This window comes from Massilia sp. Root418 (assembly GCF_001425265.1).
Classification (GTDB): Bacteria; Pseudomonadota; Gammaproteobacteria; order Burkholderiales; family Burkholderiaceae_D; genus Rugamonas.
The window spans coordinates 114988-172327 of the sequence record NZ_LMEC01000020.1 but is presented as its reverse complement, the minus strand read 5'-3'; the positions used below and the strand labels follow the sequence as shown (position 1 = coordinate 172327).

The following is a 57340-nucleotide window of genomic DNA, read 5'->3' as shown; positions in this document are numbered from 1 at the left end:
AGCAGCCAAGGCGTCGGGCCCGGCCACGGCCGCCGTGGGCGCAGGGCTGCCCGAGACTGTGCGCATTGCCGCCGTGGCGCGGCCCGCGCCTGCCGGCAAGACCGTCTTCGCCGGCGCGTCGGCCCAGGTGGCGCAGGACCGCTGGCTCGAAGCGGAGCTGGGCAAGCTCGGTGTACGTCTCGAATGGGTGCCGGTCACCACCAATTCGGTGGCCGCCCAGGTGAACGAAGCTTTTGCCAGCAAGAGCATCGACTTCGCCAACTACGGCGACCTGCCGTCCATCATCGCCAACGCTTCCGGCCTGCAGACGCGGCTGGTGCTGCCGGGCGGTAGCCTGAACAACACCTATCTCGTGGTGCCGCCGAATTCCACGGCGCGCTCGATCCGTGACCTGAAGGGCAAGCGCATCGCCCTGCATCGCGGGCGGCCGTGGGAGTATCCGTTCGCGCGGCTGCTGCAGGCGAATGGCCTGAAGCTGAGCGACGTGAAGATCCTCAACCTCAACCCGCAGGCAGGCGCCGCTGCGCTGGCCACCGGCGGTGCGGACGCGTTCTTCACACTGAGCGACGCCTTTGTGCTGGAGGATAAGAAGGTGGGCAAGATCATCTGGGCCAGCAAGAAGGCGCCGGAGGACTGGAAAATGCGCGCCGAGCTATGGGGCGACAGCGCTTTCCTGCAGCGCTATCCGCAGGTGGCGCAACTGGTGGTGTCCGCGTATCTGCGCGAGCACCACAGGGCGGCGGCTGCGGCCGATGCCGGCCGCGAGCACTACATCAAGTCCGAATCGCTGGGCGGCCAGAGCGAGGACGTGGTGCGGCGCGAACTGGCGGGTGACGGCACGCAGTGGAAGGACCGCTGGTCGCCGCTGTTTACTCCCGCCGTGCGCGCGCATTACGCGGCCGAGGCGGAGTACGCCAGGCAGGCGGGCCTGATTGCCAGGCCTTTGCCGGTGGACGCGCTGTTTGCGCCGCAGTTCGTGAAGCAGGGCCTGGCCCAGCTTCAATTGCAAGACTACTGGACCCGCTAGGAAGGAGCGCGTACATGACCATCGCCGCCACATACAGGCCGCCGCCGCCCTTGCAAACGCCGCCGCAGGCGCACGCTTCGCCGGGCGAAGCAGCGCAGCATATATCGCTGCAGGTATCGCAGCAGGTATCGCAGCACAAATTGCAGCATGTATCGCCGCAGGTATCGCAGCACGCCGTTCAGCATGGCGCGCCGCCGTCCGCCGATACCCCGCCCGCATCTGAGCGCCCCCTGCGGGCAGCCGCGGGCCGCGCCGGCCTGGTGGACCGCTGGTTGGCGGCGCGCTGGTCGGCCTGGACTGCGCCGGTGTTGGCCCTGCTGCTGTGGTCCGCCGCCACCGCGCTGGAATGGGCGCCGCCGCAGATCCTGGTGTCGCCCTGGCAGGTGGCGCTGACTGCCGCCGAACTGGCACAAACCGGCGAGCTGCCGGACCACCTGGGTGTGAGCCTGTACCGCCTGTTCGCCGGCTTCTCGCTGGGCGGTGCGGCGGGCCTTGCGGCGGGCGTGCTGCTTGGGCTTTCCAAGCCGCTGCGGGCCTACGTCGAGCCCACTTTCAACGTGCTGCGCCAGTTGCCCACGGTGGCGCTGATCCCGCTGTTTATCCTGCTGCTGGGCATAGGCGAAAGCTTCAAGGTGTTCATCGTAGCCAAGGCCACCTTTTTTATCGTGGCGCTGGCCGCGCACGACGCCATCCGCAACCTGCCGGCGCGCTATTTCGAAGTGGCTGCCGTGTACCGCTTCTCGCGCTGGAACGTGATCCGCCGCATCGCGCTGCCTGCCATCGTGCCCGACGTGCTGACCGGCGTGCGCATTGCGCTGTCGCGTTCCTGGATGGTGCTGGTGGGCGCCGAGCTGCTGGCCGCCGACAGCGGCCTTGGCCAGATGATGGAAATGGGCCGCCAGATGTTCCGGCTGGACGTGGTGATGGTGGGCGTGGTGCTGACCGGCGTGATCGGCTTCACGCTGGACCGCAGCTTCCGTCTCATCGAGCAGCGCCTGACGCGCTGGAAGAAGGGCTGACCATGCAGGCCAGGACCATCACTTTGATTAAAGGCGCTTTGCTGCCGGTGGCCTTGCTGGCGGCCTGGCAATGGGCTTCCGGGCAAGGCGCGAGCGCTGCTTACATCTTTGTTCCCTTGCCACAGCTGTGGGAAAGCCTGCTGCAGCTGCTCGCATCGGGCGAGCTGTGGCTGCACCTGAAAGTGAGCCTGGGCCGCACGCTGGCCGGCATTGCGCTGGGCGGTACAGTGGGCATCGCCACAGGCACGCTGATGGCGCAGTCGCGCGTGGCCGAACGCCTGATCGGTCCTCTGTACCACAGCATCCGCCAGGTGCCGCTGCTCGGGCTGATCCCCTTGCTCGGCCTTTGGGTGGGCAGCGGCGACGCGGCCAAGCTGCTCGTGGTGGCCATTGCCGCCTTCTATCCCACCACGCTCAACACCTGTGAAGGCATACGCAACGTGGAGCTGCGCCTGCGCGAAGTGGGCCGGGTGCTGACCCTGACACAGTGGCAGACCTTCCGCCGGGTGCTGCTGCCCGCCGCTACGCCGGCCATCGTTACCGGGCTGACGCATGCGCTGGCCTTTTCCTGGCTGGCCTGCATGGGTGGCGAGCTGCTGTTCGCTGCAGGTCCCGGCATCGGTTCGCTGCTGCTGAACGGCGAAGTGGCCGGCCGCATGGACGTGGTGCTGCTGGCGGTGGCGGTGATCGCGCTGGTGGCGCAAGCCATGAACGCCGCCCTGAACCGCGCCGCGCGCCGCATCCACCGATTTGAATCCTGAAGGAGCCATATGAACGCACCGATTTCCAAGGCATTGCTGCACGCACTGCCAACCGCGCGGCCCCGGCGCCGCACCGGCGGCCTGCTGGTCGACCATGTCAGCAAGTCCTTCGCGCTGAAAGGCGAGCGCTTGCCCGTGCTGGACGACATCTCGTTCCGCGTTGAACCGGGCGAATTTGTTGCCATTGTCGGGGCCTCCGGCTGCGGCAAATCCACCTTGCTGCGCCTGCTGGCAGGACTGGACACCGAATATGAAGGCCGCCTGCAGCACGACGGCAAGGACATCCAGGGCACGGACCTGAACCGGGGGCTGGTGTTCCAGGACCACCGCCTGTTCCCGTGGCTGACGGTGGAGCAGAACATTGCGCTGGCGTTTACCAACACCCGTGTTCCGGCCGCCGAGCGCCGCGAACGCGTGGCGGCGGAGATCGCCCGCGTGGGCCTGGATGGCTTTGCCGACGCTTTCCCGCATCAGCTGTCCGGCGGCATGTCGCAGCGGGCGGCAATTGCGCGCGCGCTGGTGGGCAAGCCGGACGTGCTGCTGCTGGACGAGCCGCTGGGCGCCCTCGACGCGCTGACCCGCCTGCGGCTGCAGCAGGAGCTGCGCCGCCTGTGGCAGGACGAAGGCATCACCATGCTGATGGTGACCCACGATATCGACGAAGCGGTCTACCTGGCCGACCGCATCGTGGTGCTGGACGCGCGTCCGGGCCGCATCCGCCGTGTGCAGGAAGTGGCGCTGCCGCATCCGCGCCAGCGCGGCCAGGCCGGCTTCGTGGCCATCCGCGACAGCCTGCATGCAGATTTTTCATTCATCAACCCAAGCAAGGAGCTGGCATGAGCAATTCCCTCGATACCCTGTGGTACACCCGCTGCCCCGTGCCGACCGGCCTCGGCATCGCGCTGCAAAAAGGCTGGCTGGAAGAATCCTTCCGTTCGCAATGCACCACTGTGCAGTCGCTGCGCGAGTCGAACGACAAGGCGGTGCGCGAATCGCATTTCGACCACACGCTGCAAAACTCGGTGCGCCACGGCGGCAATATCCCGGCGCTGTGGGCGCGCGCAGCAGGGCGGGACACGCGCGTGCTGGGCCTGTCCTGGTCCGACGAGACGCAGCTGATCCTGGCCTTGCCGGACAGCGGCATCAAGACCGTGCGCGACTTGAAAGGCCGGCGTTTCGGCTTGCCGCGCTGGATTTCGGCGCAGATCGATTTCTCGCGCGCGCAGGCCATACGCGGGCTGGAAAATGCGCTCAAGCTGGACGGCCTGGCGGTGAGCGACGTTGAACTGGTCGATTTCGTCATCGAGGCGGGGCAGAGCGACGCGCCGGCGGTGCGCGCTGCCGGCAGCAATGTATTCAGCGGCCGCCGCAGCGGCGGCCAGAGCGCCGAGCTGCTTGGCCTGCTGCGCGGCGAGGTGGACGCCATCTTCCTGAAAGGTGCCAGCGCCGCGCATGTCGCCAGCTTGTTCGGCCTGCATACCGTGATCGACACGGGCGCGCACCCCGAGCCGCTGATCCGCGCCAACAACGGCACGCCGCGCACGCTCACCGTGGACCAGAACCTGCTGGAGCATCATTTCGATTCGGCGGTGCGCATCGTGGACCAGGTGCTTCGGGCGGAAGCCTGGGCGCGCGGCAACCCGGACGAGACGCGCCGCTTCCTGGCGCGCGAGTCCAACAGCAGCGAGTACTGGGTGGCGGTCGCTTACGGCGAGGACGCGCACCTGCGTCTCGATACGGATCTGTCGGAGACGTCCATCGCCGGCCTGCAGGACTTCAGCGACTTCCTGTTCCGCTGGCAGTTCCTGCCTAACCCCGTGGACGTGCGCAGCTGGATCGACCCGCGTCCGTTCGAGACGGCGCTGTCGCTGCACCGGCAAGCAGCCTGACGGGAAGAGGGGCATGGCATGGACAGACGATCATTACTGAAGCTGGCCCCGGCCGCCGCGCTGCTGCCCGGCCTTGCGCGCGCGCAGGGCGAGCCGCGCGTGCTGCGCATCGCGGTCACCGCCTTTGCCGAAAACGGCAAGGCCAGCTTGAGCGGCACGCCGTACCGCGTGCAGCAGGAAGGCTGGCTGGCGCGGGAGCTGGCCAGGCGCGGCGTGGTATTGGAATGGTTTCCCGTCACGGGCGACACCGGCGCCACCATGAACGAGGCATTCGCCAGCGGCCGGATCCAGTTTGCCGCCTACGGCGATTTGCCGTCGGTGATACTGAACGCGGGCGGCGTACGCACGCAGGTGGTGGTGCCGGCGGGACGCGGCGCGGACCTGTTCCTGCTGGTGCCTCCCAACTCAAGCGCGCGCTCGCTGCTGGACCTGAAGGGCAAGCGCATCAGCGTGCACCGCGGGCGGCCGTGGGAACTCGGCCTGCTGCACCTGATCGAGGACAACCGGCTCACGCCGCGCGACTTCAAGCTGGTGAACATGGACATCAAGCCCGGCGCGTCTGCGCTGGCTACGGGGGCGGTGGATGGGCTGTTCCAGCTGAACGGCTATCCGCTGGAAGATAAAGGCATCGGCAAAATCATCTGGACCAGCAAAGGGCAGCCGGACCGCAAGATGCGCGCGGAGCTATGGGGGCTGCGCGACTACACGCGCGCCAATCCGGAACTGGCCGAGCTGGTGGCCACGGCGTGGGTGAAGGCACAGTATTGGGCAGCGCAGGAGGAGAACCGCAACCTGGTGATACGCGACGGCACGCGCAACGGTACGCCGGAGAGCGTGATACGGCGCTCTTACGACGACCCGACGCTGCCCTGGAAGGACCGCTGGACGCCGCTGTACGACGAGGTGGTGTTCCGCCACTACCGGCGGGTGGTGGCGTTTGCCCGCAACCAGAAGCTGATACGGCAGGCCTTGCCGGCGGAGGAGCTGCTGGAGCCGCGCTTCGTCAACGCGGCGCTGAAGAACCTGGGGCTGGCGCAGTACTGGAGCGCCAGCCCGGTGAAGCCTTCTTAAGCACGCAACTTAGTTGCGGCGTGGGTTGTCCGGCCGGTGGTCGTAACGGTTGGGGACACCGTCGCCATCGCGGTCACGGTCGTAGCGGTTCGGCACGCCGTCGCGGTCATTGTCGTACCCCCGGCTGCGGTCATGGCCGTAGCTGCGGTTGTTGTGGTTGTCGTAACGGTTGGGGATACCGTCGCCGTCACGGTCGCGGTCATAGCGGTTCGGGATACCGTCGTGGTCCATGTCGCCCCGGCCGCGGCGGTCCCAGCGGCCCTCGTGGCGGATCCAGTGGCCGTTCGACTGCACCCATTGCGGCTGGGTGTAATAGTAGCCCGGGCGCTCGCGCAGCCAATGGCCGCCTACCCAGACGTGGCGGTAGCCGTCCCAGTTCCAGTAACCTGGCGCCCAGACGTAGCCATGGCGCGGTGGCGGCAGGCTTTCATAGCGCAGCGGAGGCGGCGCGGTGCCGATGACCAGATTGACGTCCACCTGGGCCGAAGCCGGCATTGGCGCGAAGGCGGCAGAGCTCACAGCCAACAGGGCTGCTGCGTAGAGGGTAGGCTTGATCATGGTGTTCTCCGTTGTGATATGTGACGCTGAATTCACTATATCAAGCGCAGGTCGCGCGGAGAAAGGATGATGCAACTTCTTACAACTGACACAGCTATAAGACATTCAGAGTGATACTAACCGGCGGCATTGTGCGCTGGCGCACAGAAGCGGGGATTCGCCTGCCACGCGGGCGCTGGGGCTTTAGCGCATGGCGTGCAGGCGAATGTTCGGGGCCCGCATCAGATCTTGGCCGAGGCAGTGGTCTTGCGTTCGTCGTTGAGCAGCTGCAGTTTCTGTTCGGCGCTCAGGCGCTTGGCGCTGACGACAACCACTTGCATGTCCTTTGCGGCAGCGTAGGCGGGTGCGGCGGCACGGGCTGCGATGGGCTGGGCTTCGGTGGCGATCGCGGTGTCGCTATCCATCACATAGTTGGCGGCGCAGGCCAGGCCCAGGGTCACGACAAACAGGGCTTCGAAGTTTTTCAGGACGTTCATTTTGCTCTTCCTTCAGGTTGGTGGTTAGTGGGGTTCGGTGTTTGGGGTTCGTTGTTGTTTAGTGCTCCGATGACTGCACTGTACTCAAACGTGCCGCAAGCCTCCATGGGATTGCGACGGGCGGTGGTTTTTGCGGCGCGAGATGCAAAATCCGGCGACAAAATGCCGCCGCCGTGATGCCATTCCGGCCACGCTTTTCCCGTCCCCCTGCTAATCCCAGCCATACGAATACCACCGGGGCGAGGGGCATATGCGGGCCAAGTTCAGTCACATTCTGCAGGCCATGGCGGAGCGCCGCCGCGCCTGGCGCAGGGCACGCAATCTGCGCGCAGGCACGCGGCCGCATGGCGGGATGCCGTGGCACACTGCCCGCGCGGCCGGGGCGGCTGGTTCGACCCTCCCTGCGCAGCCAGCCACTCGTTGGCTGGCCGGGGTGGCCTTGGCGGCCCGTACTGCGCTGACAGCGCCGCGTGCCACGCTGTGGCTGTCCGGCGCTGCCGTGCTGGCGGCACTGGCTGGCGCGGCGGCGATCATCGGCCACGCGCGCGCGCTTGGTGCCGCTACCATCACCACCATGGATGCCGCCAGCGCGCGCCATGCTGCAACCGTATATCAATCGGCCCTGCCTGGCGCCACGCTGGCCGTGGCGCGGCAGGCCGGCGTGCGCTTCAGCCCTGTTGCTGGCGGCGCGGTGGTCACACTGGCCGGCATGCAGGGGATGGGTGTGGTGCGCGTCGACCTGTGCAGCCAGCTGCGCGAACCGGGTGGCACGCGGCTGGTGCCGCTGCGCCTGGGCTACCGCTTCGACGACGTGCAGCGGTGGATGGACACGCAGCAGGGCCTGGGCGCAACGCCTGCCGGCGCATTGCGCAATGTGTTGCTGGTGGGCGGTGGGTCCGCCGTCACGGCCGCCATGCCCGAAGTGCGCATCGGCGGCGATGCGCGCGCGGATCCCGACGGCGAGCCATTGCAGCTCACCTGGCGCAGCGCGCCCGGCACCTCGGCCCGCTGGCTGGGCGACGCGGGCGCCGGCCGGATCGAAGAGGGCGGCAGTGCCACCGTCGGCTTCCGCCGGCAGGGCTGGCTGTCTTGGGGCGACGGCGCGGCCATGCGCGTCGAACGGCGCGCCAGCGTGGTCTGCCCGCAGGCTGGCGAGCTGGTGGTGCAGCTATATCAGCTTCAAGGCGGGGCCGGCGGGGATTCAGGGCTGGGCACGGCGCAGGGCGGGCGGCTCGCTGCAGGTGCGGCTGGCGGGGCGGCTATCGGCTCTGACGACAAGGTGCTGCTGGCGGCCTTTCCCATGACGGGAGGCGTGGTGACGGGCTATCTGAGGCCCGGCGTGTACAACGTGCCATCGCGCGCGCCGGCGGAACTGGAGGACCAGGCACTGTTCGCGGCCTTGCAGGCGGCCGGGCTGGTGCGGCTGGATGCCGGCGGCATGATCGCCGTCGCGCCGCGCGACCTGCCGCAGTGGCTGGCCAGCACCGCCTCCGTGCGCGCGACCGAACTGGCCGACTGGCGGCATGTGCGGCTGGACGATGCCGCCGGCAAGCTGCTCAAGCGCCTCTACTATCAGGCTGACGGCGCCTATGTGCGGCAGCAGATCGATATCTACAACAGCGAGCGGCGGCTGCTGGCCTGGCGGGTGAAGTCGGGGCCGGCATGGGAGGCCAGCGCCGGCGACAATTCGCTCGCCGCGACAGGGCAGATGCCGCCGGCTGCCGCGCGCCTGTTCGCCGAGCTGCCGCAGGGCTGGCAGCCGTGGACGCGCGTTGCCCACTGGCCGCAATCCAGCGCCGCCCGCACCGTGCGGCTTACCATGCCGCTTCCGGTGCAAGTTGGCGCCGCCACGTCCGCCGGCGGGCCTGGCGGTAGCCGGGGCGGCACGCTGCAATTGCTGGTCGCAGGGCGGGTTGCTGCGGTGAGCGGGGCGCGCGCCACGCTGCAGCCGTCCTGCACGGGGCGCGGCTGTGCATCCGTCAACGACGCGGTGCAGCTGACGCTGGAACCGCTGCCCGGCGCGCGCGCCGTCACGGTGGAGGTCCAGCCGCTGGACATGACCGGCGTGGCCGCATCCGGCGACCAGGCATACCGCCATCTGCGCGTGGCATCCGGCCGCATCGTCTGGCAAGCGCTGGAAGCGGCATCGCCCGGGGCGGTCGCCAGCGGCGGCGTGCGCAGTACGCCAGCGACCGGTGTGCAGCTGCAGGACCGCAATGGCGCCTTGCTGTGGGCGGACGGCGGCAGCACAAGAGCCGCGATGGAGGCCGGACTGAACGCCATGCTGGGCGTTGGCCCCGAGCACGCCAGCAGCGTCGCCGGCGTGCTGGCCCGCGCCTCGGCCTTCGGCGGCGGCAGCAGCGCAGCCGGCGCGCCCGCCAACGGCAAGCTGACACTCGACCTGCCGCTGCAAACGCTCAGCCAGCACATCCTCGACTGCATCGGCATGCGCCAGGGCCGCTGGGACGGCAAGGCCTGCGGCGGCGGCCAGCCGGCGCCACGGGGGCGTCATGCCGGCATCGTGCTGCTGGATGCCGAGACCGGCGACATTCTGGCCGCAGCAGGCGCGGGCAACCCGGCCGCCAGCCCGGCCAACTGGCCGGAAGTGCGCGACTTCGACCGCGCCAACCCTGCCCGCAGCCCCTTACGCCTGCCGGCGCTGCAGCATGACGGGGGCGCCCACCGCAGTCCCGGCTCCACCTTCAAGATTGTCAGCGCAGTTGGCCTGGAACTGGCCGCCAGGACCGATCCGCGCCTGGATGCGCTGCTGGGCGGCATGCCGCTCCCCGCCATCAACGCGGTCGCCCGCCAGCGTGGCTATGCCTTCCAGACCGGCGCACCCGCTTACCCGAACAGCGCGGATGGCGCCCACATCACCAACTACAAGGAGCAAGGCCTCGACCGCCGCGCCCAGGAGGGCAAGCTGGGGCTGTCCCAGGCGCTGACCTACAGCTTGAACACCTGGTTCGCATGGTCCGCTGAATTGAGCGACCGCAGCCTGTTCGGCCGTCCCGAGGGCGGCGTGCCCGGCCTGCAGGCGCTGGAGGCCGGCGCGCTCGATCCGGTGCGGCCCATCGCCGCTGCCGCGCACCGGCTGGGCTTCGAGCAGCGCCTGCGCCTGGACGGCGGCCTGCTGCCGGAGGACTTTCCCTGGCAAGCATACGATGCGCTGCAGGCCACGCCGGCCCACATGGACGCCATCCATACCCGCCACGAGCTGCGGCAGATGGCGATCGGCCTGCGCATGCAGGCCACGCCGCTGCAGATGGCCATGGTGTCGGCAGCCATTGGGCAGGGTGCCACGGTGGCGCCGCGCCTGCTGCTGGAACTGGACGGCAAGGCGGCCCGCGACCCGCAGCCGGCACCGCTGGGCGTGCGGCTGGACCGCATCCGCGCCGGCATGAAAGGCGTGGTCGATTCCGGCACTGCCGCCGGCGCCTTCAACGCCCCGGCACTGGCGCAGCTGCGGCGCGGGCTGTACGGCAAGACCGGCACCGCGCCCGTCACCGAGGGCGCCGCGACCGTGTGGTTTACCGGCTGGCTGGAGCCGGGCAGCCTGCCGGGGCAGCGGCACCGACTGGCGATGGCGGCTTTTGTCAGCCACTCCGGCGCCACCGGCGGCGAGCACGCGGCGCCCATGCTGGCCGCGCTGCTGGCGGGCTGGCCGGGCCGGAATCCGGAACAGAAGGGTAAATAGCCCTGTAACAAGGGGAATGGATGAGCGCCGGATGTGGCATGATTTTGAAGTGTCCGTCGAAGACCATACGATCCCTATGGTCCGGCGGTGCGACTTTTCGATTACGGGATCACATGCGGCTGCCGGGAACGCGCTATCAGGAACATGGCTGGGAACAGGTGCGCAAGCTCCTGGGCCGGTGCTCGCTGCTTGCCGTGCGGCGCATGGACTTGCGTTTGCTGCTCGACGGCGCGCGGGAAACCGAGCAGCTGGATATTTATACCGACGCCCTGGCGGCTGAACTGCGCCTGGCCCAGCGCAGCGCGCGCGGCGACGCTGCCGGCAACAGCTACGGCGAGAGCGTGTCCGAGCTGGCCACCAGCCTCGCTTTCGAACTGCAAGCGCAGCCTTCGTACTGGAGCGGGCTGGCGGCGGCCATCGCCAGCGAACACGCCCGGCACGGCGCTTTCTGGCTGCAAGCCGGCAGTGAAGCGATGCTGCGCAAGAAGTTCAACGACATGTACGCCGGCCTTCGCGACAAGGTCGATTCGGACAATTACCAGGTCGCCACCGGGCGCGATTGCAGCCCAAACAAAATCTACACCTACCGCATGCTCGATACCGCCTACCGCGAGATCGAGCAGCTGTTCGCCAACTGGCAGCAGCACCGGGAGCAGGTGGCCGCCATTCTTGGCCGGGCGGCCGAAGGCATTCCCATCGAAGCGCGTCAGATGAAGAGCATAGCCGGCTGCAAGGCGGACTGGGTGATACGCTGGAGCGAATCGCTGGAACGCTTTAGCGGTTCCCCGGGGCCGCTGCACACCAAATCCAAGCGCTTCTCCAGCCTGAAGAACAGCCCGGAGAAGATCGCCGCGCTGATGGCCGAAATAGGAGACTACGAAGCACTGTCGGCCAATATGGGCGGGGTGGAGGACTGGCGCGGGGACGAGGACGAAGCCGCAGCGTGGATGGACGACTATTTGCGCGTGATCGCCGAATCGGAAGCCGAGGAAGAAGCGCCGCTCCCGGACGTCGTGGACCAGATTCTGCAGCCGCCCGAGGCGGAGGATGAGGAAGAAGAGTTCGATCTGCCTGCGCTCGAAAGCAGCGATGGCAGTGATAGCAGCGATGGCAGCGAGGAGGACGCGGAAGGCGGCGCGGAGCGCTGCGCCAGTGCTGCCGCTTCGCACGATGCGGTACAGCTGCAGCGCGACCCGGCATTGGCTGCCGCCGACGAGGCGCTGGCGGCCAGTCTTTCCCTGCCCCTCCGCTTCATGGAACTGGCTACCGCCGCGCAGGACGGCGGCAGCCGGATGCTGCAGGTGCTGAACGAGGAATCGCTGCCGATCCGGCTGGCGGTCTACCAGAAGCTGCTGGGCGCCGAAGACGAAAGTTATCCTGATGCCTGGCTGGACCCGGCCACCGGCGGGCTGCCGACCTTGCAGCAGCTGGCGGCGCTGGACCGGATCTCGATGCCGACCCTGCGCAAGCGGCGCAACGAGGCGATCGACAAGCTATATGCGATGAACAAAGGGATGCAGACATGACCACGCCAGACCGGAAATTGCAAGAGCGCCTGCTGCTGTCGCGCACGGTGCCGGGCGACCGCCTGATGCTGCCGGACGCGGTGCTGCTGGCGGCGCTGGCGGGCAGCCGGGCGTTGACGCCGAACGAGCGCCGGGCTTTGCAGGGATCGCCGCTGACGCTGCGCCGCTTCAGGCAATTGTCGCTGGAGCGCGGGTTGGCGTTGGGTGCGGCGGCGCAGGCGGCCAACGATCCGGTGTGGCGGGGCAGCGCAGGCATGCTGCGCGCGGCGTCCAGTGCCGCCGTACTGGACGAGCTGGTGACGGACGACGGCCACTGGCAGTTGCATTTCCTGCCGCGCCAGGACGGGGACGGGCGAGGCTGGCAGATCATCCTGAAGCTGGATGCGGAGGCGCCTTTCGCGGCGCGCCTGCTGCGCGAGCAGCCCATGCTGCGCGTGGTGGACGGCGGCGGTGCCATCCTGCTGCAAGGGCGGCTGGACGCGGACGGCGAGTGCGAACGCGAATGGCCGTTCGAAACCGCGCCAATGGCGCATTTCCAGCTCTACGGCGCCGCTTTCGCCGTCGAGCCGGCGGCGCGGTAGATCATGGGCCTGCTCTCCTTCGTCCGCCGCCGCAGCGCGCCGTCCGGCGCCGCGCCGGGTTCGCATTGCGCCGAGCTGGGACGCAGCGTGGTGGCGATGCGCTTGCGCGGCGAACAGCCAGGCAGTGAGTGCGTGCAGGTGGTGTTCAGCGAAGCCGGGCAGTCGCGGCGCGCGGCTGCCGCTGGCGCGCGGGCCGGGGAGGTGGCGTATGGCTTCCATCCGGGGCCGTATGGCGCCGACATCGCGCCGTTCGCTGCCGCGCCGGAAGTCGGCTTGCGCGTGCGGTTCGTTGTCGATGCGGCGGACCCGCGCGTGGCGCAGCAGCGTTTCGACCTGTATTTGTTCAGCGAGGTGGCGGAGGTGCTGACGGTGGCGGGCATGCAGGCCGCTGTCGAGGGGGCCGTGCAGGAAGCGCTGGCGCAGGGAATGCTGGATCTGCCGCCGTGCGCGTCGCTGGACGAATGGAATGGCTTCCGCGCGGGCTTGAACCAGTTGCTCTACACCCGGTTTGGCATTACTGTCGAGGACTGCCTGCCGGTGGACCTGGGCGGCCAGGCCGACTACGCCGCCCAACTGCGCGCCCGCGCCACGGCCCTTGCACCTGCCCCGGCCCCGGCTGCGGCCGCGCCGTCCGTCCCAGCAGCCACTCCCGCGCCGCGCGCCGTCGGCACAGCGGTTGCCGCCGAACCGCCACCCGCCGCCGCCATGCCGCCCACCGCCAGCGCAGCGCCTGCCGCAGACATCCCGCCGGCCGCCGGCACCCGGCCCGCCGCCGAAACGCCACCCGCCATCGTCGCGCCGCATTACGCCGGCACACCGGCCGCCGAAACGCCGCCCGCCGCCGCCACATCGCCCGCCGGCCTGCCAGCGGCCGTTGACTCGGTGCCGGCGGCTGACGATGTGCAAGCGCTGCGCCGGCTGTTCCTGGAACTCCCCGTATTGTCGAGCGGCTTGCGGCAGGTAGCGCTGCCGGCTGGCCAGGCGCTGTTCCTGGCGCACCGCAGCCTGCTGCAGCGTATCGCGCTGATTGCGCTGGACGTGAACACCATGCCAGCACTGGACCTGGCCGCCCCCAGCCAGCCGCTGCCAGCCGCGCAGCAGGCCCGCCGCGCGCGTCACAGCATCGAGGCGGCGCGGGCGTTGGACCAGGCCTGGGCCCTGCTGGCACGCCTGCAGCTGGCTGCCAACCCGCTCCAATTCGGCGCGGCCTGCGGCTCGGCCGACCCCGAACCCATCCTGGCGGCCTTGCTGGACGATGCCGACCGCATCGTCTCCAACCTCGACCACCACCTGGCGCAGCGCCGCAGCGCCAGCGCCGCCGCAAGCGCTGGCGAGCCAGCCCCGCCGGCCCAGCCGGACCCTGACCAGCGCCGGGAGCCATCGCTATGAGCTGCGCCACCACCGTAAAGCTGCCAGCCAACGCCGAATGCCGCTGCGTGCTCGCCGACGGCCGGGTGCTGACGGTCATCGCCAGCCGCCGCCCCCGGGCCAACCGCGCAGAAGTCAAATGCGCGGTCGCCGGCGCCCCCGCGCTCAGCGAGCGCATGCAAGAGATAGTGCGCCTCGCACGCCACACCGAAAGCCGCTTCGACAGCCGCGACCAGGTGGTGCTCAGCATGGACATCGCCCCTGCGGAGGAAGAGCGCGGCTGGGAACTGGCCGCCGTGCTGGCGGACCGCATGGTGCGCGGCGCCTGGCAGCCCGCATGTCCGCTGGTCTACGCGTATGGCTGGTCTGACAACTGGCAGTGTGCCAGCGTCGCCGGCCAGCCCGGCCTTGCCGCCGCCCGCCTGCAGGCGCAGCCCGCAGCCATGGCGGCGTTGGCCGTCCTGGGCGGCGACGCGACGGCCGCGCCCGGGCTGCCCAACAGCCTGTCGCTGACCCACCTCGGCGCCCTCACTGGCCATACCGACCCATCGGCGGCGGTGTCCAGTGCGCGTGCCTGGTTCCCGCTGCACAGCGGTGGCCTCAACGATAACCTGAGCTGGGTGGAAGTGAGCGTCTACCCGGTAGAGCACAGCGATGGCGACGAAGAAGACACCATTGCCGTTTCCGGCCTGGGCCTGACCGCGCAACTGGCAGTGCGCCAGGCGCTGGCCGGCGCCCGCTATTTCGACGGCCGGGGCCTGGGCCGCTGGCGCACAGTGGTGCGGTTCGGCCAGCCGCGCTTCCAGGGCAGCTCCTATGAACTGGCGCTGGTGATGGCCGACCGCCTGGCGCGCGGCCGCGAATTCGTGCCGCGCGGCCGCATCATCGCCAGCGGCTGTTCCAGCGCCTGGCACGCCGGCCGCGTGGACACGGTGGAAGGCCGCGAAGCGAAGCTGGAGTTGATACTAAAACAAGCAGTCCAGGGCGACCGCGTGCTGCTGCCCAGGGATTGGCAGAATGATATCGATCCGGTGTATGCCGGCGCGCTGCGCGCCCGCGGCGCCTCGCTGGCCTGCATCGAGCGGATCGGAATGATATGAATCGTGCGCAAAGTACAAGCGGCGCGCCCCTGCTAAAATCAGGACCGGGCGGGGCGGCTGAAATACGTAAGGATAACAAGGAGTTCGACATGTTCCGAATGTTTGGTTTTGGCGGCGTCAAATGCCCGCGCTGCGAGCATAAAAATGGCGCCGGCACGGGCTACTGCGCGAACTGCGGCGTGATACTGGGCGCCCCGCACAACGAGCCGGTGCTGCGCGATAACCGCTGGATACCGGCCAACGACGAGCTGGCGGTCTACTTCGGCGTGCGCCAGCTGTCGGGCATCTTCAACAAAACCCTGCGCGTGCCAGCCACCACCCGCGCTTACATCCTGCAAGCCGACAAGGCCACCGAGGTGCCGCAGGGCGAATACGAGATAGAAGGCTTCTTCACGCGCCTGAACCACCTGCTGCGCGACCAGCACGCCGAAATCCTGATCACCCGCACCACGCCGCTGCCGGTGGAATTCTCCTTCGGCGACCTGCACACCGCCGAGCACCTCAAGGTGGCGGCGCGCTTCAAGGTGGGCGTGAAGGTGGAAAGCGTGCCGGCTTTCGCCCAGCATTTCATGACCGTACCCGGCACCGTCACCACCCTGCATCTGCATGATCTGCTGGCCGACTCGGTGCGCCAGGTGGCGGCCGAATTCATCGGCGGCCGCTCGATGCGCGACATGAGCGGCAACGCCGACCTGCGTCTGCAGCTGGATGAGCGCTTGCAGGCCGCCCTCAAGCTGCGCCTGGCCGAATTCGGCCTGGCGGTGGCGCAGGTGGACACGCTGTCCCTGCGGCATGACAAGTTCGACAACAACCGTGAGCGCGTCGGTTCCCTGTGGCTGGTGGCGGATGAGCGCCACGCGCAGCTGGAACACGTGAAGCAGCTCGATGAGCTGTACAACGAGGAGGAATGGCAAGCCATCTGGCGCGAAGAGCAGAAGATCCGCAGCGAGTACCGCCGCGCGGAACTGCGCCAGGACGCTGCCGTGGACAAGGCCGAACTGGCGCAGCAGGAAGCCGAGCGGGTGCAGGCGATCCGCGCGCGCGAGGTGGACCTGTACGGCCGCATCATCGAATCGAAAACGCGCCGCCAGGCCTTCGAGCGCGGCGCCGGCGCCACGCTGGTGGAACTGGAACACGAGTTGGCCAAGCGGAAGGCGGGGCGCGCAGGCGACGTGGCGGAATGGGAGCACGTGCGCCAGCTGGCGCAGATCAAGATGCGCACCGAGCTGGAAGTGGCGCAGCAGGCCGCGCAGGAACAGCGCCAGCTGGCGCAGCAGCGCTTTTCGCACCAGCTGCACCTGCAGCAGATTCAGAACCAGGTGGCGCAAGCGCTCACCATCGAAGACGAAGCGCACCGGCGCGCGCAGCTGGTGCGGTTGCGCCAGAGCGAAGCCGAGGCCCAGCGGCGCGAAGCGGAACTGGAAGCGGAACACTACAAGGCGCGTTTCCATGGCGTGGCGCTGGCCAATGCGGCGCGCAAGCGCGAAGCGGAGCGCGTGCAGGAGTGGCAGGACCAGCAGCAGCTGGCGCACCAGCGCGAACTGTTGCGCGCAGAGGCCGTGAAGGACGCCGAGAACAACGTGCAGGTGGCGGAGGTGAGCCAGAAGCTGGAACAGCTGCGCCGCGACGGCGCGGCAGCCGACGCCCTGGCGCAGTACGAGAAGCTGCTGCGCACCATCGAGGCGGACGGCGTGCAGCAGCGCCAGTCGCAGGCGCTGGTCCAGCGCGCGGCGCTGGACCAGTTGGCGGTGGATGAGCAGCGATTGGCCCTGAAACAGCGCGAGCACGAAGCGGACTGGCAGCGCGCGCTGCAGAAGATGGAGCACGAGCGCGAGCTGAACTTCGCGCGCTGGAAGGGCGAGTACGACACGCTGCTGGCGCAGCAGGCCCATGCCGCCGAGCTGGCCCGCATCGACATCGAGCGCATCGCCACCATCGGCAACCTGAGCGACACCGGCAAGGTGGCCATGGCCGCCGCGCCGAACGCCGCCGCGCTGGCGCAGCTGATGAAGGAGCAGGTGCGCTCCGGCATGAGCCCTGAGCAGATCCAGGCCATGGCGGCGGTGGTGGCGGCCGAGAACAGCGTGAGCCCGGCCGACGCCATGCGCATGATGGAGGAGCGCGTGGCCGAGGAGCGCGCCCACCGCGACGCGCAGGAACAAAAGGACAAGCAGCATCAGCTCGACCTGCTCAAGCTGCAGAACGCCACCCACGCCAACGCGCTCAGTTCGCAGATGCAGCTGGGCGTGGGCGTGGCCCAGGCGGGCGCGCCGGTGCATCACCATCATGCGCCGGCGGGCGGGGCTGCGCAGCCGGGCGTCCGTTGCTGCGTGAACGGCCATCCGGTGCCGGCCGACCGCCCGAACGCGAAATTCTGCGCCGAATGCGGCGTGCCTTTATAAGTTGAAGATGCAAACAGCAAGAGACAAGATACGTGAACTGCGTGCCTTGCACGACGATGGCCTGTTAAGTCTGCAAGAGTTTGACCGCCGCAAGAACGCTATCCTGGACGCCGAGTATTCGCCGCTGGGAGGCAGCGCCGCGCCCGGCGCGTCGGCCGCGCCGATCCAGCTGCGGCAGGGCACCGAACTGGGGTTGATGGCGGGCCAGGAGATCGGCCCGCAGAACCGGCGCTACCGGCTGGAGCGCCTGATCGGCCTGGGCGGCATGGGCCAGGTGTGGCAGGCCACGGACCTGGCCACGCAGCAGGAGCTGGGCCACAGCGACCAGGTGGCGCTGAAGATCCTGCCGCCGCAGCTGACCCAGAGCGCCACCCACACCAAACTGCTGATCGAGGAAGCCACGCAGGCGCGCCGCCTGGCGCACGAGAACATCGTGCGCATCTACGAGTGGGCGCAGGATCCGGCCACCTCCAGCTACTTCATCATCATGGAGTGCCTGGACGGGCAAGACCTGGACGCGTGGCTGGCGCACAGCGGCCCCGCCACGCCGGAGCAGATTGAAACCATGCTGCGCCCGGTGGCGCGCGCGCTGGACTATGCCTGGGACAAGTTCAAGCTGGTGCACCGCGACATCAAGCCGGGCAATGTGTTCCTGACGCAGAAGGGCGAGGTGAAGCTGCTGGACTTCGGCATCGCCTCGCGCGCGCGCAACGCGGGCAGCAGCCTGGGCATGCAGACACCGAACGCCGGCACCACCGGCTACCGCGCGCCGGAAGCGGGCGCCAGCCAGCGGCAGCCCAGCCCCAGGCTGGACGTGTACGCGGTGGCGGTGATGATTTACCAGCTGCTGGAAGGCCGCCTGCCGTTCGACGAACACCGCAACGCGCCGTTCCTTCCCTCCGCGCCTGCCGCGCTGACCGAGCTGCAGTGGCAGGTGCTGCAGCGCGGCTTCGCCTTCGCGCAGGACCAGCGTCCCGAATCCGTGACAGCCCTGCTGGATGCCTTGCAGGGCGCTTCAGGGCCCAGTGCGGAGGAACTGGCGGCGCAGGCGGCCGAGCGCGCGGAGCGCGAACGCCAGCGGGAGCAGGAGCTGCGCCGCGAGCAGGCCGCGCGTGCCGAGAAGGCGCGCGTGGAGGAGGCGAAGCGCCAGGCGGAACTGGCCGAACGCCGCAAGGCTGAGGCGCAGGCCGCCGCCATCGAGAAGGTGAAGCTGGACCAGCAGCGGCGCGAGCAGGAGCGCCAGCAGCGGCTGGAAGCGGAGCAGCAGGCCAAGGAGCGCAAGGCGCGCTTGCGCGAGCAGTTGCTGGCGCGGCGCGAGGCGGACGCGCTCAAGGCGCGCCAGGCGCAGGAGGAGCAGCAGCGCAAGGCGGCCCAGCTCAAGGCGGAAGCGGCTTACCGCGCGGAGCAGGAGCGACACCGCAAGGAACAGGCGGCGCGCAATGCGGCCGAACTGGCGGCGCTGATGCCCACGCCGGGCAGCCCGGTGGCAGATGCCAGCGGCGTGCTGCGCGACCGCTTCCTGGATGGCACGGGCAGCGGGCCGGATCTGGTGCTGATTCCGACCGGGCGCTTCCAGATGGGCTCGACGGAGTACGAGCGCAGCGTGGCCATCAAGGCCGGCTCGCAGAAGTCCTGGCTGGACCGGGAGACGCCGCAGCACTGGGTGGGCATCGATTATCCGTTCGCGCTGGGTCGCTTCCCGGTGACGGTGGGCCAGTGGCGCCAGTTCGTGCGCGCCACCGGCTGGGAGTCGATGTCGGACGTGGATTGGGCCGCGCCGGGCTTCAAGCAGAGCGACGAGCATCCGGTGGTGGGCGTGAGCTGGCACGACGTGCAGAAGTACCTGGCCTGGCTGTCGCAGAAGACGGGCCAGGTGTATCGGCTGCCGAGCGAGGCGGAGTGGGAATATGCCTGCCGCGCTGGCACGCATGCGGCGTTCAGTTTTGGCGATGAGATCAGCACGGAGCTGGCGAACTACGACGGCAACTTCACGTATAACCATGGGACCAAGGGGGAGTTCAGGCAGGGCACCACGAAGGTGAACGCGTTTCAGCCGAATCCGTGGGGGCTGTTCGATATGCACGGCAATGTGTGGGAGTGGACGCAGGACGTGGTGCATGAGAATTACCAGGGGGCGCCGGGCGACGGCAGCGCGTGGGAGCAGGGCGGCGATCCGGTGCGGCGCGTGCTGCGGGGCGGGTCCTGGCTGTACCAGCCGCGCTATTTGCGGGCGGCGCTGCGCAATGGGTATTCGGCGGTGCTGGCCAACGATATCGTGGGGTTCAGGGTGGCGCGCAAGCTGGCGTGATGCGGGCGGCGGCGGGTTACGCGTTCCGCTAACCCGCCCTACGGTATTTCCCGTTCTTGCTTATGCGAGGCAGCGCAATTTGGGCGTTTGGCGCATGGTGGGGGCGTCGAGCGGGTCGACCAGCAGGCGCGCGCCGCGTACGGCGAAGCGGTATCGGCGGCCGGTGGCGCCGCCGGTGACGACCAGTTCGCGCGTGCCGTCGTAGACAAAGGGGACGCCGGGCGGTGTGGCGAAATGCGTGCCGCCGGCCGGGGCTTCGGCCGGGGGCGCGGTCCCATGCGCGAACCCGTGCGCTCCGCTTTGCGCGCCGTAGATTTTTTGCACCATCTGCTGGCGCTTGCTTCCGCAGCATCCCATTTAATGCTCCTCTTGCCGCAGCGCGCCGCGCACGCGCTCCAGCGTGATCGCTGCGGCGGACAGCGCGGGCCACAGCAGTACAAAATGCTGCCAGCCGGTGCCCAGCACGGCGGCGGGCGGCAGAGCCACCCACAGGCTGGTGCAGTAGAAGCAGTCCAGCATGCTACCCAGGAATCCGTCGCCCGCCCAGCCCCGCAGGCGCGCCATGGCGTCCCATGGGCCGTCCTCGGCGTGCAGCAGGTGGGTTACCCGCCACACGGCCAGGACGGCAAGCAGCAGCTCGTACCAGATATTGGCCATGTCAGCCGCGCATCGCCGGCGAAGGCAGGGGCCCAGCCGGCTGCACATCTCCCGGCTCGGGGCACACGTCGGGACACAGCTCGGGCCGCAGGATGGTGAAGGCCACCTCGAACTCGTTGCGGTGCACCTGGCTCGGGTCATTGCAGTTGGCGGTGCGCTTCCATGCGCGCAGGCGCAGGATGTAGGCGCAGCAGCGTTCGAAGTCGCTGCCGCGCAGCGTCACCTTGTAGTGCCCGCCGTACCAGTGCGGCCGCGGTGCGCCCTGCATCAGCGCTTCGGCGTAGGTCGGGCCAAGCTCGAAGGTCGGATCGGACGCGAAGGTGCCGTGCACGCCGGTGCCGATGTCGAAGGTCTGCGCCACGCCGTATTCGGCCGTCATGGTGTAGGCGCCGAGATGGCCGTCCTCCGTGGTGGGCGGTACGGTGACGCTGAAGTGCACCGTCAGCGTGTCGTTGGCCGACAGGCGCACCATGTCGCAGGCGCTGATGCAGTACTGGCCGGGCGTGCCTTCGTTGACGCAGATCTGGCGGATGTAGCAGTCCGGCTCCACGGTGCAGTCGTGCACCGTGCCCGGACCGCAGGGATGCAGCGCGGTGGGCAGTGGATGCACCTTGGCCTGGTTGTCGATGCGGATGTAGACCGATTCGGTGGTCTGCTGGCCGCAGCCCGGCAGGATGCGTTCGCTCGACAGCACCAGGTTGTCCGCCGCATCGGCGGTGTAGCCCACGAAGCGCAGCTGGTACAGCGCGTCCGGCGTCAGGCCAGGGTTGGCCAGGGTGTCGAAGTAGAACAGGGTGTCGTAGTCGTACCAGATGACGGCGCCGCCGAAGCGTGGAATGGCGGGGTGGAGGTCCTCGTAGTGGTGCCGCGTGATCATCACGGTCTGGCCGTTTTTCAGGATGGGCGTGAAGGCGGGCGCCGGAGCCACCACCGACGTGCTGCCGTCCCAGTAGCTGCGCGTGAAGCCGCCGAAGGCCGGCTCCGCCAGGTCGCTCCACGGCCCGCCGTTGCGCGATACCTGCACCTTGAAGTAGTCCACGTCGCTGCCCACGCCGCCGCGTATCTGCAGGGAGCCGTAGAACGGGCGGTCCAGCGTGAGCGCCGGGTAGGCGTAGCCGCGCAGGTCCGGCGGCCCGGCCGTGGCGCCGATCTGCTCGGCGGCTGTGCAGCCGACGAACGTCACCTTCAGGCATTCGGGGCATTCCGGGTCGAAGCACGATGGAAGGCAGCACGCCAGGCTGTTGGCCAGCAGCGTGACGTGCAGATTGGCCGGGATGTCCCAGCGGGTCTGCGCATTGCTTTCGTTGCGGATCACGCGCAGCGTGTCGCCGCACAGCTGGGTCACGCGGAATACCACGTCCGGCGCGCAGTCGTTGCGGTCCCACCAGGGCCAGATGTGCAGCGCGGCCAGCTCCGGCGATGTCGGCAGCACCGCCATCATGGACTCGGCCGACATCGGCTCGTCCACTACGCCGGGCGCCGCCAGCATGCGGCTCTTGGGCAGTATGCTGGCCTGCGCCGCAAGCTGCTGCAGGTAGAGCGGGTCGGGCCCGGGGCCGGGCGGCATGGGCGGCAGGCGCAGGCCCGCGCGCGCCAGCAGCGCCTGGATCTGGTTCAGCATGTCCGGGTCCAGGCCCCAGTTCTGCAGCAGCCAGGGGCGCCAGCGCAGGCAGCACCAGCGGAAGCGGATCACGAAATTGCCGTTGACGTCCGTGACGGCGGACTTGATCAGGTCGCGGTGATACCAGAAGAAGAAACGGTCCACGTCGTAGGCCTCCACGGTGGCGCCGGGCACCGGCGCGTCGCAGAAGCTCCAGCGGCCGCTGGCCGGGTTGTATTGCCACTGGCGGCACACCACGCGGCCGCGCAGTGTGTAGGTGCGGCAGCAGTACAGCCAGCAATGGTAGAGGGAGACGTCCACCACCAGCACGCCCACATCCACCTTGACTTCGTAGCTGGCACTGGCGCTTGCGTCCATGCCGGGCCTGGTGTCGCCGCCACCGTCGGTGTCGGAACGCGGTCCCGCCAGGTCCACCACGTGGCTCAGCGTGTCGATGCCCATCAGTTCCAGGTCGCTCACGTCCGGGCCGACCAGCAGGCGCACCGGGCAAGGCAGGGTGGCGCCGGGCAGCAGCGGCGTGTCGAACTGCACCGCGAAGCGCAGCGGTTCGCGGCGGTTGCCCGCCTTGACCACGGTGGAACCGAGCACTGCGCCTTCGCGCACTACTGCCACGCGCAGGTCCAGCTCGGGGTCGAAGTCGTCTTCCGGTATCTTGCTCAAATCGATGGCGCCAGTGATTTCGCTCATGATGGTCTCCGCTGTTACTGTTGGCCCTGCACCTTTTGACTGTATGGAGCGCAAGTGCCGATTGCCAGCCAAATGCGGGCTGTATTTGAGCTAGGTCATGAGATGTGCATTCTGTGTAGATGGGCGAATGGGATAGGCGAACCACGGGCAAACGGTGTACATTGTGGCTTCCAAGACTTATGCATGCAAGGAGCCCCATGTCTATCAAAGTAATCCGCGACCAGTCGCTGCCGATGCGGCATATTGCCCATGTGCGCAACCACATCATGTCGGTGGACGGCACCGTGGAGGAAGGCGGCAGCGATGCCGGCCCGTCGCCGCACGACCTGTACGACGCGGCGATCAGCGCCTGCAAGGCACTCACGGTGGTGTGGTACGCCAGGCGCAAAGGCTACCCGCTGGAGAACGTGGAAGTGACCACGGAGCGCGACGACAGCGAAGAGCGCAAAGGCGTATACCGCCTGTCCGCCACGGTTCACCTGACCGGCGACTTGAGCGAAACGCAGCGCGCCGAACTGCTGTCGGCGGCGCAGAAATGCCCGGTCCACAAGCTGATGACGGCGGTGACCACCGAGATCAGCACGGTGCTCGCGTAACGGAAGGGGACCAGCGCCATGACCATTTCCAATATCCTGAAGGGCCACGAGAAAGACCTCGGCGGCGGCTTCATCGTGCGCCGCTACCTGCCCTCGGCCGTCAAACAGGCCGTGGGCCCGTTCATCTTCTTCGATCATTTCGGTCCGATTGACGTGGCGCCGGGGGCGGACCACGACGTGCGCCCGCATCCGCACATCGGCCTGGCCACGGTGACCTACCTGTTCGAAGGCGCGATGGACCACCGCGACAGCCTGGGCACCGTGCAGCGCATCGAGCCGGGCGCCATCAACCTGATGACTTCCGGGAAGGGCATCGTCCATTCCGAGCGCACGCCGAAGGACCTGGTGGACCAGCCGCACCGCACGCACGGCTTGCAGCTGTGGGTGGCGCTGCCGAAAGGGGACGAGGAATGCGAGCCGTGCTTCGAGCACACGCCGTCCTCCGCCATCCCGTCATTCCAGGTGGACGGCGCCAGCGTGCGCGTACTGATCGGCACCGCCTTCGGCAAGACCTCGCCGGTGAAAACGTACAGCCAGACGCTGTACCTGGACGTCGCGCTGAAAGCGGACCAGGAAATCGGCCTGGCCGGCTTGCCGGCCGAAGCGGCGGTCTACCCGGTCAGCGGCGAACTGGAAATCGACGGCGCGCCGCTGGCGCTGCACACCATGGCGCTGCTGGACACGCGTAGCGCGCAGCGCGTGCGGGCCAGGTCGGCCGCGCAGTTCGTGGTGATCGGCGGCGAGCCGCTGGACGGGCACCGCTTCATGATGTGGAATTTCGTCTCGTCGCGCAAGGAGCGCCTGCTGCAGGCGGCGGAGGACTGGGAGGCGCTGCGCTTCGACCAGGTGCCCGGCGAAACCGAGCGCATTCCGCTGCCCAAGCGTCCGGCCGGCAAGGAGCCGACGCCGCTGTAGCCGCTGTAAATGCTCAGGCGGTGTGCATGTCCTGCGCAGCGACAGTGCTGTGCAGGTCGTGCGCGCCGGTGCGGATGATCCAGCTTTCCGGGTAGGGTTCGCCGGCGAAGCGCGACAGGCGCGGCATGCGGCTGAGTTTTTCCATGGACGTGGCGGGCGCCAGCGCGGTTTCCTTGCCGGTGAGCTGGTCCAGGTGCCAGAAGCCGCCGTCGTGGTGCAGGATCAGCGGCAGCGCGGCCGCCTGCGGCGTGGCCTGGAAGGACGGCATCGGATAGCCGGGATGGCAGTTCGGCGCCAGCAGGAACAGGCATTCGGCGTGCGCGCCCTGGTCCAGGCGGTGCAGGATCACGCCGTGCGGCAGGATGGCCGACACCTGCAGCACCACGATGCCCTTGATGCTGGCGCTCATTTCGATGCGCATGCCCTGGCGCAGCCGCACCGGCTTGTTCTTGCCGGGCCAGACACCGTCCAGCAGCACGCCGTAGCGCGACACATCCTCAATTTCGAAGCCGCCGCCATGCGGCGCGCGGCGGATCACGGCGTGGCGGCCGGACAGGCGGCGGGTGAGGCCGCCCGCTTCAGGACCGGCGTCGCTGAAGTGCTGCAGCAGCACGTCCGCTTCCGGGTCCACCAGTTCAAAACGTCCCAGCACGCATTCGTCCATCGCGAACAGGCGGATCTGGCGCTGCGCGCCCGCTTCCGGCGCGGCATTGACAAAGCTGGCTGCCGTGGCGGGATGGGGGTGGACCGGCGCCGTGCGCGGCACGGCGATCTCGATCAGGTCTTCGTCCCACGCGATGGTGGAGAAACCCATGTCCACCTTGCCCTGCGGTCCATCCAGATTCACGTGGGCGATGCCGGCGTTGCGGGCGGTGACGTCGATATCCAGATTCCCGCCGCCCTGCGCGCCGCCGTTCACATTCAGGCGGGCGATGGATGCGTCGTCGGCCATCACGCGCACGTTCTTGTGCGTGCTGAGGAAGATGCGGTGGATCTCGGTGAGCGTGGCGTCCAGGCGCGGCACCAGGATGACGAACACGCATTCCCAGCGGCGCGTGGCGATGCCGGCGTGCTGGCTCAGGATCTCGGCGCTGATCTGGTACTGGCCGTGTTCCTTGTTCTTCGATGTGAATTCGACAAAAGCCGGGCGCCAGCTGCCGTCCGCCGCGCGCACGAACTGCTGGCGCGAGGCGCCGTTCGGGATCAGTTCGGATTGCAGTTGAATAGTCAGTTGCGGCGCGCAGTCGTCCGGCATACTGCGCAATTCCATTTTCAGCGTCTGGCGGCCGCCTGCGGCGCGCGGGTCGAAACCGCTGATGTGCAGTTGCGGTCGCGGGCGCGCGCTCTGGTAAGCGGGCGCGCCGGCGACGGCCATGGCGGGGCTGGCAGGGACGTGACGGGGCTCCGCGGCCGGGGAGGCGGCACGGGTGCTGCGCATGGCACTCAGTAGTTCGTAACTGGTGGACGCGGCTGCAGGCTGCTGGTGTCCGCCCGCGCAAGCTTGTTCTCCGGGCAGGACCCAGAAAGTGCAGTGCGGGTGATCAGGGTTGCAGCATTTTTTCATGGCTTCAGGACCGGCGGCATAAACAAGAGCTTACGCGCTTTTGGTGGTCCATGGCAACGGTTGCCGGCATTATTTGCGCTTGCCCAAAACATCCGGGCCAGCGCGCAACAGCGGCGTGATCAAAATGGCAGCAGGCCGGCTGCGGGTGGTGCCGTTTCGTCAACGTTGCATGGGCCGGTTCATGCGCGGCATGGCGGTGCCGCGTTCACTCCGCCGGACGGCGCAGCCAGAGGCTGCTGACCCAGCCGGTGCTGCCTTTGCCGTCCGCCAGGGTGCGCACTTCCCACCAGTCGCCTTCGCGCACGCCGGTGGGCGTGACGCTGGCGCCGGCCGGCACCAGCGCCAGGCGCTGCGCATCCACGCTGGCGGCAGCGCGCAGGTTCAGGTCGCGGTGCACGCGGAAAGGGTGGAGCGCCGCGCCGGCGTGCCGGGCCTGGGCCTCGCGCGCCGGGGTGGCGGCGTTGGCGGGAGTGGCGGGAGCGAAGGCGGTCGGCAAATCCGACTGCGCCAGCAGCGGCAGCGGCGCGGCGGCGAAGTGCAGAATCAGGCTGCCGAACGCCCAGGCGCCCAAGCCGGCGATACAGAGGTTGCGCAGCGTGGGGCGGCGCCACCATGCGCGCGGCGTGAGCCAGGAAGCCAGCACCAGGGTGATGGCCAGCCCGGCCAGCCAGGCGGCCGCACCGTAGTAGGAATCGAGCGTCATGGCGCGGCTCACGCGTCGAAGCGCAGCACGTAGTGGCCCGCGACGAGATGGTGCCCTGCCGGCAGCAGGTAGGGCGCATCGGCGCTGGCTTCGCCGATGCTGGCGACGAATTCCAGCCGCTCGTCCAGGTGGTACAGCGCCTGGGAAGCGGAGAGGCGGCCGATCCGGAAGCCCTGCGGCGCAGCTTCAAAGCTGAAAGCGTTGCGCGACAGGCCGATGCGGTCGGCGCTGCTGCTGCCCTTTTCCTCGCCCTGGCCATGGTTGAGGAAGCGCGGCGAATCCAGCACGCGCAGGGCGGACAGCGCGGCCGAGCTGCGGCCGAACTGGAAGCGCGCACCGGCGGCGATGGCGGTGCTGACCGGACGCGCCAGGCACAGGGTGGCGCAGTAGCGCTCCGCCATCGCCGGCGGTGCGGGCAGCAGGCGGATGGCGCGGGTGTCCACCGGCGTGAAGCTGGCCGGTGCGGTGACGCGCTGGCGGCCGTTTTCGGTGCAGGCGTAGAGCTCGTCGCTGTCGTTGACGAGGAAGCTGATGGCCGTGCCGGCGGCCGGGTCGGCGTTCAGGCCGAGCGCGCGGCTGAACGGCACTTCCAGCGTGCTGGCGCCGGTGTCGCGGTAGCGGCTCAGGCGCGGCAGGGCGAGCGCCACCAGGCTTGCCCGCTGGCGCTGCACGATAGGTGCGTAGGTGGCATCGGTTTCGCCGCTGCGCGCAGCGGGGTGCCGGTTGGGTTGGGGAATCGCGGTCAGGTCAGCATCCGCCTGCATCGGCGCGCGCGCCTGCCAGACGGCCGGACGCGGGGATGCTTGCGCGCCGGCGCCGGCGCCGGTGCCGACGCCAGTGCACGTGCCTGTGCCGGTGCTGGAGCCTTGGCCGGAGCCGGAGGCTGGCCTGGAACCGGGGCGGGCAGCCGCGTTCCAGCCATCGTGCGCGGCGCCAGCGGTAGACTGCGCATCGGCGGCCGGGCGCGGCGCGAGCGGGGGTGCGGAACTGCTGCGGGTGATCTTGAGCAGCAGCCTTGCCGGCGCGCCTAGTCCGTCCACGGTGCCGCGTTTCGACTTGATGACGTAGTGGCCCTGGCTGGCGTCGAAGCTGCAGTCGAAGGCGTCCTTGGGCCGCATCTGCACAACAGGCTGCGCATCCGGACCGTCGTTGAGCAGCAGCACGGCGCCATCCTCGCCGAACGGCCAGCCGCTGGCGACGTAGCTGGCCGCGCTCTCGCTGCCGCCGATCAGTGCCAGCCGCTGGTTCGGATAAACCGGGCAGACCGGTTTCCAGACCGCGCTGTCGCGCGACACGCTGACGTTGAACAGCGCCTTTTCTCCAGGCGCCGGCAGGTAGACCGCGTGGCCGAAGCGCACCTCCACCTCGCCGGGCGCCAGTTCTTCCTTGCCCAGCACGTCGTAGCGCACCTGGTCGCTGCCGAGCAGGTCGCCGAAGTCCTTCTGGTGCAGCGCGGTCAGCGTTTGCGCCAGCTCGCGGGCGCGGTTGCCGCGTGTAAGGTGGTAGTCGTCGTCGACCTCTTCCTGCGGCAGCATCAGCGTCACATGGGAAAAGCAGCGCGTGGCGGCGCGCCCGCGGTGTTCGCGCGGGCAGCGTTCGAGCAGGTCGCGCAGCAGCGGGCGGCGCGAGAACAGCGCCAGGCCAGGCGCCTGCCAGATTGCCTCGGCGTTGAAAACGTCGGGAATCCGGCCCAGGACTTCATGTTGGACGTAGATCGGCATGTTCATTCTCCTCTAAAGATTGCGCGCTGACCGCACAGCAGGCTAGCAGGGGGCACAGGAAAAACAGCAAGTGGCTGCCGCCGGCGGACAGGAAACTCATGGGCTGGCCCATGATGGGAAAGATGGCGAGGTTGGTGCCCCAGGACAGCAGCAGGTGGCCAAACACGAATGCGGCGCCGCCACACAGGGCAAAGTAGCGAAACCGGCCGAGCCAGGCCAGGCGGTAGTCGCGCGCCAGCGATGCGGCGGCGCAGGCCCGCGCGGCCACGTGCACCAGCCCGGCCAGCAGGGCAGCTTGCGCGGCCCACAGCAGCATTGCACCCAGCAGGCCGTGGCGGTTAAGGAAAAAGGCGGGCGCGAAGTCGTCCTGCACGGCGGGAATGCTGACTACGGCGCCGGCGGGCAGGCCGAGCGAGCGCAGGCCCAGCATGCTGTCCGCGCCCCACCAGCCGCCGTCGGCAATGGCGCGCGCGCCGAGCAGCAGCTGCTGGCCGGTGTGGGGATGGGCAGCGGGGGCCAGCCACACCTGGAACCGGTCGGCGTAGAAGCTGCCGGCCAGCGGCCATTGGGCCACGCCGTCCGCGCCGGCGCTGCGCAGCAGGGCAACGGCGCCAATTGCCGCCAGGGCGGTGCATGCCAGCCCTGCGGCCAGCGCGGGGCGGCGTGCAGCGATGGCATAGGCGAAGGCCATGCACACGGTCCACACCAGCAGCAGGATGAGCGGGGAGAAGTCGTCCACCTGGACCAGCGCGAAGCCGAGCAGCGCCAGGAACAGCAGGGCGGGGGCGGCCAGGCGCAGCCAGCGCGCTGCATGGCCCTGGAGTGGGTAGCCGGGGTCGTTCCAGCTCATGCGCAGGGCCAGGCAGTGGGCGGTGAGCGCGGTGAGAGCCAGCTTGGCCAGTTCCACCGGCTGCAAATCGAACACGCCGGTTTCGTCTCCCCACAGCACTTGCGCGGCCAGCGCGGCCAGCGCGCCGGCGGCGAGCAGCGCAAGCAGCCATTCCATGGTGCGCTGGGGCGTGACGGCGCGCGCGCCCCGGCTCCACAGGTGCCACAGCGCGCCGGCGCCGCTGCCCGCCGCCAGTAGCGCGGTGCTTTTCTGGTAGTAGCGCAGCCACGACGATACGCCGGCGCCAAGGCCGAGTTCAAGCTGGGCCAGCAGGCCTGCGGCCAGCAGCACCAGGGCGGCGGCCACGGGGAGGGGGAGCTTTTTCGGGATGAGCAGCCAGAGCGCAAGGCCGGTGGCGCCGAGCAGTAGCGAGCACGCTGCGCTGGCCGGCTGCCCGGCGCGCTGCGCGAGGATGGCGGCGGCGCCGGCCGACAGCAGCGCTGCCGCTGCGATGGCCTGGGCGATGGCCGCATTGCGCCGGCTGCGTGCGACGTCGGCTATGCGCATGGCGGCGGTGCGGGCGGCCAACAGGGCTGCGATGGCCGTGGCCAGCAGGACCAGCAGCAGTACCAGCAGCAATGCCGGCACCAGTGTCTGCGCCGGCGGGGACGTCCACAGTTGCCGTTGTTGCCATTGCCAGCTTATCTCCGGCGCGAGGCGCGCGTCTGGCGCAGCGAACAAGGCGACGTGGCGGGCAGGGACAAGCGCCAGCGTGCCGCCTTCCAGCCGCGAGACCTGGAGCCGGGTGCGGCCGATGCTGAATGCGATCACGCCGGCCAGCGGGCGTTCTTCCTGGCGCAGGCTGGCCTGCGAGCCGGCGGCGGCCGTGCTACCCCTGCTATCAATGCTGTCTGTGCTGTCCGTGCTGCCCGTGCCGCCGGTTCCGCCGGTGGCACCGTGGGCACCTGTGACGCCTGTGCCGCCCGTGCGCAAAGCGGTGCGCCCGTCGTCCTGGCTGCCGCCGCTCAGCACCAGCTGTCCGCCGCTGCGGGCCAGCAAGGCGGCGCCGGGCGCCATCCCGTCGAGGCCAAGCCGGTTGCTGCAATGGAGGTTGCCGCCGAAAGCCAGCGGACGCGCCACTGTCAGGGGCAGCGGCGCGGCGCGGTTCCATAGCGCTGCCGCGCGCGCGGCGGCGGTAGCGTCCGGACACGCAGGCTGGGCGCTGCCGTCGCGGTAGACGGTGGCGCCGTCGTAGCGCCAGCGGCTGCCGCCATACCGGAAAGCCAGTCCTTTGCCATCGCCTCCGGATTCGACGCTGAAGACCGCGCCGCCAATCTGGAACGTGCTCCCCGCGTGCAGCGCCGCACTGCCCATGCGCCTGTCTTCTCCGGCGGCATGCAGGACGACCGGCCGCGAGGCGCTGAGGTTGCGAAGCAGCCAGGCGCCCTGTGGGTCGCGCCGCAGTTGGAGGTGGACGCGCTCGGCCTGCGGTGCGGCCAGTTCGTGCGCGCCCAGCGTAATCTGACCGCCGGCTGGCAGGCGGATTTCAATGGCGGCGGGGTGCCAGGCTGCGGGGGCACGCAGCAGCGACCAGGCTTGCAACGCTGTCAGCGCGACTAGCGCCGCAGCGGTGGCGGCGAACAGGCGTCCGTGCATCATGCCTCCGCGTCGCTGTGCCAGCCGGCGTGCGCGCGCTGCGCGTGCGTACGGCTCGACACCGCGCTCCACCAGTGGGTGGACTGGGCGGGCGGCAGGGCCGCCAGCTGGCGCGGCTCCCAGCCCGTGCGGACCTGGCGCGGCGCGGGGCTGCACGGCAAGCCGCCCGGCAGGCCCGCCGCGCCGGCGATGGCGGCCAGCTGGCGGCTGATGTCCACGGCGTGCAACGGGCGTGCCTGCGGGGCGGACGCCAGGAGGTGGCGCAGCAGCCGCAGGGCGGCAGCGCCCGCATCGGCCGCAGGGCCGGACGTGGTGCCGGCCGCAGCGCCGGACGTCGCGTCGGCGAAGGCCCGCATGAACAGCGCTTCCTCATCCGGCAGCAGGATGGCGGGCAGGCCGCCGTGCTGGCGCAGCAGGACGTCCGCCCCGGCAGTGTGGTGCTCGCGGTAGGCCTCGCCGCATGCGCCGCTATAGCGCAGCTGGGCGCCGCCGGTAGCCAGGAAGTAGAACAGGGCGCCCAGCGCGAAGTAGTCGCTCTGGCGCCCGGTCGCGTAGCCGCCCCCGCCAGCCGGGAAGAACTGTTCCGGCGCCTGCCAGTTTGCGGTTCCCGCGTAGGAGTGCTCGCCAAGCGCGTCCAGGCGACGGTTGGTGCCGAAATCGGCCAGCTTTACCGCGCCCAGTTGCGCGTCCACCAGCACGTTGGCAGGCTTCAGGTCCAGGTAGCGCCAGCCGTATTGATGCACCTTGGCCAAAGCCTGGTTGAGCTGCGCCATCCAGGCCAGCAGGCGCGCCAGCGGCAAGGACTGGCCCCGGCCGCGCAGGGCTGCCATGTGCCGGCCCAGGTCGCAGTCCAGCAGCTCCAGCGCCAGCACCGGCAGGCCGTTGTGCCAGCCGCTGTCGAGCAGGCGCACGATGTGGCGCTCGTCCCAGGGCTCCAGCAGTTGCAGGATGGTGATTTCGTTCTCGGCGCTGGCGATCCAGCGCTCGCGCTGGGCGGGCAGGGCGCGCGCCATGTGCGCCTCGTTGATCAGCTTGAGCGCCACATCGCGCGTGCCGCGCGGCCCTTCGGCACGCCAGATGACGCCATAGGCCGATCCGCCGATGCGCTCGCGCAGGCGGTAATGGCCCAGTTCAAGGGTGATGATGGTGTCGCTGGCTGTCATGGTGCTCCCCACACGGCGGCATGCCGTGCGAAGAGCTAGCGGAGGGACATAAAAAAACTGCCCGCGCGTTGGCGCAGGCAGTCAAGGGGTCCTACAGGGATCGGGGGGGCGCTGGAATCAGCGCCGCTATCAGCGGTGGCCGTGGCCGTGGCCATGGCCGCGACCGTGGCCACGGTAGCCGTGGTCGTAGCCGCGGTCATAGTAATAGTCACGGCGCGCTTCGCGGTAGTAGTACGGACGGGCCGGCTCCACATACACCACGGCAGGCTCGTAGTAGCGCGGGGCTGGCGCGTAGTACACCGGCTGCGGCGCAGGCGCGTAGTACACCGGCGCAGGCTGGCTGTACACGCGGGTGGACACGTAGCCGCCGCCGTGGTGGCGGCCGCTGCTCAGGCTATTGCCGACCGCCGCGCCAACCAGGCCGCCCACCACCGCGCCGCCGGAGCCGTTCTGGCTGCCGATGGCCGCGCCGATCACGGCGCCGGCTGCGGTGTTGAAGTCGCGGTCGCCGGCGGCCATGGCCGAGGACGAGGCGGCAACGGTGGCCAGCACTGCTACCGCGCCCAGGAATTTTTTGATCAGCATGGTGTTCCCCTTTGCTCGGCCCGGACCGGAATGGTCGTGTCGCCGTCGTATGAGTGACACTATAGCCGCGTCCGCCGCGCGCACGGAACGAATATACACATTCTTACAAAGCTGTCCGGCGCCGCTCCCATTCGGGCCGCAGCAGGCTGTAGATGCTGACATCCTGATAACGCCCGTTGATGAAGAAGGCCCCGCGCAGCGTGCCTTCCTCGGTAAAACCGCATTTCCGGGCGATGCGCACCGAGCCGGTATTTTCGGGCGCCGTGAGCAGTTCCATGCGATACCACACGTGCACTTTGAACAGGTGGTCGACCAGCAGTTGCAGCGCCTCGCTGATGTAGCCGCGTCCGGCCAGGGCCGGCTCCAGCAGGCGGTAGCCGATCTCGCGGGTGGTGGGCGTGCGGCTCTTGAAGTGCGTAATGACGCCCACGATGTGATGGGCGCTGTCCTCGACCACGAACAGTTCGCTGTCGTCGGTGACGAAACCATTCTGCATGAATTCCCTGCGCATGGATTCGGGCGACTTGAACTGCTGCGAGAAATAGTCGCCGCGCGAAGGCAGGTCGTTGGCCAGCGCGATGAAGGTGTTCAGGTCGGCGGTGAGCAGGTGGCGCACCGTGCAAAGTTGTCCTTTAAGCATGGGCAGCATTCCTCTATGCGGAAAGCGTTAGTGTAAATCCAAAAACTCGTGCGCAACATTATTAAATACGTTATCGTTTCCGTCCCTTATCGTTACACCCAACATAGGACCCGCATGAAAACCGTTTTGACCGTTTTGATGAGCTGCATGCTGAGCGCAGGCGCGATCGCCGCCCCAGCCAACGACCCCGCCACCCTGGGACAGATCCGCGACGCAGCGATGAAAAGTGACTACGCCTACGAGCGCCTGGCCGACATGACAGACCTGATCGGCCCGCGCCTGTCCGGTTCCCCCGGCGCGGCTGCCGCAGTGGAGCAGGTGGCCGAAGCCATGCGCAAGCTTGGCGCCAAGGTGACCCTGCAGCCGGTGAAGGTGCCGCACTGGGTGCGCGGCGAAGAGAAGGCTGAACTGGTGGACTATGCGGGCCGGCCTGCTGGCCTGAGCCAGCGCGTGGTGCTGACCGCCCTGGGCGGCTCGGGCGCCACGCCGGCCGGCGGCCTGACCGCGCCGCTGGTGGTGGTGCGCGACTTCGACGAACTGAAAGCGCGCGCCGCCGAAGTGAAGGGCGCCATCGTGCTGTTCGACGTGAAGTTTGACCAGGAAATGGCCGACCGCGGCCTGGCCGGTCCGGCTTACGGCCACGGCTCGCGCTTCCGCACCCAAGGCCCGAAAGTGGCTGCCCAGATGGGCGCTGCGGCCTTCCTGGTGCGCTCGGTCGGCGGCGCGGACTTCCGCCTGGCCCACACCGGCGCCACCGCGCTAAGCGAAAGCGACCGCATCCCGGCTGCAGCCGTGACGGCCGAAGACTCCATGCTGATCGCCCGCCTGCTGAAACGCGGCCCGGTGAAAATGCGCCTCACGCTCACGCCGCAAAACCTGCCTGAAGTGGACAGCTTCAACGTGATCGCCGACCTGCCGGGCAGCGACAAGGCGGACGAGATCGTCATCGTCTCCGGCCACCTGGATTCCTGGGACCTGGCCACCGGCGCGCATGACGACGGCGCAGGCGTGGCTGGCGCCATGGGCGTGCTGCAGACGCTGAAGGCGCTAAACCTGAAGCCGCGCCGCACCATCCGCATGGTCGCGTGGATGAACGAAGAGAACGGCCTGCGCGGCGGCGCCGCCTACCACGCGGCCAACAAGGACACTCTTGCCAAGCAGTTCGCCGCCATGGAAAGCGACGGCGGCGCCGGCCGCCCGTTCGGCATCATGGCCAGCGTGGAACCGAAGGCGGAGAAGTATTTCGTGCCGGTGCAGGCGGCCCTGCAGCCCATTGGCGCCAGCGTTTTCACGCGCCTGAACCATGTTGGCGCGGCCGATCTGATGCTGCTGGAGAAGGACGGCGTGCCGCTGTTCCAGCCGCAGGTGGACACCTCTACCTATTTCCACTACCACCACACCGCAGCGGACACACTGGACAAGGTGGACCCGGAGAACCTGCGCCGCCACGTGGCGGTGATGTCCACGCTGTCGTGGTTCCTGGCGAATATGGACCAGCCGCTGGGCCGCGCGCCGGTGGTGGAGAAGTAGGGTGGGCAAGCCACGTGGGAACGCGTATGATGTGTTCCTACGTGAGTTTGCTGGAGTGCGCTTATGGGCCTTAAACGCTGTCTGACCGGCGCGGCGCTTAGCCTGGCCACCCATGCGGTCCACGCCTATCCTGTTCAGGACAATTTAAGCGGCATGTCGCTGGAAGAACTGGGCGCGGTCCGTATCACTTCCGTCTCGAAACGCGAAGAACGCCTGGCCGACGCACCGGCCGCCGTCTACGTCATCTCCTCCGCCGACCTGCGCCGCTCGGGCGCTGCCAGCCTGGTTGAGGCCCTGCGCCTCGCTCCCAACCTGCAAGTGATGCAAGCCAATTCGGGCACCTATGTAGTGACCGCGCGCGGCTTCGCAGGCGACAACAACAAGCTGCTGGTGCTGGTCGACGGCCGTTCGGTCTACACGCCCTTGTTCGCCGGCGTGTTCTGGGACGCGCAGGACGTGCCGCTGGACGACATCGAACGCATCGAGGTGGTGAGCGGGCCGGGTGGCACGCTGTGGGGCACCAACGCGGTCAATGGCGTCATCAACGTGATCACGAAAGCGGCCGGCGCCACGCGGGGCGCGCGGGTGGCCGTTAGCGGCGGCAACGCGCGCACCGACAGCACCGCGCGCTACGGCGCGGCGCTGGGCGAGACCGGCGCCTACCGCCTATACGGCAAGGCCTTCACGGTGCGTGCTACCGAGACGGCCGCCGGCACGGAAATCGACGACGCCTGGCACAAGATGCAGGCCGGCTTCCGCGCCGACTGGAAGCAGGGCGATGACAGCTATACCTTGCAGGGCGATGCCTACCGCGCCCGCAAAGGCCACCCCCGGCCTGGCAGCATCGTCGTCATTGGGCTCAATGTCCCGCTGGGGAACATCGAGATGGGCGGCGGCAATCTGCTGGGACGCTGGACGCGCCAGCTCGGCGGGGACGGCGGCGCGGTCAGCGTGCAGGCCTATTACGACCGCACGGAACGCAATGTGGCGCCGTTCTTCGACGAGCACCTGGACATCCTGGACCTGCAGGCGCAGTACACTGCGGCGCCCATCGGCCGCCATGCGCTGACCGTCGGAGGCCAGTACCGCCACGCGAGCGACCGGCTGGAAAACAGCCCCTACTTCGGCTTCCTGCCGGCGCGGCAGAACGCCAGCTGGACCAGCTTGTTCGCGCAGGACGAAGTGACGCTGGGCGACGCATGGCGCCTGACGCTGGGCTTGCGCGGGGAGCGCAACGGCTATACCGGCAACGAGTTCCTGCCCAACGCGCGCCTGGCGTGGAAGATTGGGGCGGACAGCACACTATGGGGCGCCGTGTCGCGCACCGTGCGCGCGCCGTCGCGCCTGGACCGCGATCCGGTGGTGCCCGGCGTGCCGCCCTACCTGCTGGTGGGCGGGCCGGATTTCCAGTCCGAGGTGGCGCGCGTCTTTGAACTGGGCTTCCGCAGCCAGCTCAATGCGGACCTGCTTTACTCGGTCAACCTGTACCGCGCGCTGTACGACGATCTCCACACGCAGGAGCAGGTGCCGGGGCAGCTCAAGGTGAAATTCGCGAACGGCATGATGGGCGCCTCGCGCGGGCTGGAGGCCTGGGCCAGCTGGCAGCTGACGCCGTCCTGGCGTTTGCGCGGCGGCCTGATGGCGCAGCATATCGATACCTGGCTCAAGGCCCGCGTGGTCGACCTGGGCAATTCGCTCAAGCGGGTGGGGCGGGACCCGGCTTATACCGCGTCGCTGCGCTCCAGCTGGCAACTGGCGGGCGAGCGCGAATTCGACCTGGCGCTGCGCCGCGTGGGGGCGCTGTCCGATCCGGACGTGCCGGCCTACACGGCGGTGGACATGCGCTTTGGCTGGAAGCTGCGGCCGTCGCTGGCCTTGTCCGTCACCGGCAACAACCTGTTCGGCGGCGGCCACGGCGAAGTGACTGAAGTGGCGTACCGCACGCAGGCTGGCCGCAGCGTGGCTGTCGAACTGGTGGCGTGGTTCTGATCCACGCGCCGGGAAGCGGCGAGGGGTGCGCCCCTGCGGCGGCCTGTGATACCATGCGCGGCATGAAAGCCGTGTTCCGTTCCCTGCTGCTGTGGCTCTTGCTGCTGGCGATCCCGTTTCAGGGCGTCGCGTCGGCAGGCATGCTGCTGTGCGCGCCCGGCCCGGTTCCGGCCCAGGCCAGCGCACCGGTAATGGCTGCGGGCCATGACCACGCCGCCATGCTGGCCGCTGCCGCCGATGCGCACGCCGATGGCGCCGATATTGCTGACGGCAACGTCCAGGGCGGTCCCGGCGCGCATGACGCACATGACGCACATGACGCACATGACGCGCATGGCCCCGCCAAATGCGGCACCACAGGCGCCTGCTGCGTTGGTGCCGCGCTGGCGCCCGCGCTGCCGGGCGTGCTGCCCGGAATGGCGGCGTCATCGCAATCGATCCCGTTCTATTCCGGCCACCTTCCCGCGGTCGACCTGGCGCTTCCCGAGCGTCCTCCCCAGCCAGTCCAAGTCTGAAGCCTGCCGCTGCGCCTGCCCGTGTGCCATGCACCGCCGGCGCAGTTCCCCCATGTTTGCAAGACAAGGAACATCCTTCCATGAGTACTATCCTATCCCCCATGCCGCAAGGGCTGGCGGTGGCGCTGTCCGCTATGCTGCTGAGCGGATGCGCCTCCTTCTCCGGCGACGGCGGCTTCAGCGCCGTGGCGCAAGCGACGCAGGCGCGCATTGGCCAGCAGGGCAAGGTGCTGCGCAATGACGCGGACCACCAGGCGCTGGCCGAGCTGCTGCAGCAAAAACTGAAACAGCCGCTGACGGCGGACGACGCGGTGCAAATCGCGCTGCTGAACAATCGCGGCCTGCAGGCCACCTACTGGTCGCTCGGCATAGCCGAGGCGGACCTGGTGCAGGCCGGGCGTTTGCAAAACCCCGCCTTCGGCTACAAGCACACTCAGGGCGGCGGCGAGACCGCGATCGAGCGCACGCTGGGCTTCAACCTGGTGAGCCTGATCACCGCGCCGCTGGCCAGCCGCATTGAAGGCCGCCGTTTCGAACAAGCCAGGCTGGCGGTGGCCGACGAGGCCCTGAAAGTGGCCGCCGATACCCGCCGCAGCTATTTCGAAGCCGTCGCCGCCGCCCACGCGCTGGAGTATGCCCAGCAAGTGCGCGACGCGGCCGAGGCGGGCGCCGAGCTGGGACAGCGCATGCAGAAGGCCGGGAACTGGAGCAAGCTCGATGCCGCGCGCGAGCAAACCTTCCACAGCGAGGCGCTGGCTGAAGCGGTGCGGGCGGGCAAACAAGCCAATACCAGCCGCGAGAAGCTGGCGCGATTGCTGGGACTGACCGGGCCTGGCGCCGGCGCAAGCGGCGGTACTAGCGGCAGTGCTAGCGGCGGTGCAAGCGGCAGTGCAGGCGTCAGTGCAATCGGCGGCACGTTCGTGCTGCCGCCGCACCTGCCGGAATTGCCGGCCGCGCCGCGCGACCTGGCGGACGCCGAGCAGGCCGCCGTGCGCAACCGCCTGGACGTCCAGGCAGCCAAGCTGGAAACGGAGCACACCGCATCGGCGCTGGGCCTGACGCGCGGCACGCGCTTCATCAACGTGCTGGAACTGGCGGCGGTGCGCGAGAGCGCCAGCGGCCAGCCGCGGGAGCGCGGCTACGAAATCACGCTGGAGATTCCGCTGTTCGACTGGGGCTCGGCGCGCGTGGCGCGGGCCGAGGCGGTCTACATGCAGTCCGTGAACAGGCTGGCCGAAACGGCCGCCAATGCGCAAAGTGAAGCGCGCGAGAGCTACCAGGACTACCGCGCGTCCTACGAGCTGGCCAAGCACTACCGCGACAGCGTGATTCCGCTGCGCCGCCAGCTCGCGCAGGAGACGCTGCTGCGCTACAACGGCATGCTGGCCAGCACCTTCGAGCTGCTGGCCGACTCGCGCGAACAGGCCACCGCCGTACGCGCCTACATCGACGCGCTCAAGGAATTCTGGATCGCTGAAACCAATCTGGATGCTGCAATGGGCGGCAAGGGAGCAAACAAATGACCAACCGCAGATCTTTCCTGACTGGCGCCGCCCTCGTCGGCGCAGGCATGGTGACCAAGGCCGGCGCGGCTTCGCTGCCCGAAGCGCCGCAGCAATCCGGCGCCGCCACCGCGCCGCCGCTGGCGCCCCCGAACGGCCGCCCCTACAATCCGGTGGTGACGCTGAACGGCTGGTCGCTGCCGTGGCGTATGAAGGACGGGGTGAAGGAATTCCACCTGGTGGCCGAGCCCGTTGAGCGCGAGATCGCGCCCGGCATGACGGCCCGCCTGTGGGGCTACAACGGCCAAAGCCCGGGGCCGACCATCGAAGTGGTGGAGGGCGACCGCGTGCGCATCTTCGTCACCAACAAGCTGCCAGAGCACACCAGCATCCACTGGCACGGCCAGATCCTCCCGTGCGGCATGGACGGCGTAACCGGACTGACCCAGCCCGGCATCCAGCCCGGCAAGACCTTCGTCTATGAGTTCGTGGCCAGGAACGCCGGCACCTTCATGTACCACCCGCACGCCGACGAGATGGTGCAGATGGCCATGGGCATGATGGGCTTCTGGGTGACGCATCCGAAGAATCCGGCGCTGCACGCGGTGGACCGCGACTTCGTGTTCCTGCTGAATTCCTACGACATCGAGCCGGGCAGCTACAAGCCCAAGCCCAACACCATGCTGGACTTCAATCTGTGGACCTTCAACAGCCGCACTTTCCCCGGCATCGACCCGATGGTGGTACGCAAGGGCGATCGGGTGCGCATCCGTGCCGGCAACCTGACCATGACCAACCATCCGATCCACCTGCACGGCCACACTTTCGAAGTAGCCGGCACGGACGGCGGCTGGGTGCGTCCGTCCGCGCGCTGGCCGGAAGTGACCACCGACATCGGCGTGGGGCAGATGCGCGCCATTGAGTTCGTGGCCGACAATCCTGGCGACTGGGCTTTCCACTGCCACAAGTCGCACCACACCATGAACGCCATGGGCCACAATGTGCCCAACATGATCGGGGTAGACCACAGCGGCGTGGCGGAGAAGATCAACCGGCTGGTGCCTGGCTATATGGTGATGGGCGAGAACGGCGGGTCCATGGGCGGCATGCAGATGCCGCTGCCGGAGAACACCCTGCCGATGATGACGGGCGAGGGCCCGTTCGGCGGCATCGAGATGGGCGGTATGTTCACTTTGCTGAAGGTGCGCGAGGGCCAGGCGCGCAACGACTACAAGGACCCGGGCTGGTACAAGCACCCGCCGGGCACGCTGGCGCGCGAATGGACCGGCGAACTGCCGGCCGCCCCGCGTGCGCCCGGCGCGCCGGCATCGCCTGTGCTGCCTGCGCCGCCAGACGCGCCGGCCGCCCCCGGCCACCAGCACCACGGGGCCGGCGCGCAGCACCAGGGGCACGTGATGGAGGTCAAGCGCGGCGGCAGCCACCAGCACTGACGCATTGAAGCACTGAAGCATTGAAGCATTGAAGCACTGGCGCCCTGAAGGGCAGGCGCAACGTTTGTTCCTTGCCGGGCCATCGTTCCTTTGCTACGATGGCCCGACTTTGACCCAGCCTTTCGCCTACCTCGCCAAGTGGACCCTGATCGCCAGCCTCGTCGCAGTGCTGGCCGGGTCCGCATCAGCATTTTTCCTGACCGCGCTGGACGCTGCCACGACGTGGCGCCAGGCGCATCCCGCCATCATCTGGCTGCTGCCGCTGGCCGGCTTTGCAGTGGGCTGGATCTACCTGCACTTCGGCCGCTCGGTCGAGGCGGGCAACAACCTGCTTATCGACGAAATCCACGACCCCAAGCAGGTGGTGCCGCTGCGCCTCGCGCCCCTGGTGCTGGGCGGGACCATCATCTCCCACCTGTTCGGCGCTTCGGTGGGCCGCGAAGGCACGGCCGTGCAGATGGGAGGCGCGCTGGCGGACCAGCTCACGCACGTGTTCCGCCTGCGGCCTGAAGACCGCCGCATTCTGCTCATGGCCGGCATCAGCGCCGGCTTCGCGTCCGTGTTCGGCACCCCGCTGGCGGGCGCCATCTTCGGACTGGAAGTGCTGGCCATCGGCCGCATGCGTTACGACGCCATCTTCCCGTGCATGCTGGCCGCCGTGGTGGCCGACCAGGCGGGCATGGCCTGGGGCGTGCATCACATGCACTACGCCGTCGGTGCGCACCCACCCGTCAGCGTGCTGGCGCTGCTGGCCGTGATGGCTGCCGGTATCGTGTTCGGGCTGGCCGGCATGGTGTTCGCCAAGGCCACGCATGGCGCGGCAGCCTTCATGAAGCGCCACATCGCCTACGCACCCTTGCGCCCCCTGCTGGGCGGCGCCGTGATCGCACTGGCGGTATGGGCTATCGGCACCGACCGCTACATCGGCCTGGGCTTGCCCGTGATTGCGGACGCGTTCCGCCAGCCGCTCCCGCCGTGGGACAGCCTTGGCAAGTTCCTGTTCACCGTCGCCTCGCTGGGCAGCGGCTTCAAGGGCGGGGAGGTCACGCCGCTGTTCTACATCGGCGCCACCCTGGGCAATGCGCTGGCGCCGCTGCTGCAGCTGCCTGTGGGGCTGCTGGCCGGGCTGGGATTCGTGGCGGTGTTTGCCGGCGCAGCCAATACGCCGCTCGCGTCCACGGTGATGGCCATAGAACTGTTCGGCCCGCAGATTGCGCCATATGCGGCGCTGGCCTGCGTCGTCAGTTACCTGTTCTCAGGCCACACGGGCATTTATCACGCGCAAAAGCGCAGCCACGCCAAGATAGGCGTGGAGCGGGAATAATCGGTGGGAATTGGCCGGGTGGGACCGGCGGGAACTGCTGCCTGCGTCAGTTGTTTGGGACGGCGTTGGCTACTTGTTGCGCCACAAGCGCGTCGCGCTTGCAGTTTTTTGGCATGCTGGTTTTCACACCGTCGATGCCGGCGATAACGTCGGTACACGCGCCGGCAGCTCGTTGCGCGTGGGTGGGCGCCATCAAGCCGTTCAGTACGTAAAAGAAGTAAAACGCAATCGCTGAGATAGTAAATGTTTTCATTTTGACTCTACCCGTTGCAGTGTAGAAAAAGTCTAACACATCAGCGCCCTCAACGGTTCATCGATTGGAAAATTTCATGATTTTGTAACAATTCTTGATGCGTTCGCGCAACAAAAAAAGTTATATTTTCTACACGGAAAGTTTTCGATTTGATAATCTGAGTACAGTGTAGGACAAATCCGACGGAATGTAACATCCTATTTGCTACTCGTAGCGCTAACAGTCCACGAGCGCCAGCCTGGACGCCCTGCGCGCAAGAGTGGGAGCCGAGGAAGACGCCCACAAGTGTGGAAAAACCACAGACCATGACAACGGCGCCGGAAGTGATGTCAACCTGAAAAGAGCTGGCCGCGCTGATGCCGACGGCAGCCGCGTTGGCAAGCAAGATCCCCGCCACCCAGCCGGCCAGGCAGATGGCCACCGCCTCCCTCAAAAACTTCAACAACACGTCGCGCGGCTTGGCGCCGATCGCAAAAGTGGCCGGACCAAAAATAAATTGCTCAGGCCAAAAGACATTGGTGTATGCTCGAAATTGTTGAATTGGCCGGACCAAAATTCAACAATTACAGGTGCGGTACATGGAGCCGCGCTAAAACCAATCATGGAGACAAAAGAATGACAATGTTCAACAAGCAGATGTGCCAGGTGCTCTGCGCCAGCCTGGCCGCGCTGGCCTGCGCCAATGCCGGCGCACAGATTTCCTCGCTCGGCGCGACCGGCTGGGCTGCCACCGGCACCAATAACCTGGGCGGCACCGGCACCACCGGCGGCGACGGCGCGGCGGCCGCCAAGATTTATACGGTGAGCACGCGGTCCGCCCTGATCCAGGCCCTGTACGGCAATACCGCCACCATCAAGAGCAACGGCACCTTCAGCGGCACGCTCGACAACAGCAAGAAGATCATCTACATCTCGGGCACCATCAGCCTGAACCAGAACGCGGCCGGCACCGAGTTGACGGCCAACGACTACGTCGCCTATGCCAATGCAGGCAGCACCACCTGCGCCGGCTACGGCTACACCAGCTTCACCCAGATCTGGAATGACTACCTGGCCGCCTACAAGCCTCCGTACGCGAACGTACCGCCGTCGAGCGATCCGGTCGAGGCGGCGCGCGCGTGCGCCAGCAACCAGATGAAAAAGACCGTGGTGCTGAATGTGCCGTCGAACACGTCCATCATCGGCAACGGCGCTACCGCCAAGATCATCCACGGCACGCTGATGCTCAGCGGGACCAGTTCCAGCGCGCCGGTCGACAACATCGTGGTCCGCAACGTGGCCTTCGAGGACGCATTCGACTTCTTCACCGCGTGGGACCCGACCGATTCGGGCGGGCGCTGGAATTCAAACTACGACACCATGTCGATCCAGTACGCCACCCACGTCTGGATCGACCACTGCACCTTCTCCGACGGCTCGCGCACCGATGACCAGTTCCCGTCCGTATGGGCAGCGCCGTATGACGGCGAGCTCTATCACGTGCAGCACCACGACGGCCTGCTCGACATCACCAAGTCGGCCAACCTGGTCACCGTGTCGTACAACCACCTGCACGACCACGACAAGGCCATGCTGATGGGCGGCACCGACAGCGCCAGCCTGACGGCGGAGAATCCGGGCGTGCTCAAGACCACTTTCCACCACAACTACTTCCAGAACCTGGTGCAGCGCAAGCCGCGCGTACGCTACGGCATGGTCCACCTGTACAACAACTACTTCAGCGGCAGCAACTCGGTCACGCTGTACAACTGGATGGTGGGACTGACCTCGGGCCAGGGCTCGAAACTGTACGTGGAAAACAATGTGTTCAACATCACCGGCGGTGCCACGGCCAGCGACACCATCGGCGCTTCGGTCAGTTCCGGCAGCGCACTGACCAATTGCGCGGCCCTGTCCGGCATGAGCACGGTCCGCTGCTCAGCGTATATTTTCGACAGTGGCAACCTGCTGAACGGCGCCTCGGTCAGCCTCAGCTCGACCGCCCACAGCGCTAACTCGCTGGTGACGGTGAGCAGCACGCCATGGTCCTCGGCAGCCAGCCCAGCCGCCACCCCGTCGGCCACGCCAGCCAGCTACTACAGCTATGCGGTTGAGGCCACCGGCAACCTGGCCACGTCGGTGCCAGCCAATGCGGGCGTGGGCAAGCTGTAACTTTGTGAAGTAATGCGCCACCTCACAGTGGCGCAGCTGACCGGCGGCCGCAGCGGCGCGGCCCGCCGGCTTGGCGGCTCAGCGAAGCTGCGGGGCGCTTGGGGCGGGAGCAGGGGACTGCAGCGGTGTCGCGGCTGCTGGCTGCGCGTAGATAACAATCGGTGTCGCCGCTGGCTTTTGCAGGGAGGAGTTGAGCAAAAAGGTGACATACCCCAGTCCGAGGCCACCCAGGGTAATCCCCAGGCCGCCGAAGGCAATCATCACGCCAACTACCCACTTGATGAGCTCCGCATTCATTCGCTGCTGTTTGGCGTCCTGTTCCGCGAATTTGTTGTCTATGAGCTCACGGATGGTGGCGATGGCTGCCTCGGTCCTGGCTTCAAACGCCTTCTGCTGGCCGGCCATTTCGGCCATGATGGTCCGCACTTCGCCCAGCATCCGCGTGGAAACGGTTTCCAGGCGGGAGTCGATGTAGTCTTTGTCGGTTACCGCACTCATGGGCCGTCCTGGCATCATCCGTGGTGCTGAATGCTTCATTATAGAAGCCGCACCGCGCATCGGCTTGAGCGGGGCAAACTCGCTCTGGTAGTTACGTTTCAGTCATGGCATAATGCCGGGCTGCGCTGCTCCGATGGTGAAATTGGTAGACACTGGAGACTTAAAATCTCCCGCCGTAAGGCGTGCCGGTTCGATTCCGGCTCGGAGCACCACCTGCCTGTCCGGCTTGGTCCGCCCAAGTCCGCCCGCGACGAATTTCCCCTATGAAGCGGCCGCATCGTCGTCTGTTGAGATGCGTGTCTGTCTATTGACATCTCAGCGATTTAGGGGCATTTTTAGGGGCATTCCCCAAATGCCCCTAACCGGATGCCCCTAACATGCCCCGGACCGTTATCCCGCTGACCGACACCCAGGTCAAGAACGCCAAACCCAAGGACAAGCCGTACAAACTGGCCGACGGCGGCGGCTTGTACCTCGAGGTCATGCCGACCGGCGCGAAACTGTGGCGGATGAAATACGTGCAGGCCAATGGCAAGGAAAACCGCCTGGCGTTCGGCCGCTATCCGGACGTGAGCCTCGCGAAAGCGCGGGCGGCGCGCGCCGAGGCCCGGCAGCTGCGGGCTGCGGCCATCGACCCTGGCAAAGCGCGGCGCGACGGCAAAGTTGCCGCCGCCGCCGCCGCGGCGCATACCTTTGAAGCGGTGGCGCGCGCCTGGCTGGTTAAATCAGCGGCGACCCGCGCGGCCAGCACGCAAGAGAAGAACCAGTCCTGGCTGGAGAAGAATATTTTTCCGCTGATCGGCCCATTGCCGATCTCCGCCATCTCGTCCAGGGACGTGCTGCTGGCGCTGCAACGGATCGAGGCGCGCGGGGCGGTGGAGTCGGCCCACAAGATCAAGCAGCTGTGCGGCCAGGTGTTCCGGTATGCGATCGCTGCCGGCTTGGCCGAACGGGATGTGACGGCTGACCTGCGCGGCGCGCTGGAGGCCATCCCCAAGTCGCACTATGCTGCCATCACGGAGCCCGAACAAGCGGGAGCACTCATCCGTTCCATCCGTGCCTATGCCGGCCATCCATACGCGGCCGCGGCGCTCAGGCTGGCGCCACTGGTGTTCGTGCGGCCAGGTGAGCTGCGCGCAGCGGAGTGGCTGGAGATGGATCTGGAGGAAGGCGAGTGGCGCATCCCGGGCGTCAAGATGAAGATGGGCGTCGATCACATCGTGCCGCTGGCCAGTCAAGCCGTGGAACTGCTGCGCGCCTTGCACGCCATGACGGGCAATGGTCGCTATGTGTTTCCGAGCATCCGCACCGGCGAGCGCTGTATGAGCGAAAATACGATCAATGCGGCATTGCGCAGCATGGGCTACGGCAAGGATGTGATGACCGGTCACGGTTTTCGTGCGATGGCCCGCACTATCCTCGATGAGGTGCTGAACGAGCGGGTTGACTTGGTGGAGCATCAACTGGCGCATGCCGTGAAAGACCCCAACGGCAGGGCATACAATCGTACCGCCCACCTTGCCGCCCGCAAGCTGATGATGCAGCGCTGGGCGGACTACCTGGACCAGATCGCCAAACCGTCGGCTACGACCGGAAAACGTACCTAGTAGACGGATCGGCGGTTGAAACGGCTGCGCTCGCGCGGTGCGGTTTGGGACGCACGCTTGGTCTGGGTGACAACCATAGGCGAAATCCGTTTGCGCGCCACCGTAGCCTGTCGGAGTGGGCTGCGGTGGCCTGCCCGAAAGTACTATTTAGGGCGGAGGTATTGCTGGTTTGCCGCTTTTTGCCTGCCTATGCAGCCAAGCTGCCATGTTGCGATCTCCTCCGCATCCCAAGCTACCGCGCGCGCACCGATGGGGATGGGTGGCGGGAAAGTGCCTTCCTTGATGGCCTCGTAGATTGATGAGCGGGAACGCCCGGTCGCCTCGATGACTTGTCGTAGCCGTAAGAATTTTCTCGGCGCTGGCGTGATTTCTTTTTCGCTTCCTTGGCCAGTTGTGATCAAGGCGGAGGACCCTGTGGTGCGAGTGCGTAGTACGTTGTCAGACATTGCTAGCTCCTTAGCATTGGGTGTCTTGGGGAATGGGCCGACTGAAGTTTTTCAGTCCCTGGCGGTTCGGCGGTCGTGCTCGCGCCGGAGGCTGGGGCCCCGGGGCGTTGATCGGTCAACCGAGTATGGGAAAAGGTGAATAGGTGGCCAGCAACCACGCACGGCCTACACGCGTTGCGATGTTTGATGCCGAAAGCGTTGTCGCCGCCTCGCATATTCTTGTTCGGGCTGAAGGCTTGCCTAGTTCAGCAGGGCCAGCTACTGCAATTGCAATCTAATCGGCGCCGCCGCGCGTGTCAAACTGCGTGCACCGGAATCGCACTCGCACTCTGCTCCGACGGAAACAGTTGAGGCTGTCGACATCTTTATCGCGCTGCGCACCTGCGCCGGCACTTCCCGCGATGTCCTGCCATTGCGCTATGACGCCGATTTGCCATCTCGAAGGCGACGCTGAACGAGGTGACGACGTCGGTGGCGCGTGTCGCGCGCGCCGCCGGCCGGCCGCTGGCCGACCCAGCTGCACGAGGCGGGCTACAACACCGACTGGATCGAGAAGTGCCTGGCCCACGAGCAGCGGGGCGTTCGGGCGGTGTACAACAAGGCCGAGTATGCGGAACAGCGGCGCGCGATGCTGCAGGACTGGGCCGACATGATCGATGATTGGGTCAGGGCCGTTTGAGCCCGGGCGCGGGCTGCGCGACGGCGGCAACCTGCTGCTGCGCGATCCAGGCGTCCACTTCGCCAAGGTCCCATGCGACGGAGCGGGCCGTGATAGAGAATCGCTTGGGGAATTTGCCGCAGCGCTCCAGCTCCAGGATCGTGCGTTCGCCAAGGGGCACCTTCTGCAGCAGTTGTTTGCGTTTGATGAGGACGCGGCCAGGTGCCATCATCTCCGTGGTGGTGAGCATGCGGGCATTCATACTTCTCTCCTTCGATCGTTGAATGGGAAAGGTTGCGCCGACTGAGTCTTCAGTCCTTGGCGGTTCGATGTATGAGAAATGTTCGCTCACAAATCGCCGAAGGCAACGGAGCAATCAGGGACGATCGTATTAAGGATGGGTATGCGGCGCCCTGGCTTGTAGGCATGCTCAGGGAAGCTAGTTCCGGAACCAGATGTATCGCTTCTTTGAAAAGCTCGCCTACTTCTGCAGGGCCAGCTACTGCAGTTGCAATCTAGTTCGATCCGTTGTGCGTGTCAAACATCGTGCACCGGAATTGCGCTCCGACGGACTATTAGGCAGAGAAGTCAACGCCTGAGATATGGAAAGTCACTTTGTCGCCCTCAACCATGATGTAATCGGCCTCATTGGAAATAGTCAATTCACGCTGCCTGCCGCCCTTGATAGTGCCGTAGGCAGTTCGAAACGCCATGCCCTCTGATATCGCATAAGTGTATGAAGTCAGCCCTGTGTCATACAGCCCGTCCTTGCCCTTTGGATAGTTAGGGTAAAGTGCATTGTTATACTGCGGTTTAAGCAGACTGACCACTGCTTTCTCTGCGTCGGCGACCAATCGTTTGTTGTCATAAGTGAAATCGACGTCGCCATCCTCTATTTCGGAGCCCGGCCCAAATACCTTGATAAGCAATGGTTCAACCTTAAATGCGAGCAGATAAGTTTCATCGCTGACCCTTGCTCCAGGAAAGCGTTGCGGCTCACTAGCGAGAATCTGCATTCTCGCCTTATGTCCGTTATCGAAAAGACGATCATAGGTGTCGCCCTTTTTGGCAATTCCAACATACAGAAGATCATAGGTGGCAAGGTCAACGTAAGAGTCAAAACCGCCAATAACGAGCTCCTTTCGGCCTCGTCGCATCAAGATATCGTCAGGAATAAACGCCGCAATGACCTCTTCGCTCCCATCTTCATGTTTAATGAAAAAACGGATTTGCGACTCGCCATGACGGATACCCATGACTAAATTAGTTTTGCATCCTTTAATCCGAGGCAAGTGAAGCATTTCGATCCACCCGGAGTCTTCCTTTCCGCCAGCTATGGCAATGGAAAAATTGAATCGTCCCAAGTCAAAGTCAGTGGAAAGATTTTTGAAGGACGCTTGAGCGCGTCCGACGATCATATAAAAATCGCTTTGACGCATGCGTCTCTCGAATTGCGCGTTGTCATTCAATTGCGCGGCAAGGCTATTTGAAATCGGCGGGCAAACAAGATCAAGAGTAGCGCTGCAGGAGGAGGTTTTGTCTTTGCTCATTATCGAGTGTTCCGAGGGCGATCACAACGGGTCATGCGGCTATGTGCCATAGCAAACGTTGCAACGCATCCGCTTTCGTAGTCAAGTTTCTTATACACGTAACGCACTGGCAGCGCGCCACAAACGCGGCGCGCTTAAGCACATGGCTTATTTTGCCTTTGGCAGTGCCTTTTTTTACGGGGTTTCTTTGTTTTCGCTGGTTTGGGAGGCGTTGCCGAGGAAACGTCGATTACGCAAACCAGCATCTGCGGCGTCAAGCTGTCACTGTCCGCAATGTCGTTAGCGAGTTTCATCAGATGCCTCACCACATCCGAGAAGGCCCAGATCTCTCCGTTTGGCCCATCCCATCCCTGCGGGCGCTGCTTTTGATAAACCAAAAGCAAGATGCCCCAGCGATCATTCCGATCTCTAAGGTAGCGACCCTGAAGCTGAACAGTCAGTGCCTCCTCAAGTTGATGAAGCGACCAGCTTTCAGCGACCTTGATCTCGATCGGCAAGCTGGCCTGGCTGGCCTTTGCACGAAGCCGAAGGTCTGGCGCCTTTTCGTCAGCGACCATCGATTCCCGATCAATCGCGAAGCTGCTGCTTTGGTCAAGCTTAAATCTGTCGGCAAACCAGAGTTGGACCTGCCGCTCGTTTTCCAATATGGCGACGGTTCGAGCCTGCTGGAAGTCGGCGTTTATTAGGTCATGCTGAAGGTCCGCTAAGCGGTTAGCGGCCAAACGTTGCAAGTCCTGAGGCGTGCGAGGGACCGCTTTAAAATGGAGCTCAAATTCCAACAGATGCGACGGTCGCCATGGAGCGGATTCGGAATCTGTCGCGGCGCGCTTATGTGCGAGTTCGGCCAAATGCCATTTGGAGGGCGAAAATTCCGGCTGCGCGATAAGACGGTTCAACGCGGCAAAGGTCGCGCCTCCCGGTGTGTCGGCGAGACGATTGAAGGCCAGCTCTCGGGCACGACTGGCAAAATCCATCTCACCAGGAGAGTAGACCTTGCCGTTCGCGCGGTTCGGATCGTCTGAAGGAGGAATGCGGTCGAACGCGAACAGAATCAGACTCTCCATAACCTGCGTGGACAGCGCCAACGCAGGCGTTGGCCCAGGAGACCACGAGTTTCCAAATATCTTGGGGATGAGCACGCGCGCAAAAGCTCGGGAATTGTCATCCTCCATGCTCCGAGTCCGTTGAGCCATTCGAGCGGCGGCCGCTTGGCTATCGATGGAGAACGCGACGGCGAGATACGTCGCGATCAACCTCGGTTCGGCGGAGGCGTCCGCGCGGGCCACCGCCAAGTCAAATAAACGCGATCGGTCCGTCGCCGCGCGCTGAAGAATTTTTAGCGCCGGCGAAAGGACATCGAGCGTCAGCGTCGGATTTTTCTCGACCAGATTCCAGACGCCTGCTTCAAGAAGGCTAACGACACTGTTGTCCGAATCGGCCAAGCGCTCCAAGGTATTCCGCCGTCCGATAGCGGCCTTGTCATGAAGATCTGGAGCCAGATGTCGCCAAAGAATGTCGGCGCAAGTTGAGGGATGAGCCTTGCACAAATCAGGCAGCCAATGAGGCAACTTGTTCAACGCGAACGTTGCATAGATAGCAGCCTTAATAGCTTCGTCGCCAATAAGCCGTTCAGCCCAGCGAGGAGTGGAGAGCGCTTCAAGCGAGACACCATCAAGTCCCATGAATTCGGTGGTGTTAAACGTGTCGCGATCTGCCACGGGCAGTTCGCTTTTCAGGCGGGGCATGGGAGCCAATTTCCAATGGCTGACAAGCGCTTTTTGGAACAGGCCAATTACGTCATCGTGAAACATTCCCTTCATGGCGCCCAAGTCAGGCGCCGTGCCGTGCGATACGTCTTCGCTTCTGCCGCGTAAAATAGTCCACAAGAAGAGCATGCGTTGATCAACACCTTCTTCGCTTGGCACAATAAGGGCCGCAAGCTGCTGCGGGTCTCGTCGAATTCCATCGGCGTAATCAGTCCAAGAGCGCTCCGTCGCCTCTCTTTGCCGCTGCATTTCAACACCACGAACTCGATTTTCTTGCTCAAATCCTTTTTCCGCTTGTGATTGTTCCCTAGGACGCGTCCACTGGTCAAAAATTTCTGCCAGCTCGGGCGTTGCTTGCGCAACCTTGCCAATCTCATGGAACAGCTCTTCGCGCTGGCCGGTCGAATTCCAAACCCATAACAGCGCGCTGAGCGCCACCGAGCTACCGGTAGGTGGACGATCAGCTATATCGGCAAGGAGCCATGGCGTATCGGTTTCATCAAAATTAGGACGGTAAGCCAGATGACTGAGAGGCCAAATGCTAGGCAGCGGCTGGACTACAGCTTTCGGCCAGGCCGCGTACTTTGCGACGGCGCGCCAGAGCCATTCTCTTCGTAACAATGGTGTCGCAGCAAGGCGAGCTCCTAAGTCAACTTTGGAAAAGTTGGTGAAAGGGTGGTAACGTTCGAGATGATCGAGTCCCAATTGGAGATCGAAAATTTCCAGTGGAGGAACCGCTTCGGTCAAGTCTAAAATACGGACGGCCAACGCCCTCATGGTGTTAACCCTGGCGTCAAAACGCTCGAAATCAGCAGGCGAAGCGTCTTCAGGATCGACAAGCCACTTGTCCATCAAGTGACGAAGCAGCTCCAAGGCCTGACTAGCTTTATCCAAGCGTTCGGCAAGCTTCGGTCCATAGAAATCGAGCCCGCTAGCGTGGTTGTCTCCGTCGCGCGTTAGATCGTCCATTAAGAGAATGATGTCCTCGACCGAAAGCGATGTTGGAAACAATTCGTCCACCGCCACCCATAACGTGTCGCGTTCGATACGAGATCGATTTGAGAGCAAGAAGCTTCGATAGACCGCGAGTTGCGCGGGAGAGCCGGACGTGGCCAAGGCGCGAGCTGCAAGCGACTGGGACAACGAGTCGATCGCAAGATTGGTCGCGGTGTCAAAGGCGATGTCGGCGCACCCTGTCAGTTCGCCAGCTTCGATCATCATGAGTAGCAATTGCCGAATGGCTTCGTTGTCTTTCCATTGCGCCCACAAGGCTTTAACGGTGTCTTCAATGTCTGGGCGCGCGAAGCGACGAAGGGCCTCGTGATCCAGAAAGCCAACGTGCGGACGAGCGGCCGACGTTTGAATGGCCGCGCTTAAGGCTTGGGCGCGAACATGCGCGGGCAGACTTGCGGGATCGCCAGCCTGCGCCAGCAGCATTGGGTCGCGCTCCAAAACCTGTTGAGCGACTGCGGGATTCCAAATGGAGAGCCACGCGGCGGTTTGCCGCATTGACGGCTTGACGACCTTGACGCCGTAAGTGGTGGCGAACAACAGTTCGGAAAGTCGACTCCATGGGCAATTCTTGTCGCTAAGCTTCTGAAGCCATCGCGCGGTCAAATATGAACGAACCACGCCTTCATTGTCATTATGAATGCGAGCCAAGCCCGAGTCGGAGGGAACGAACACGGCACTGTTCAGGAGCTCCAGATGTTGTTGCGACGTGAGATCCGGTAAAACGTCGCCAAGAGAAATCGCGTTGATGTCGTCTGCCAGCGACCGTTCCGAATCGGGAATAAGGATGGACTCCCTCCGTCCAAAAATCAAGGCGGCTCCGACTCTTTCCAAGGACGACATGGCCAAGTTCGCGTCGAGCGCAATTTGCCCAGCCCGGATGCGATCCGTTTCCTTGAGTCGCGCAGATAGGCTTAGATCGAGCATCCGCTCCAGGTTGTCAAATGAGCATTTATTGAGCCAGAACCGCACCAGCCAATCCAAGTCCACCGGACGCGATGCGAAAGTCCACAGCCTGGAATAATCTATCTCAGAGAGAAAATCTTGTGCGTTGGAAATTCCTTTTCCGACAGCAAAGCGCTCCACCTGGGCGGCGTCCAGCGGGTCCATCAACATGACCAGGGGCATTTCGATCGGCGCCTTATCGGATTTCTTTCTATGCAGAGCCTGGATCACCAGTTCATTGGGGGCGGCGGCGGGCAGCGCTGTCAAATCATGGATGGGAAGGATGTCGGCCAGCGCTGCTAAGTCGCGGTTAAATTCCCAATCGGAGTGCCTGCCTGACACGACCACATGGGCTCGGCCCTCCGCGCCGAGGATGCTGTCCGCGATGTGGCGGAGAGCATCCTCAAAGCGAACGGAAGCTCGCTTTGCCTCATCAACGGAGTCTACGAAGAACCACGCGGGCTTTCCAGACTTCCGCCATTCAACAAGGCGTTGGCGATCTTGATAGGATAACGCGCTCTCGACACCTCGGTCTCCCACGCGGGTGACGGTCGCTAGAAAGCTAAAGGCTCCTTGCTTAATAAGCTGATCGTGTTGCGCTGTGAATTCTGTGGATTTTCCGCTACCGCCCTCGGCGAGAATCACGACCCGCTTCGCTTTCAAAAGCGTAGCCCAGTCCAAACTGAAGCCACCATTGCGAAGCATGCGTATCGCTTCCGCATCAAAGCTATTGTCTTCGGTCCAGCGGTGGAAACGACGGTTAAGCGGAATGATAGTCATCCTTGAAGCCTTTCAATTGCCTGAGTCAAAATTATACTCCCAGGCAATTCAGCCTTGTCTCCTTGACAGGGCCTTGGCCGCCTATGCGGTGACGGTTGCGATCGCGGCGCCGACCTTCCCGTCGGAGCTGATCGCTCGGAAGCCGACGCCCCAATCGCTCTCCCGGCGTTGAGGGATCAGGGCAAGTGGTTGGGTGTAGGGCCGCGCTAGTGGGGGATCGTCATTGACGGGCCGAGTAGGACCGTATCGTGGCGCCCGGCGCCCGCAGCGCTGGACCCGAAACCCCACAATGTTTCGCCCCGACTTGTCACGACGGCAGACCGGCAGGTCGCCAGTGCAGCAATCTGACCGCCAGGAGTGAGGGGGGATTGGGCGTTGAGCCACTCGCGCAGAGCGCTTGCAGGAGTGAAGCCCAGGCCGCCAAATCTTTCGCTCATGCGGTCCTCGCCCATTTCGTCGTTATCGCTGGCGGCCGCGATCAGCGCGGTGAGGCGAGCCACATCGGCGGCAACGCTGGCAAGTTGTCGGCCTTGCTCAACATCACGCGCTTGGCCTTCGCGCTACAGGGCGGCGACATCGCGGCGAAGCTCTGGGATTCGCCACCTTGCTTAGGCAAGTGGACGAGCGGTTTGAGGTTCACGAAGCCGACAACCCAGGAGCGGCTCTCGACATAGCGCGCAGCGTCGGCCCGCGCATCGCGTTGATGGACCTATTCTTCGCGGGCTAGCTCGGCTTCGATCTGATAAAACGGTTGCGGCTGACGGCGCCAGACATGGCGATTCTAGTGGTGTCGGCGTACGATGGGCGACTGTATGCTGAGCGCGCGATCAAGGCGGGAGCTCGCGGCTATGTGATGAAGCAAAGCGCGGCCAAGGCGATGAGACAGGCGGTTCAGACGGTCCTGCGCGGCAAGGTATGGTTGTCCGAGGCGTTGCGCGACGACCTTTTGAATAGGCTGGCAAGCGTCGGGCTGTCGGACGATTCTACAAAGCTGAGCTCCCTCTCGGATCGCGAGATCATCGTTCTCCGGCTCATTGGGCGGGGCTTGAGAAAAGGCGACATTGCTCGAGAATTGAATCTCTCTCCACACACCGTTGAAACCTACAGGTCAAACATCAAGAAGAAGCTTGGCCTCGCCAGCGGTGCGGAGGTGTATCGCCAGGCGTTCTTGCGATCTCAAGCGGGATAACCACCGCCAGTTGGTTTGCGCCACCGCCAGCCCGACGCTATTTTGCCCGGGCGCTCATAAAGCGCTGGCGGCCTTCCTCCAATTCAGCGGGCGTGAGTTGCTTGGTCAGCGCGTAGCCCTCCAGGAAATGGGCCAGCATCCCGGTCGCCTCTCGGAAGCATTCAATGGCTTCGATCCAACTGAACTCGGGGAATTTCATGTCCGTTTCTGAAAGGAGGAAGGACACCAGGTTGTCGTCCTTCTCAAGCCCGTCCACCGACGCGCCAACGTGAGATCCGGAAAAATGGACATATCCTGACAGCTCTTTGTATACGGCGGGTAGCCAAGGATATTCTTCCGTGCGGGTTTCGACCAAATGAGCGTCGGTTAGCCGCTTGCCATCGCGATCCTTCATCTTGTCGATCCGCTCGCCCGCGATCACGGCGGTGGCGAAGTCGTGGGGCTTATCGACCAGCCACGCGGCGGAGAAGCGCAGGCCGGTGTCTATATGGGTTCGAAGCATGGTTCTCGCGCTGGTTAGATTCCATGCCTCTATCATTTGTTTAAAAGCGCTGTTGGCGCTGACGGCCCGCTTGGCGGCGCCCATCGCCAGGAGATCCAATGGGAAAATCGGAGCACCGGGTTTTGCGTAACCTTCGCGATGGAGCTGGAACAAGGCGGCCCGGTCGTCATCCAGTTTGGAGAGCAAGGCTTGGACTTTTTTAGGGTGTTGAGGAAGCGAGACGATCATCATTTCTCATTGGCTGTTAATTTTCCCAATAGTAATTTATAGTCGTGGATCACGCTTTGCTATTCGGCGCTGACACTTTCGTATTGAAAGCTTTTGACGCGTAGCGACTGATAGCGGTTGAGGGCGCCTTGGCCAAGGCGCGGAATTGTCGTTTGCCGCTTGCTCCGATTCGGGAAGCGCGGGATTCATTAAGGGAGCAGGCATGTCGATTTACGCTGCCGACAGCGGCATCGCCGTTACGGACGTTCGTGTGAGCAATTTTCGTTCGTTGGGCAACATCGAGGTGGAGCTGGGAGACCTCACGGTATTGATCGGCGCGAACAACGCCGGGAAGACAAGTTTTTTGGACGCGCTGTTCGCCGCGATCGTCGTGGGGCGCAAGACCTTGACGTCGGATGATATCCGGCTTGCCAAAGGCGAGGCGATGGCGCCCAAGGATCGTGTGGTGACTGTGGACGTTCGGATTTATCCCATCGGCGCCGATGGCCGGAAATCCGGCTCCCTACCGGAGGGCAGCTTCTGGACTGCGCTGTGGGGCGGCGCGATCGTTTTGGATGCCAATCTGGATGAGTTCATAGCGTTTCGCACTACGCTGACGTGGAGCGTGGCAAAGGCGGACTATGTGGTTGACCGCAAACCGTTGTCGGAGTGGCGCGATTTTGCCGACTGGCTGGCGACGCCTGTAAGCGAGAAATCCATAACCGTCGCGCAGCTCGAACCCATCGCGTTGCACTACATCGATGCCAAGCGGGATTTGGATGACGATCTGCGCCGGCAAGGTTCCTTCTGGCGCCGGATGACGGACGATCTGGGGCTACCCGCCGAGGACATTGAGGAGCTCGAAGCCGCGCTCTCGTCTATCAATCAGCAGATTGTCGATAAGAGCGAAATCCTCAAGCATTTAAAAGACAACCTGTCTGATCTGCAAGGCGTGGTGTCGGCGGACAGCGCGGGAATAGACATCACTCCGGTGGCGCGAAAGCTCCGCGACTTGTCGAAAGGCGTGGATGTTTCGTTCTCCACATCGGGCGCTCAATCATTCCCATTGGCTCGGCATGGCATGGGGACGAGGAGCTTGGCTTCCCTGTTGGTTTTTCGGGCATTCGCCGCATGGCGCAATTTGAAAGCGAAGGAAGGCGGCGACAAGATTCATTCCGTTTTGGCTCTTGAGGAGCCGGAGGCTCACCTGCATCCGCAGGCCCAGCGCTCGTTGTTCTCGCACATCAAAGCCATCGCCGGACAGCGCGTCGTCAGCACGCATTCGCCTTACTTTGCGGGCCAAGCCCAGTTGGCGGATCTTAGGCTCTTCATCAAGAATGGCGGGGAGACTTCCTCGACTAGGCTTAACCTGGCGGAGCTGAGCAATCCGGACGATCTGCGCAAGCTTCAAGAGACGGTGATCGAGTCGCGCGGCGATCTGCTCTTCTCCCGCGCCGTGGTGTTCTTCGAAGGTCAGACCGAGGAGCAGGCGTTTCCAATATGGGCGCAAGCGTATTGGGGCGTGAGCATCCATGAGCTGGGATTCACGTTTGTGCGGGTGAACGGGACGGCCTATTTCCCATTTGTATGGCTGGCGAAAAGCCTGCAAATTCCATGGTTCATCGCGGCGGATGGCGAGCCTCAGCCGTTAGCAAAGCTTGAGGACGCGCTGAAAAAGGCTAAATGCAATGCCTCCGCGAAGTGCGACAACTTGGTTGTTCTTCCCAATGGACAGAACTTCGAGAGCCATCTCATCGTGCACGGCTATCTGCCGGAAATCGAGCTCGCGCTCAACGAGCTTCACGGCGTAGAGAACGCGTTGGATAGGCATATAGAGAGCGAGAATGGAAAATCGTATGGCCCCAACAAGGGCGTTCGCGACTATGCTGGCGAAGATGGTAGGAAGCGGGCAGCGAAAGACGCCATGGGGTTGGCCAAGACCAAATTAGCCAAGCCGCTCGCTCGCATCATTTCCGAGCTTGAGGATGAGAAGCGTCGCTTCCCTCCTGGAATTCGAAGGTTATTTGATATCATTGCAAAACATCAAGGGTTGCCCCAACTCGCGAGTGATAATACGAAGGAAGATGAGGAGTTATGAGCGTGCCAGCCAAGGTCAGACTATCCACGCAGCAAATGGAGGTCGTCAGCCATGTTGACGGGCCGTTGCTCGTCGTGGCGGGGCCTGGATCTGGCAAGACGCGAGTGCTGACGGAACGCGTGAGATCCCTGTTGACCGAGGTTCCCGGCCACTTCCGAGTCTTGGCGTTGACGTTCACAAACAAGGCCGCCGACGAAATGCGGGAGAGGCTGACGGATCTTGGCGAGGTTCGTCAGCGGGCTTTTGTT

Annotated in this window: 46 protein-coding genes, 1 tRNA gene and 1 pseudogene (2 of these 48 running past the window's edge); 28 read left to right on the top strand and 20 right to left on the bottom strand. The window is 65.8% G+C overall.

The window, feature by feature from the left end; all coding sequences use genetic code 11:
- The 6 genes in view from ASC94_RS13295 to ASC94_RS13270 are tightly spaced (at most 18 nt apart) and all read left to right on the top strand, a layout consistent with a single transcriptional unit that may run on beyond the window.
- Window positions 1-1027 carry the 3' portion of an ABC transporter substrate-binding protein gene (locus ASC94_RS13295; RefSeq protein WP_229417261.1) on the top strand. It extends 158 nt beyond the left edge of the window, so only the last 1027 of its 1185 coding nucleotides appear in the window; its start codon lies beyond the left edge, outside the window; its stop codon occupies window positions 1025-1027.
- 14 nt (window positions 1028-1041) lie between these two features.
- Window positions 1042-2046, top strand: coding sequence for an ABC transporter permease (locus tag ASC94_RS13290; protein WP_082616500.1), 1005 nt, complete (start codon window positions 1042-1044; stop codon window positions 2044-2046).
- A gap of 2 nt (window positions 2047-2048) precedes the next feature.
- Window positions 2049-2807 (top strand): ABC transporter permease, encoded by a 759-nt coding sequence (locus ASC94_RS13285; protein ID WP_082616499.1) that lies wholly within the window; start codon window positions 2049-2051, stop codon window positions 2805-2807.
- A gap of 9 nt (window positions 2808-2816) precedes the next feature.
- Window positions 2817-3647, top strand: coding sequence for an ABC transporter ATP-binding protein (locus ASC94_RS13280; RefSeq protein ID WP_082616498.1), 831 nt, complete (start codon window positions 2817-2819; stop codon window positions 3645-3647).
- Entirely contained in the window at window positions 3644-4696 is a 1053-nt protein-coding gene (locus ASC94_RS13275) for an ABC transporter substrate-binding protein (protein ID WP_056395299.1), read from the top strand. The genes ASC94_RS13280 and ASC94_RS13275 overlap by 4 nt, the downstream gene beginning before the upstream one ends.
- 18 nt (window positions 4697-4714) lie before the next feature.
- Window positions 4715-5767 (top strand): ABC transporter substrate-binding protein, encoded by a 1053-nt coding sequence (locus ASC94_RS13270; protein ID WP_056395296.1) that lies wholly within the window; start codon window positions 4715-4717, stop codon window positions 5765-5767.
- A gap of 9 nt (window positions 5768-5776) precedes the next feature.
- Here ASC94_RS13270 and ASC94_RS13265 read toward each other — a convergent pair whose 3' ends face one another.
- Window positions 5777-6325 carry a YXWGXW repeat-containing protein gene (locus tag ASC94_RS13265; protein WP_056395291.1) on the bottom strand — a complete coding sequence of 183 codons (549 nt, stop codon included), beginning with the start codon at window positions 6323-6325 and terminating at the stop codon, window positions 5777-5779.
- A 221-nt stretch (window positions 6326-6546) separates the two neighbouring features.
- The gene (locus ASC94_RS13260) at window positions 6547-6801 is read right to left on the bottom strand and encodes a hypothetical protein (RefSeq protein WP_056395289.1); all 255 of its coding nucleotides are present in this window, start codon (window positions 6799-6801) and stop codon (window positions 6547-6549) included.
- 433 nt (window positions 6802-7234) lie between these two features.
- Here ASC94_RS13260 and ASC94_RS13255 point away from each other — a divergent pair, with 433 nt between their 5' ends.
- The 7 genes from ASC94_RS13255 (at window position 7235) to ASC94_RS13225 (ending at window position 19783) form a co-directional block, all read left to right on the top strand.
- Window positions 7235-10498 carry a penicillin-binding transpeptidase domain-containing protein gene (locus ASC94_RS13255; protein WP_307718845.1) on the top strand — a complete coding sequence of 1088 codons (3264 nt, stop codon included), beginning with the start codon at window positions 7235-7237 and terminating at the stop codon, window positions 10496-10498.
- Between the two features lie 113 nt (window positions 10499-10611).
- Window positions 10612-12024 carry a hypothetical protein gene (locus ASC94_RS13250; RefSeq protein WP_056395284.1) on the top strand — a complete coding sequence of 471 codons (1413 nt, stop codon included), beginning with the start codon at window positions 10612-10614 and terminating at the stop codon, window positions 12022-12024.
- The gene (locus ASC94_RS13245) at window positions 12021-12605 is read left to right on the top strand and encodes a hypothetical protein (RefSeq protein ID WP_056395283.1); all 585 of its coding nucleotides are present in this window, start codon (window positions 12021-12023) and stop codon (window positions 12603-12605) included. Before ASC94_RS13250 ends, ASC94_RS13245 begins: the two co-directional genes overlap by 4 nt.
- 3 nt (window positions 12606-12608) lie before the next feature.
- On the top strand, window positions 12609-13994 hold the full coding sequence (locus ASC94_RS13240) for a hypothetical protein (RefSeq protein WP_056395282.1): 1386 nt from the start codon (window positions 12609-12611) through the stop codon (window positions 13992-13994).
- A complete protein-coding gene (locus ASC94_RS13235) occupies window positions 13991-15073 on the top strand; it encodes a hypothetical protein (RefSeq protein ID WP_056395281.1) in 1083 nt (360 codons plus the stop codon). Before ASC94_RS13240 ends, ASC94_RS13235 begins: the two co-directional genes overlap by 4 nt.
- Before the next feature lie 89 nt (window positions 15074-15162).
- On the top strand, window positions 15163-17475 hold the full coding sequence (locus ASC94_RS13230; RefSeq protein WP_056395280.1) for a hypothetical protein: 2313 nt from the start codon (window positions 15163-15165) through the stop codon (window positions 17473-17475).
- A gap of 7 nt (window positions 17476-17482) precedes the next feature.
- Window positions 17483-19783, top strand: a complete 2301-nt coding sequence (locus tag ASC94_RS13225) for an SUMF1/EgtB/PvdO family nonheme iron enzyme (protein ID WP_056397803.1) — start codon at window positions 17483-17485, stop codon at window positions 19781-19783.
- Between the two features lie 60 nt (window positions 19784-19843).
- On the opposite strand, the gene ASC94_RS13220 is transcribed toward ASC94_RS13225, so the two are convergent.
- From ASC94_RS13220 to ASC94_RS13210, 3 genes are read right to left on the bottom strand one after another with little or no spacing between them, the layout of a single operon-like run.
- Entirely contained in the window at window positions 19844-20140 is a 297-nt protein-coding gene (locus ASC94_RS13220; RefSeq protein WP_056395275.1) for a hypothetical protein, read from the bottom strand.
- On the bottom strand, window positions 20141-20440 hold the full coding sequence (locus ASC94_RS13215; protein ID WP_056395274.1) for a DUF1360 domain-containing protein: 300 nt from the start codon (window positions 20438-20440) through the stop codon (window positions 20141-20143).
- Between the two features lies 1 nt (window position 20441).
- Complete coding sequence (locus ASC94_RS13210; protein WP_056395273.1) at window positions 20442-22748, bottom strand: hypothetical protein; 2307 nt, start codon at window positions 22746-22748, stop codon at window positions 20442-20444.
- A gap of 197 nt (window positions 22749-22945) precedes the next feature.
- Here ASC94_RS13210 and ASC94_RS13205 point away from each other — a divergent pair, with 197 nt between their 5' ends.
- Together ASC94_RS13205 and ASC94_RS13200 are read left to right on the top strand one after the other, a co-directional pair.
- Entirely contained in the window at window positions 22946-23344 is a 399-nt protein-coding gene (locus tag ASC94_RS13205) for an OsmC family protein (protein WP_056395272.1), read from the top strand.
- 18 nt (window positions 23345-23362) lie between these two features.
- Window positions 23363-24259, top strand: coding sequence for a pirin family protein (locus ASC94_RS13200; protein WP_056395271.1), 897 nt, complete (start codon window positions 23363-23365; stop codon window positions 24257-24259).
- A 13-nt stretch (window positions 24260-24272) separates the two neighbouring features.
- Here ASC94_RS13200 and ASC94_RS13195 read toward each other — a convergent pair whose 3' ends face one another.
- The 7 genes from ASC94_RS13195 to ASC94_RS13165 form a co-directional block, all read right to left on the bottom strand.
- The gene (locus tag ASC94_RS13195) at window positions 24273-25697 is read right to left on the bottom strand and encodes an FHA domain-containing protein (RefSeq protein WP_307718836.1); all 1425 of its coding nucleotides are present in this window, start codon (window positions 25695-25697) and stop codon (window positions 24273-24275) included.
- 331 nt (window positions 25698-26028) lie between these two features.
- Window positions 26029-26526: an SH3 domain-containing protein gene (locus ASC94_RS13190; RefSeq protein WP_056395270.1), complete on the bottom strand. Its 498-nt coding sequence runs from the start codon at window positions 26524-26526 to the stop codon at window positions 26029-26031.
- Between the two features lie 8 nt (window positions 26527-26534).
- Window positions 26535-28247: a hypothetical protein gene (locus tag ASC94_RS33195; RefSeq protein WP_056395268.1), complete on the bottom strand. Its 1713-nt coding sequence runs from the start codon at window positions 28245-28247 to the stop codon at window positions 26535-26537.
- Window positions 28225-30735 (bottom strand): FtsW/RodA/SpoVE family cell cycle protein, encoded by a 2511-nt coding sequence (locus ASC94_RS13180; RefSeq protein WP_157201443.1) that lies wholly within the window; start codon window positions 30733-30735, stop codon window positions 28225-28227. The genes ASC94_RS33195 and ASC94_RS13180 overlap by 23 nt, the downstream gene beginning before the upstream one ends.
- A complete protein-coding gene (locus tag ASC94_RS13175) occupies window positions 30732-31895 on the bottom strand; it encodes a serine/threonine-protein kinase (protein WP_082616496.1) in 1164 nt (387 codons plus the stop codon). The genes ASC94_RS13180 and ASC94_RS13175 overlap by 4 nt, the downstream gene beginning before the upstream one ends.
- A gap of 129 nt (window positions 31896-32024) precedes the next feature.
- The gene (locus tag ASC94_RS13170) at window positions 32025-32480 is read right to left on the bottom strand and encodes a glycine zipper domain-containing protein (protein ID WP_056395265.1); all 456 of its coding nucleotides are present in this window, start codon (window positions 32478-32480) and stop codon (window positions 32025-32027) included.
- 103 nt (window positions 32481-32583) lie between these two features.
- Window positions 32584-33120, bottom strand: coding sequence for a GNAT family N-acetyltransferase (locus ASC94_RS13165; RefSeq protein WP_056397798.1), 537 nt, complete (start codon window positions 33118-33120; stop codon window positions 32584-32586).
- Between the two features lie 114 nt (window positions 33121-33234).
- Here ASC94_RS13165 and ASC94_RS13160 point away from each other — a divergent pair, with 114 nt between their 5' ends.
- From ASC94_RS13160 to ASC94_RS13135, 6 genes are all read left to right on the top strand, one after another.
- Window positions 33235-34650 (top strand): M20/M25/M40 family metallo-hydrolase, encoded by a 1416-nt coding sequence (locus ASC94_RS13160; RefSeq protein ID WP_056395263.1) that lies wholly within the window; start codon window positions 33235-33237, stop codon window positions 34648-34650.
- Window positions 34651-34713: 63 nt separating this feature from the next.
- Entirely contained in the window at window positions 34714-36639 is a 1926-nt protein-coding gene (locus tag ASC94_RS13155) for a TonB-dependent siderophore receptor (protein ID WP_082616495.1), read from the top strand.
- A 62-nt stretch (window positions 36640-36701) separates the two neighbouring features.
- Complete coding sequence (locus tag ASC94_RS13150; RefSeq protein WP_157201442.1) at window positions 36702-37154, top strand: hypothetical protein; 453 nt, start codon at window positions 36702-36704, stop codon at window positions 37152-37154.
- Between the two features lie 80 nt (window positions 37155-37234).
- Window positions 37235-38677: a TolC family protein gene (locus ASC94_RS13145; RefSeq protein WP_056395258.1), complete on the top strand. Its 1443-nt coding sequence runs from the start codon at window positions 37235-37237 to the stop codon at window positions 38675-38677.
- Complete coding sequence (locus ASC94_RS13140) at window positions 38674-40107, top strand: multicopper oxidase family protein (RefSeq protein ID WP_082616494.1); 1434 nt, start codon at window positions 38674-38676, stop codon at window positions 40105-40107. The genes ASC94_RS13145 and ASC94_RS13140 overlap by 4 nt, the downstream gene beginning before the upstream one ends.
- Before the next feature lie 109 nt (window positions 40108-40216).
- Window positions 40217-41431, top strand: coding sequence for a voltage-gated chloride channel family protein (locus tag ASC94_RS13135; RefSeq protein ID WP_056395256.1), 1215 nt, complete (start codon window positions 40217-40219; stop codon window positions 41429-41431).
- A 46-nt stretch (window positions 41432-41477) separates the two neighbouring features.
- Here ASC94_RS13135 and ASC94_RS13130 read toward each other — a convergent pair whose 3' ends face one another.
- Both ASC94_RS13130 and ASC94_RS31890 read right to left on the bottom strand, forming a co-directional pair.
- Complete coding sequence (locus ASC94_RS13130) at window positions 41478-41684, bottom strand: hypothetical protein (RefSeq protein WP_157201441.1); 207 nt, start codon at window positions 41682-41684, stop codon at window positions 41478-41480.
- A gap of 49 nt (window positions 41685-41733) precedes the next feature.
- Window positions 41734-42237 (bottom strand): ABC transporter permease, encoded by a 504-nt coding sequence (locus ASC94_RS31890; protein ID WP_162251423.1) that lies wholly within the window; start codon window positions 42235-42237, stop codon window positions 41734-41736.
- 62 nt (window positions 42238-42299) lie between these two features.
- On the opposite strand from ASC94_RS31890, the gene ASC94_RS13125 reads away from it, so the two are divergent.
- Window positions 42300-43835, top strand: coding sequence for a polysaccharide lyase family 1 protein (locus ASC94_RS13125; RefSeq protein WP_200955681.1), 1536 nt, complete (start codon window positions 42300-42302; stop codon window positions 43833-43835).
- Between the two features lie 78 nt (window positions 43836-43913).
- On the opposite strand, the gene ASC94_RS13120 is transcribed toward ASC94_RS13125, so the two are convergent.
- Window positions 43914-44333 carry a hypothetical protein gene (locus ASC94_RS13120; RefSeq protein WP_056395254.1) on the bottom strand — a complete coding sequence of 140 codons (420 nt, stop codon included), beginning with the start codon at window positions 44331-44333 and terminating at the stop codon, window positions 43914-43916.
- Window positions 44334-44460: 127 nt separating this feature from the next.
- On the opposite strand from ASC94_RS13120, the gene ASC94_RS13115 reads away from it, so the two are divergent.
- A tRNA-Leu gene (locus tag ASC94_RS13115) sits at window positions 44461-44545 on the top strand.
- Window positions 44546-44710: 165 nt separating this feature from the next.
- Entirely contained in the window at window positions 44711-45940 is a 1230-nt protein-coding gene (locus ASC94_RS13110) for an integrase arm-type DNA-binding domain-containing protein (protein WP_229417260.1), read from the top strand.
- A gap of 143 nt (window positions 45941-46083) precedes the next feature.
- Here the strand turns inward: ASC94_RS13110 and ASC94_RS31885 are convergent, their stop codons facing one another.
- Window positions 46084-46386, bottom strand: a complete 303-nt coding sequence (locus ASC94_RS31885) for an AlpA family transcriptional regulator (protein ID WP_082616493.1) — start codon at window positions 46384-46386, stop codon at window positions 46084-46086.
- A 349-nt stretch (window positions 46387-46735) separates the two neighbouring features.
- Here ASC94_RS31885 and ASC94_RS32615 point away from each other — a divergent pair.
- Window positions 46736-47065: pseudogene (locus ASC94_RS32615) on the top strand (integrase); the annotation flags it as partial.
- On the opposite strand, the gene ASC94_RS13100 reads toward ASC94_RS32615, so the two are convergent.
- The 3 genes from ASC94_RS13100 to ASC94_RS13090 all read right to left on the bottom strand — a co-directional run bounded on the left by ASC94_RS13100 (window position 47052) and on the right by ASC94_RS13090 (window position 53096).
- The gene (locus tag ASC94_RS13100) at window positions 47052-47306 is read right to left on the bottom strand and encodes an AlpA family phage regulatory protein (RefSeq protein ID WP_229417259.1); all 255 of its coding nucleotides are present in this window, start codon (window positions 47304-47306) and stop codon (window positions 47052-47054) included. The pseudogene ASC94_RS32615 and the gene ASC94_RS13100 overlap by 14 nt on opposite strands.
- A 313-nt stretch (window positions 47307-47619) precedes the next feature.
- Window positions 47620-48594 (bottom strand): hypothetical protein, encoded by a 975-nt coding sequence (locus ASC94_RS13095; protein ID WP_157201440.1) that lies wholly within the window; start codon window positions 48592-48594, stop codon window positions 47620-47622.
- 134 nt (window positions 48595-48728) lie between these two features.
- Window positions 48729-53096: a hypothetical protein gene (locus tag ASC94_RS13090; protein WP_056395250.1), complete on the bottom strand. Its 4368-nt coding sequence runs from the start codon at window positions 53094-53096 to the stop codon at window positions 48729-48731.
- A 739-nt stretch (window positions 53097-53835) separates the two neighbouring features.
- On the opposite strand from ASC94_RS13090, the gene ASC94_RS13075 reads away from it, so the two are divergent.
- Complete coding sequence (locus ASC94_RS13075) at window positions 53836-54285, top strand: response regulator transcription factor (RefSeq protein ID WP_307718844.1); 450 nt, start codon at window positions 53836-53838, stop codon at window positions 54283-54285.
- Window positions 54286-54322: 37 nt separating this feature from the next.
- Here the strand turns inward: ASC94_RS13075 and ASC94_RS13070 are convergent, their stop codons facing one another.
- Window positions 54323-55018, bottom strand: a complete 696-nt coding sequence (locus ASC94_RS13070) for a hypothetical protein (RefSeq protein ID WP_056395243.1) — start codon at window positions 55016-55018, stop codon at window positions 54323-54325.
- A gap of 199 nt (window positions 55019-55217) precedes the next feature.
- Here ASC94_RS13070 and ASC94_RS13065 point away from each other — a divergent pair, with 199 nt between their 5' ends.
- Window positions 55218-57092 carry an AAA family ATPase gene (locus tag ASC94_RS13065; RefSeq protein WP_056395241.1) on the top strand — a complete coding sequence of 625 codons (1875 nt, stop codon included), beginning with the start codon at window positions 55218-55220 and terminating at the stop codon, window positions 57090-57092.
- Window positions 57089-57340 carry the 5' portion of an ATP-dependent helicase gene (locus ASC94_RS13060; RefSeq protein ID WP_056395239.1) on the top strand. The gene runs 1581 nt beyond the window's last position, so only the first 252 of its 1833 coding nucleotides appear in the window; the start codon lies at window positions 57089-57091; its stop codon lies beyond the right edge, outside the window. The genes ASC94_RS13065 and ASC94_RS13060 overlap by 4 nt, the downstream gene beginning before the upstream one ends.

Bases quoted from the DNA above. Each gene is read 5' to 3' on its own strand.
- ASC94_RS13290 (WP_082616500.1), top strand. From the start codon at position 1,042: ATGACCATCGCCGCCACATACAGGCCGCCGCCGCCCTTGCAAACGCCG.
- ASC94_RS13285 (WP_082616499.1), top strand. From the start codon at position 2,049: ATGCAGGCCAGGACCATCACTTTGATTAAAGGCGCTTTGCTGCCGGTG.
- ASC94_RS13280 (WP_082616498.1), top strand. From the start codon at position 2,817: ATGAACGCACCGATTTCCAAGGCATTGCTGCACGCACTGCCAACCGCG.
- ASC94_RS13275 (WP_056395299.1), top strand. From the start codon at position 3,644: ATGAGCAATTCCCTCGATACCCTGTGGTACACCCGCTGCCCCGTGCCG.
- ASC94_RS13270 (WP_056395296.1), top strand. From the start codon at position 4,715: ATGGACAGACGATCATTACTGAAGCTGGCCCCGGCCGCCGCGCTGCTG.
- ASC94_RS13265 (WP_056395291.1), bottom strand. From the start codon at position 6,325: ATGATCAAGCCTACCCTCTACGCAGCAGCCCTGTTGGCTGTGAGCTCT.
- ASC94_RS13260 (WP_056395289.1), bottom strand. From the start codon at position 6,801: ATGAACGTCCTGAAAAACTTCGAAGCCCTGTTTGTCGTGACCCTGGGC.
- ASC94_RS13250 (WP_056395284.1), top strand. From the start codon at position 10,612: ATGCGGCTGCCGGGAACGCGCTATCAGGAACATGGCTGGGAACAGGTG.
- ASC94_RS13245 (WP_056395283.1), top strand. From the start codon at position 12,021: ATGACCACGCCAGACCGGAAATTGCAAGAGCGCCTGCTGCTGTCGCGC.
- ASC94_RS13240 (WP_056395282.1), top strand. From the start codon at position 12,609: ATGGGCCTGCTCTCCTTCGTCCGCCGCCGCAGCGCGCCGTCCGGCGCC.
- ASC94_RS13235 (WP_056395281.1), top strand. From the start codon at position 13,991: ATGAGCTGCGCCACCACCGTAAAGCTGCCAGCCAACGCCGAATGCCGC.
- ASC94_RS13230 (WP_056395280.1), top strand. From the start codon at position 15,163: ATGTTCCGAATGTTTGGTTTTGGCGGCGTCAAATGCCCGCGCTGCGAG.
- ASC94_RS13225 (WP_056397803.1), top strand. From the start codon at position 17,483: ATGCAAACAGCAAGAGACAAGATACGTGAACTGCGTGCCTTGCACGAC.
- ASC94_RS13220 (WP_056395275.1), bottom strand. From the start codon at position 20,140: ATGGGATGCTGCGGAAGCAAGCGCCAGCAGATGGTGCAAAAAATCTAC.
- ASC94_RS13215 (WP_056395274.1), bottom strand. From the start codon at position 20,440: ATGGCCAATATCTGGTACGAGCTGCTGCTTGCCGTCCTGGCCGTGTGG.
- ASC94_RS13210 (WP_056395273.1), bottom strand. From the start codon at position 22,748: ATGAGCGAAATCACTGGCGCCATCGATTTGAGCAAGATACCGGAAGAC.
- ASC94_RS13205 (WP_056395272.1), top strand. From the start codon at position 22,946: ATGTCTATCAAAGTAATCCGCGACCAGTCGCTGCCGATGCGGCATATT.
- ASC94_RS13200 (WP_056395271.1), top strand. From the start codon at position 23,363: ATGACCATTTCCAATATCCTGAAGGGCCACGAGAAAGACCTCGGCGGC.
- ASC94_RS13195 (WP_307718836.1), bottom strand. From the start codon at position 25,697: ATGCGCAGCACCCGTGCCGCCTCCCCGGCCGCGGAGCCCCGTCACGTC.
- ASC94_RS13190 (WP_056395270.1), bottom strand. From the start codon at position 26,526: ATGACGCTCGATTCCTACTACGGTGCGGCCGCCTGGCTGGCCGGGCTG.
- ASC94_RS33195 (WP_056395268.1), bottom strand. From the start codon at position 28,247: ATGCCGATCTACGTCCAACATGAAGTCCTGGGCCGGATTCCCGACGTT.
- ASC94_RS13180 (WP_157201443.1), bottom strand. From the start codon at position 30,735: ATGATGCACGGACGCCTGTTCGCCGCCACCGCTGCGGCGCTAGTCGCG.
- ASC94_RS13175 (WP_082616496.1), bottom strand. From the start codon at position 31,895: ATGACAGCCAGCGACACCATCATCACCCTTGAACTGGGCCATTACCGC.
- ASC94_RS13170 (WP_056395265.1), bottom strand. From the start codon at position 32,480: ATGCTGATCAAAAAATTCCTGGGCGCGGTAGCAGTGCTGGCCACCGTT.
- ASC94_RS13165 (WP_056397798.1), bottom strand. From the start codon at position 33,120: ATGCTTAAAGGACAACTTTGCACGGTGCGCCACCTGCTCACCGCCGAC.
- ASC94_RS13160 (WP_056395263.1), top strand. From the start codon at position 33,235: ATGAAAACCGTTTTGACCGTTTTGATGAGCTGCATGCTGAGCGCAGGC.
- ASC94_RS13155 (WP_082616495.1), top strand. From the start codon at position 34,714: ATGGGCCTTAAACGCTGTCTGACCGGCGCGGCGCTTAGCCTGGCCACC.
- ASC94_RS13150 (WP_157201442.1), top strand. From the start codon at position 36,702: ATGAAAGCCGTGTTCCGTTCCCTGCTGCTGTGGCTCTTGCTGCTGGCG.
- ASC94_RS13145 (WP_056395258.1), top strand. From the start codon at position 37,235: ATGAGTACTATCCTATCCCCCATGCCGCAAGGGCTGGCGGTGGCGCTG.
- ASC94_RS13140 (WP_082616494.1), top strand. From the start codon at position 38,674: ATGACCAACCGCAGATCTTTCCTGACTGGCGCCGCCCTCGTCGGCGCA.
- ASC94_RS13130 (WP_157201441.1), bottom strand. From the start codon at position 41,684: ATGAAAACATTTACTATCTCAGCGATTGCGTTTTACTTCTTTTACGTA.
- ASC94_RS13125 (WP_200955681.1), top strand. From the start codon at position 42,300: ATGACAATGTTCAACAAGCAGATGTGCCAGGTGCTCTGCGCCAGCCTG.
- ASC94_RS13120 (WP_056395254.1), bottom strand. From the start codon at position 44,333: ATGAGTGCGGTAACCGACAAAGACTACATCGACTCCCGCCTGGAAACC.
- ASC94_RS13110 (WP_229417260.1), top strand. From the start codon at position 44,711: ATGCCCCGGACCGTTATCCCGCTGACCGACACCCAGGTCAAGAACGCC.
- ASC94_RS31885 (WP_082616493.1), bottom strand. From the start codon at position 46,386: ATGTCTGACAACGTACTACGCACTCGCACCACAGGGTCCTCCGCCTTG.
- ASC94_RS13100 (WP_229417259.1), bottom strand. From the start codon at position 47,306: ATGAATGCCCGCATGCTCACCACCACGGAGATGATGGCACCTGGCCGC.
- ASC94_RS13095 (WP_157201440.1), bottom strand. From the start codon at position 48,594: ATGAGCAAAGACAAAACCTCCTCCTGCAGCGCTACTCTTGATCTTGTT.
- ASC94_RS13090 (WP_056395250.1), bottom strand. From the start codon at position 53,096: ATGACTATCATTCCGCTTAACCGTCGTTTCCACCGCTGGACCGAAGAC.
- ASC94_RS13070 (WP_056395243.1), bottom strand. From the start codon at position 55,018: ATGATGATCGTCTCGCTTCCTCAACACCCTAAAAAAGTCCAAGCCTTG.
- ASC94_RS13065 (WP_056395241.1), top strand. From the start codon at position 55,218: ATGTCGATTTACGCTGCCGACAGCGGCATCGCCGTTACGGACGTTCGT.